General features: G+C 57.5%; 73 protein-coding genes, 3 tRNA genes and 2 pseudogenes (1 of these 78 running past the window's edge). 46 read left to right on the top strand and 32 right to left on the bottom strand.

Annotated features, from left to right (window positions below; translation table 11 throughout):
* Together BN873_RS15940 and BN873_RS15935 are read right to left on the bottom strand one after the other, a co-directional pair.
* A protein-coding gene (locus tag BN873_RS15940; RefSeq protein WP_048676012.1) for a PP2C family protein-serine/threonine phosphatase crosses the window boundary here: on the bottom strand, positions 1–537 show its 5' portion. Its footprint begins 288 nt before the window's first position; 537 of the gene's 825 nt are visible here — the first part of the coding sequence; its start codon is at positions 535–537; its stop codon lies off the left edge, out of view.
* A 367-nt stretch (positions 538–904) separates the two neighbouring features.
* A complete protein-coding gene (locus tag BN873_RS15935) occupies positions 905–1369 on the bottom strand; it encodes a peroxiredoxin (protein ID WP_048676011.1) in 465 nt (154 codons plus the stop codon).
* Between the two features lie 268 nt (positions 1370–1637).
* Between BN873_RS15935 and BN873_RS15930 the strand changes: the two genes are divergently transcribed.
* Entirely contained in the window at positions 1638–3302 is a 1665-nt protein-coding gene (locus BN873_RS15930) for an AMP-binding protein (RefSeq protein WP_048676210.1), read from the top strand.
* Between the two features lie 46 nt (positions 3303–3348).
* Here the strand turns inward: BN873_RS15930 and BN873_RS15925 are convergent, their stop codons facing one another.
* The 3 genes from BN873_RS15925 to xseA all read right to left on the bottom strand — a co-directional run bounded on the left by BN873_RS15925 (position 3349) and on the right by xseA (position 6011).
* A complete protein-coding gene (locus BN873_RS15925) occupies positions 3349–4173 on the bottom strand; it encodes an alpha/beta hydrolase (protein WP_048676008.1) in 825 nt (274 codons plus the stop codon).
* A gap of 34 nt (positions 4174–4207) precedes the next feature.
* Complete coding sequence (locus tag BN873_RS15920) at positions 4208–4546, bottom strand: PilZ domain-containing protein (RefSeq protein WP_048676005.1); 339 nt, start codon at positions 4544–4546, stop codon at positions 4208–4210.
* A gap of 85 nt (positions 4547–4631) precedes the next feature.
* Positions 4632–6011 carry an exodeoxyribonuclease VII large subunit gene (gene xseA / locus BN873_RS15915; protein WP_048676004.1) on the bottom strand — a complete coding sequence of 460 codons (1380 nt, stop codon included), beginning with the start codon at positions 6009–6011 and terminating at the stop codon, positions 4632–4634.
* Between the two features lie 197 nt (positions 6012–6208).
* Between xseA and guaB the strand changes: the two genes are divergently transcribed.
* The 4 genes from guaB (at position 6209) to tadA (ending at position 11965) form a co-directional block, all read left to right on the top strand.
* The gene (gene guaB, locus BN873_RS15910) at positions 6209–7672 is read left to right on the top strand and encodes an IMP dehydrogenase (protein ID WP_048676002.1); all 1464 of its coding nucleotides are present in this window, start codon (positions 6209–6211) and stop codon (positions 7670–7672) included.
* 63 nt (positions 7673–7735) lie between these two features.
* The gene (gene guaA, locus BN873_RS15905; protein ID WP_048675999.1) at positions 7736–9316 is read left to right on the top strand and encodes a glutamine-hydrolyzing GMP synthase; all 1581 of its coding nucleotides are present in this window, start codon (positions 7736–7738) and stop codon (positions 9314–9316) included.
* Between the two features lie 21 nt (positions 9317–9337).
* On the top strand, positions 9338–11446 hold the full coding sequence (locus BN873_RS15900) for a PAS-domain containing protein (protein ID WP_048675997.1): 2109 nt from the start codon (positions 9338–9340) through the stop codon (positions 11444–11446).
* Between the two features lie 3 nt (positions 11447–11449).
* Positions 11450–11965, top strand: a complete 516-nt coding sequence (tadA, locus tag BN873_RS15895) for a tRNA adenosine(34) deaminase TadA (RefSeq protein WP_048675994.1) — start codon at positions 11450–11452, stop codon at positions 11963–11965.
* On the opposite strand, the gene BN873_RS15890 is transcribed toward tadA, so the two are convergent.
* Complete coding sequence (locus BN873_RS15890; RefSeq protein ID WP_048675991.1) at positions 11952–13304, bottom strand: hypothetical protein; 1353 nt, start codon at positions 13302–13304, stop codon at positions 11952–11954. The genes tadA and BN873_RS15890 overlap by 14 nt on opposite strands.
* A 131-nt stretch (positions 13305–13435) precedes the next feature.
* Here BN873_RS15890 and BN873_RS15885 point away from each other — a divergent pair.
* Positions 13436–13528, top strand: a tRNA-Ser gene (locus tag BN873_RS15885).
* A 2-nt stretch (positions 13529–13530) separates the two neighbouring features.
* Here the strand turns inward: BN873_RS15885 and BN873_RS15880 are convergent.
* The 17 genes and pseudogenes from BN873_RS15880 to BN873_RS15805 form a co-directional block, all read right to left on the bottom strand.
* Positions 13531–14577 carry a tyrosine-type recombinase/integrase gene (locus tag BN873_RS15880; RefSeq protein WP_048675990.1) on the bottom strand — a complete coding sequence of 349 codons (1047 nt, stop codon included), beginning with the start codon at positions 14575–14577 and terminating at the stop codon, positions 13531–13533.
* 35 nt (positions 14578–14612) lie between these two features.
* A pseudogene (locus BN873_RS21395) lies at positions 14613–14759 on the bottom strand (helix-turn-helix domain-containing protein); the annotation flags it as partial.
* Positions 14759–15127: a beta barrel domain-containing protein gene (locus BN873_RS15875; protein ID WP_048675987.1), complete on the bottom strand. Its 369-nt coding sequence runs from the start codon at positions 15125–15127 to the stop codon at positions 14759–14761. The gene BN873_RS15875 and the pseudogene BN873_RS21395, both read right to left, overlap by 1 nt.
* Positions 15120–15260: a hypothetical protein gene (locus BN873_RS20540; protein WP_171820508.1), complete on the bottom strand. Its 141-nt coding sequence runs from the start codon at positions 15258–15260 to the stop codon at positions 15120–15122. The genes BN873_RS15875 and BN873_RS20540 overlap by 8 nt, the downstream gene beginning before the upstream one ends.
* Positions 15261–15313: 53 nt before the next feature.
* Positions 15314–15781, bottom strand: a complete 468-nt coding sequence (locus tag BN873_RS15865) for a hypothetical protein (protein WP_048675981.1) — start codon at positions 15779–15781, stop codon at positions 15314–15316.
* 372 nt (positions 15782–16153) lie between these two features.
* Positions 16154–16894, bottom strand: a complete 741-nt coding sequence (locus BN873_RS15855; RefSeq protein WP_048675976.1) for a hypothetical protein — start codon at positions 16892–16894, stop codon at positions 16154–16156.
* Positions 16891–17319 (bottom strand): hypothetical protein, encoded by a 429-nt coding sequence (locus BN873_RS20665; RefSeq protein ID WP_053085424.1) that lies wholly within the window; start codon positions 17317–17319, stop codon positions 16891–16893. The genes BN873_RS15855 and BN873_RS20665 overlap by 4 nt, the downstream gene beginning before the upstream one ends.
* Positions 17320–17327: 8 nt before the next feature.
* Positions 17328–17612 (bottom strand): hypothetical protein, encoded by a 285-nt coding sequence (locus BN873_RS15845; RefSeq protein WP_048675974.1) that lies wholly within the window; start codon positions 17610–17612, stop codon positions 17328–17330.
* 35 nt (positions 17613–17647) lie between these two features.
* Entirely contained in the window at positions 17648–17806 is a 159-nt protein-coding gene (locus BN873_RS20535; RefSeq protein ID WP_171820507.1) for a hypothetical protein, read from the bottom strand.
* Between the two features lie 80 nt (positions 17807–17886).
* Positions 17887–18114 carry a hypothetical protein gene (locus tag BN873_RS15835; protein ID WP_048675968.1) on the bottom strand — a complete coding sequence of 76 codons (228 nt, stop codon included), beginning with the start codon at positions 18112–18114 and terminating at the stop codon, positions 17887–17889.
* 55 nt (positions 18115–18169) lie between these two features.
* Complete coding sequence (locus tag BN873_RS15830; protein ID WP_048675965.1) at positions 18170–18466, bottom strand: hypothetical protein; 297 nt, start codon at positions 18464–18466, stop codon at positions 18170–18172.
* Positions 18463–18612 (bottom strand): hypothetical protein, encoded by a 150-nt coding sequence (locus tag BN873_RS20530; protein WP_171820506.1) that lies wholly within the window; start codon positions 18610–18612, stop codon positions 18463–18465. The genes BN873_RS15830 and BN873_RS20530 overlap by 4 nt, the downstream gene beginning before the upstream one ends.
* A gap of 43 nt (positions 18613–18655) precedes the next feature.
* Positions 18656–19012 (bottom strand): hypothetical protein, encoded by a 357-nt coding sequence (locus BN873_RS15825; RefSeq protein ID WP_053085423.1) that lies wholly within the window; start codon positions 19010–19012, stop codon positions 18656–18658.
* A 189-nt stretch (positions 19013–19201) separates the two neighbouring features.
* Positions 19202–19621 (bottom strand): hypothetical protein, encoded by a 420-nt coding sequence (locus tag BN873_RS15820; protein ID WP_048675963.1) that lies wholly within the window; start codon positions 19619–19621, stop codon positions 19202–19204.
* A complete protein-coding gene (locus BN873_RS15815) occupies positions 19596–20009 on the bottom strand; it encodes a helix-turn-helix domain-containing protein (RefSeq protein WP_048675960.1) in 414 nt (137 codons plus the stop codon). Before BN873_RS15815 ends, BN873_RS15820 begins: the two co-directional genes overlap by 26 nt.
* A complete protein-coding gene (locus BN873_RS19705) occupies positions 19966–20424 on the bottom strand; it encodes a type II toxin-antitoxin system RelE/ParE family toxin (RefSeq protein WP_082161346.1) in 459 nt (152 codons plus the stop codon). The genes BN873_RS15815 and BN873_RS19705 overlap by 44 nt, the downstream gene beginning before the upstream one ends.
* 115 nt (positions 20425–20539) lie before the next feature.
* Positions 20540–21247: a LexA family protein gene (locus BN873_RS15805; protein WP_082161345.1), complete on the bottom strand. Its 708-nt coding sequence runs from the start codon at positions 21245–21247 to the stop codon at positions 20540–20542.
* Between the two features lie 38 nt (positions 21248–21285).
* On the opposite strand from BN873_RS15805, the gene BN873_RS19700 reads away from it, so the two are divergent.
* The 33 genes from BN873_RS19700 to BN873_RS15655 all read left to right on the top strand — a co-directional run bounded on the left by BN873_RS19700 (position 21286) and on the right by BN873_RS15655 (position 38077).
* On the top strand, positions 21286–21519 hold the full coding sequence (locus BN873_RS19700) for a Cro/CI family transcriptional regulator (protein ID WP_082161344.1): 234 nt from the start codon (positions 21286–21288) through the stop codon (positions 21517–21519).
* Positions 21516–21728 carry a hypothetical protein gene (locus BN873_RS20175; RefSeq protein WP_139031752.1) on the top strand — a complete coding sequence of 71 codons (213 nt, stop codon included), beginning with the start codon at positions 21516–21518 and terminating at the stop codon, positions 21726–21728. The genes BN873_RS19700 and BN873_RS20175 overlap by 4 nt, the downstream gene beginning before the upstream one ends.
* 220 nt (positions 21729–21948) lie before the next feature.
* Positions 21949–22401, top strand: coding sequence for a hypothetical protein (locus BN873_RS15800; RefSeq protein WP_048675951.1), 453 nt, complete (start codon positions 21949–21951; stop codon positions 22399–22401).
* Positions 22398–22730 carry a hypothetical protein gene (locus tag BN873_RS15795; protein ID WP_048675948.1) on the top strand — a complete coding sequence of 111 codons (333 nt, stop codon included), beginning with the start codon at positions 22398–22400 and terminating at the stop codon, positions 22728–22730. Before BN873_RS15800 ends, BN873_RS15795 begins: the two co-directional genes overlap by 4 nt.
* Positions 22727–22921 (top strand): hypothetical protein, encoded by a 195-nt coding sequence (locus BN873_RS15790; RefSeq protein ID WP_048675945.1) that lies wholly within the window; start codon positions 22727–22729, stop codon positions 22919–22921. Before BN873_RS15795 ends, BN873_RS15790 begins: the two co-directional genes overlap by 4 nt.
* A gap of 56 nt (positions 22922–22977) precedes the next feature.
* On the top strand, positions 22978–23163 hold the full coding sequence (locus BN873_RS15785) for a hypothetical protein (RefSeq protein WP_048675942.1): 186 nt from the start codon (positions 22978–22980) through the stop codon (positions 23161–23163).
* The gene (locus BN873_RS15780) at positions 23160–23552 is read left to right on the top strand and encodes a hypothetical protein (RefSeq protein WP_048675939.1); all 393 of its coding nucleotides are present in this window, start codon (positions 23160–23162) and stop codon (positions 23550–23552) included. Before BN873_RS15785 ends, BN873_RS15780 begins: the two co-directional genes overlap by 4 nt.
* A complete protein-coding gene (locus BN873_RS15775) occupies positions 23545–23889 on the top strand; it encodes a hypothetical protein (protein WP_139031751.1) in 345 nt (114 codons plus the stop codon). Before BN873_RS15780 ends, BN873_RS15775 begins: the two co-directional genes overlap by 8 nt.
* Before the next feature lie 32 nt (positions 23890–23921).
* Positions 23922–24209 carry a hypothetical protein gene (locus BN873_RS15770; RefSeq protein ID WP_048675931.1) on the top strand — a complete coding sequence of 96 codons (288 nt, stop codon included), beginning with the start codon at positions 23922–23924 and terminating at the stop codon, positions 24207–24209.
* Between the two features lie 222 nt (positions 24210–24431).
* A tRNA-Met gene (locus BN873_RS15765) sits at positions 24432–24508 on the top strand.
* Positions 24509–24569: 61 nt separating this feature from the next.
* On the top strand, positions 24570–25292 hold the full coding sequence (locus BN873_RS15760; RefSeq protein ID WP_048675928.1) for a hypothetical protein: 723 nt from the start codon (positions 24570–24572) through the stop codon (positions 25290–25292).
* Positions 25293–25298: 6 nt separating this feature from the next.
* Positions 25299–25742 carry a hypothetical protein gene (locus BN873_RS15755; RefSeq protein WP_048675924.1) on the top strand — a complete coding sequence of 148 codons (444 nt, stop codon included), beginning with the start codon at positions 25299–25301 and terminating at the stop codon, positions 25740–25742.
* Positions 25742–26137 (top strand): hypothetical protein, encoded by a 396-nt coding sequence (locus BN873_RS15750; RefSeq protein ID WP_048675920.1) that lies wholly within the window; start codon positions 25742–25744, stop codon positions 26135–26137. The genes BN873_RS15755 and BN873_RS15750 overlap by 1 nt, the downstream gene beginning before the upstream one ends.
* Positions 26134–26421, top strand: a complete 288-nt coding sequence (locus BN873_RS15745; RefSeq protein ID WP_048675917.1) for a hypothetical protein — start codon at positions 26134–26136, stop codon at positions 26419–26421. The genes BN873_RS15750 and BN873_RS15745 overlap by 4 nt, the downstream gene beginning before the upstream one ends.
* Positions 26418–27293 (top strand): hypothetical protein, encoded by an 876-nt coding sequence (locus BN873_RS18920; RefSeq protein ID WP_053085421.1) that lies wholly within the window; start codon positions 26418–26420, stop codon positions 27291–27293. The genes BN873_RS15745 and BN873_RS18920 overlap by 4 nt, the downstream gene beginning before the upstream one ends.
* Complete coding sequence (locus BN873_RS15735) at positions 27280–28086, top strand: hypothetical protein (protein ID WP_048675913.1); 807 nt, start codon at positions 27280–27282, stop codon at positions 28084–28086. Before BN873_RS18920 ends, BN873_RS15735 begins: the two co-directional genes overlap by 14 nt.
* Complete coding sequence (locus BN873_RS15730) at positions 28083–28286, top strand: hypothetical protein (RefSeq protein ID WP_048675910.1); 204 nt, start codon at positions 28083–28085, stop codon at positions 28284–28286. Before BN873_RS15735 ends, BN873_RS15730 begins: the two co-directional genes overlap by 4 nt.
* On the top strand, positions 28283–28612 hold the full coding sequence (locus BN873_RS15725; protein WP_048675906.1) for a hypothetical protein: 330 nt from the start codon (positions 28283–28285) through the stop codon (positions 28610–28612). The genes BN873_RS15730 and BN873_RS15725 overlap by 4 nt, the downstream gene beginning before the upstream one ends.
* On the top strand, positions 28609–28845 hold the full coding sequence (locus BN873_RS15720) for a hypothetical protein (protein ID WP_048675902.1): 237 nt from the start codon (positions 28609–28611) through the stop codon (positions 28843–28845). The genes BN873_RS15725 and BN873_RS15720 overlap by 4 nt, the downstream gene beginning before the upstream one ends.
* Positions 28846–28901: 56 nt before the next feature.
* A complete protein-coding gene (locus BN873_RS15715) occupies positions 28902–29411 on the top strand; it encodes a lysozyme (protein ID WP_048675899.1) in 510 nt (169 codons plus the stop codon).
* A 1-nt stretch (position 29412) separates the two neighbouring features.
* Positions 29413–29760, top strand: coding sequence for a hypothetical protein (locus BN873_RS15710; protein WP_048675895.1), 348 nt, complete (start codon positions 29413–29415; stop codon positions 29758–29760).
* Positions 29757–30011: a hypothetical protein gene (locus BN873_RS15705; protein WP_048675892.1), complete on the top strand. Its 255-nt coding sequence runs from the start codon at positions 29757–29759 to the stop codon at positions 30009–30011. The genes BN873_RS15710 and BN873_RS15705 overlap by 4 nt, the downstream gene beginning before the upstream one ends.
* 72 nt (positions 30012–30083) lie before the next feature.
* On the top strand, positions 30084–30557 hold the full coding sequence (locus BN873_RS15700) for a hypothetical protein (protein WP_048675886.1): 474 nt from the start codon (positions 30084–30086) through the stop codon (positions 30555–30557).
* Positions 30554–31513 (top strand): DUF3102 domain-containing protein, encoded by a 960-nt coding sequence (locus tag BN873_RS15695; RefSeq protein WP_048675882.1) that lies wholly within the window; start codon positions 30554–30556, stop codon positions 31511–31513. The genes BN873_RS15700 and BN873_RS15695 overlap by 4 nt, the downstream gene beginning before the upstream one ends.
* The gene (locus tag BN873_RS15690; protein WP_048675878.1) at positions 31506–31739 is read left to right on the top strand and encodes a hypothetical protein; all 234 of its coding nucleotides are present in this window, start codon (positions 31506–31508) and stop codon (positions 31737–31739) included. Before BN873_RS15695 ends, BN873_RS15690 begins: the two co-directional genes overlap by 8 nt.
* 1 nt (position 31740) lies before the next feature.
* Positions 31741–31884 (top strand) — tRNA-OTHER (locus tag BN873_RS20525).
* A gap of 16 nt (positions 31885–31900) precedes the next feature.
* On the top strand, positions 31901–32113 hold the full coding sequence (locus tag BN873_RS20520; protein WP_048675874.1) for a hypothetical protein: 213 nt from the start codon (positions 31901–31903) through the stop codon (positions 32111–32113).
* Complete coding sequence (locus tag BN873_RS15680) at positions 32103–32471, top strand: hypothetical protein (protein WP_048675871.1); 369 nt, start codon at positions 32103–32105, stop codon at positions 32469–32471. The genes BN873_RS20520 and BN873_RS15680 overlap by 11 nt, the downstream gene beginning before the upstream one ends.
* Positions 32472–32763: 292 nt before the next feature.
* Complete coding sequence (locus BN873_RS15675) at positions 32764–33972, top strand: terminase large subunit domain-containing protein (RefSeq protein ID WP_048675869.1); 1209 nt, start codon at positions 32764–32766, stop codon at positions 33970–33972.
* Between the two features lie 50 nt (positions 33973–34022).
* Positions 34023–35996 carry a hypothetical protein gene (locus BN873_RS15670; RefSeq protein WP_139031749.1) on the top strand — a complete coding sequence of 658 codons (1974 nt, stop codon included), beginning with the start codon at positions 34023–34025 and terminating at the stop codon, positions 35994–35996.
* Positions 35997–36148: 152 nt separating this feature from the next.
* Positions 36149–36637, top strand: a complete 489-nt coding sequence (locus tag BN873_RS15665; RefSeq protein ID WP_048675862.1) for a hypothetical protein — start codon at positions 36149–36151, stop codon at positions 36635–36637.
* Between the two features lie 234 nt (positions 36638–36871).
* On the top strand, positions 36872–37792 hold the full coding sequence (locus BN873_RS21390) for an antA/AntB antirepressor family protein (protein ID WP_053085419.1): 921 nt from the start codon (positions 36872–36874) through the stop codon (positions 37790–37792).
* A gap of 51 nt (positions 37793–37843) precedes the next feature.
* The gene (locus tag BN873_RS15655) at positions 37844–38077 is read left to right on the top strand and encodes a hypothetical protein (protein WP_048675859.1); all 234 of its coding nucleotides are present in this window, start codon (positions 37844–37846) and stop codon (positions 38075–38077) included.
* A 28-nt stretch (positions 38078–38105) separates the two neighbouring features.
* Here the strand turns inward: BN873_RS15655 and BN873_RS15650 are convergent, their stop codons facing one another.
* From BN873_RS15650 to BN873_RS15635, 4 genes are read right to left on the bottom strand one after another with little or no spacing between them, the layout of a single operon-like run.
* Positions 38106–38501: a hypothetical protein gene (locus BN873_RS15650; RefSeq protein WP_048675855.1), complete on the bottom strand. Its 396-nt coding sequence runs from the start codon at positions 38499–38501 to the stop codon at positions 38106–38108.
* Between the two features lie 2 nt (positions 38502–38503).
* Positions 38504–38827 (bottom strand): hypothetical protein, encoded by a 324-nt coding sequence (locus tag BN873_RS15645; protein ID WP_048675852.1) that lies wholly within the window; start codon positions 38825–38827, stop codon positions 38504–38506.
* A 5-nt stretch (positions 38828–38832) separates the two neighbouring features.
* Positions 38833–39270: a hypothetical protein gene (locus tag BN873_RS15640; RefSeq protein WP_048675849.1), complete on the bottom strand. Its 438-nt coding sequence runs from the start codon at positions 39268–39270 to the stop codon at positions 38833–38835.
* Positions 39267–40580 (bottom strand): hypothetical protein, encoded by a 1314-nt coding sequence (locus BN873_RS15635; protein WP_139031748.1) that lies wholly within the window; start codon positions 40578–40580, stop codon positions 39267–39269. The genes BN873_RS15640 and BN873_RS15635 overlap by 4 nt, the downstream gene beginning before the upstream one ends.
* Positions 40581–40653: 73 nt before the next feature.
* Here BN873_RS15635 and BN873_RS15630 point away from each other — a divergent pair, with 73 nt between their 5' ends.
* The 5 genes from BN873_RS15630 to BN873_RS15610 are packed head-to-tail and all read left to right on the top strand — an operon-like array spanning position 40654 to position 43842.
* Entirely contained in the window at positions 40654–41307 is a 654-nt protein-coding gene (locus BN873_RS15630) for a hypothetical protein (protein WP_048675843.1), read from the top strand.
* Between the two features lie 12 nt (positions 41308–41319).
* A complete protein-coding gene (locus tag BN873_RS15625; RefSeq protein WP_048675840.1) occupies positions 41320–41712 on the top strand; it encodes a head decoration protein in 393 nt (130 codons plus the stop codon).
* Complete coding sequence (locus tag BN873_RS15620; RefSeq protein ID WP_048675838.1) at positions 41712–42638, top strand: major capsid protein; 927 nt, start codon at positions 41712–41714, stop codon at positions 42636–42638. Before BN873_RS15625 ends, BN873_RS15620 begins: the two co-directional genes overlap by 1 nt.
* Positions 42639–42642: 4 nt before the next feature.
* On the top strand, positions 42643–42861 hold the full coding sequence (locus BN873_RS15615) for a hypothetical protein (RefSeq protein ID WP_048675834.1): 219 nt from the start codon (positions 42643–42645) through the stop codon (positions 42859–42861).
* A 3-nt stretch (positions 42862–42864) separates the two neighbouring features.
* Complete coding sequence (locus tag BN873_RS15610; RefSeq protein WP_048675831.1) at positions 42865–43842, top strand: phage tail tube protein; 978 nt, start codon at positions 42865–42867, stop codon at positions 43840–43842.
* Between the two features lie 63 nt (positions 43843–43905).
* Here BN873_RS15610 and BN873_RS15605 read toward each other — a convergent pair whose 3' ends face one another.
* The 5 genes from BN873_RS15605 to BN873_RS15585 all read right to left on the bottom strand — a co-directional run bounded on the left by BN873_RS15605 (position 43906) and on the right by BN873_RS15585 (position 47040).
* Positions 43906–44136, bottom strand: a complete 231-nt coding sequence (locus BN873_RS15605) for a hypothetical protein (RefSeq protein WP_048675828.1) — start codon at positions 44134–44136, stop codon at positions 43906–43908.
* 49 nt (positions 44137–44185) lie between these two features.
* A complete protein-coding gene (locus tag BN873_RS18910; protein WP_053085417.1) occupies positions 44186–45061 on the bottom strand; it encodes a KilA-N domain-containing protein in 876 nt (291 codons plus the stop codon).
* A gap of 270 nt (positions 45062–45331) precedes the next feature.
* The gene (locus tag BN873_RS15595) at positions 45332–45727 is read right to left on the bottom strand and encodes a hypothetical protein (protein WP_048675825.1); all 396 of its coding nucleotides are present in this window, start codon (positions 45725–45727) and stop codon (positions 45332–45334) included.
* Positions 45724–46512, bottom strand: coding sequence for a tetratricopeptide repeat protein (locus tag BN873_RS15590; protein ID WP_048675822.1), 789 nt, complete (start codon positions 46510–46512; stop codon positions 45724–45726). Before BN873_RS15590 ends, BN873_RS15595 begins: the two co-directional genes overlap by 4 nt.
* A gap of 66 nt (positions 46513–46578) precedes the next feature.
* On the bottom strand, positions 46579–47040 hold the full coding sequence (locus tag BN873_RS15585) for a DUF4124 domain-containing protein (protein ID WP_171820505.1): 462 nt from the start codon (positions 47038–47040) through the stop codon (positions 46579–46581).
* A gap of 58 nt (positions 47041–47098) precedes the next feature.
* On the opposite strand from BN873_RS15585, the gene BN873_RS15580 reads away from it, so the two are divergent.
* Both BN873_RS15580 and BN873_RS15575 read left to right on the top strand, forming a co-directional pair.
* A complete protein-coding gene (locus tag BN873_RS15580; protein ID WP_048675816.1) occupies positions 47099–51142 on the top strand; it encodes a phage tail tape measure protein in 4044 nt (1347 codons plus the stop codon).
* A pseudogene (locus BN873_RS15575) lies at positions 51142–53759 on the top strand (hypothetical protein); the annotation flags it as partial. The gene BN873_RS15580 and the pseudogene BN873_RS15575, both read left to right, overlap by 1 nt.

Genomic DNA, 53759 nt, shown 5'->3' with positions numbered 1-53759 from the left:
CTTGGGATCATCGGGTCCCCCAAGACAGCGGTAGAGGCGATTCTGGGCGGGGTGGCTCGCCATCTGCGATTCCTCAATCTCGCCAAGATCCATCAGCAATTGCACAGCGGAATGATCGCGAGTACGCATGAGCCGCCGACCGCCCCGGAAATGGTAGAGACGGCTGTCACCGATATTCAGCCAGTGGGCACGGTCCCGTTCTAGCCATACCATCACGACAGTGCTGCGGGCTGTTTCCGATTGGCGGTTAATGCTGTCGTGTATCTGTCGATTCAGCGATTCTAAGGCGGTCAGTGGATCGGAGCGCAGCAATTTGAGCGAATTTTGTGCGAAATGGCGCGCAGAATCGACGACGATCTGAGCGCCCAGGGCGCCGTCCAGGTGCCCCCCCATGCCATCGGCCACGACCGCGAGAAGCCCCTGCTGATCTGGAGCGCAAAAAATGCCCCAGCGATCTTGCTGTTCGTGGCGACTGCCTTGTTCGCTGGCAACGCCCCGTTCCCATTGAGGAAGAGTGGCCGGTTCAGGCGAAATCACACCCAGTTCTCCAAAGGTTTGGCAGCAAGGTCATCGATTTTAGCGAATAACCGCATGTGTTGGCCGCAGATAGCGTATCGGTGTTGCCGGGTCGGCCGGAATCGGGTTCCGTGCCAGCCGACAAAGCAGTGGTTTTTACCACGATATTGCCCGGACATGCGGGACTCCTTGCTAATGGGCCGCAATGGGTGGGAGAGGTGGCCGAACGCTACCACCGTGCGGTTAAACCGCGGCGAAACGGCTACATCGAATACCAGCGTAACGTAATTATGTCGCCAGGGGCTGGCGACAAGCAATCCTCTAGGCACACGAATCACTATTGTGGTCGATTGTGGTCGATGAGTACCAAAGTTGGCCAACAGGAAGTTTACAGTAGCTTGAGGACTTGCTCAGCGTGATTGGCGCAGTCGGGCTTGTCAATGATATGGGCGATACGGCCACTTTCATTAATGATAAAGGTCATTCGGTTGGCGACCCCGAACAGGCTTTTCGCTGCGCCGATCAAGCCGCTACTACCCAGCGCCCCATAGGCCGTGGCTACCGCACTGTCGGTATCGGCCAGCAACGGAAAGTTGATGCCATACTTTTCGGTGAAGCGCCGGTGCGAGTCGGTATCTTGGGTAGAGACACCAAGAATCGCAGCACCCTTATCGAGGATTTCTTGGTGGTAGTCACGCAGGGAACACGCCTGTTTGGTGCAGCCAGGGGTGTCGTCCATTGGATAGAAGTACAGGATCAATTTGGTGCCTAGATAATCGGACAGCTTGATCTGGCTACCATCGGTGGCCGTGGCCGAAAACATCGGGGCGGGATCGCCGATTTTCAGGTTCATGGCTTGTGCTCTCGCTGGGTATGATGGGTTGACTTGACGGAGATTTGACAGAAGTTTAGGTCAAATTTGCTACTGATTCAGGTGGGTTTCTGATCTGGCCGGCGCAGTCAAGGGAGGCTATCCAATTGCAGGGTCGAATTGGCTGTGATGATTGCAAAAACCTCAGCCCCGGCATGTTCTCTATCTCCGGCAAGGCGAAGTTCAGCCATACTGATAAAAACGGATGTACCCCTTTCATAACGTGATCCCCAATAGCGAGGAGTGTGGCGTGGAAAAAATCTGGCTCAAAGAGTATCCCCCCGGCATACCGGCGGAAATTGATCTGAACGAATTTAGCTCGCTCAAGGATATCCTCGAAAAAAGTTGTGCCCGTTACGCCGAACGGCCGGCGTATTCCAACCTGGGCATGACACTGCGCTATCGGGATGTTGAGCGCCTTAGCCGAGATTTTGGGGCTTTTCTGCAAAGGCAGGGGCTGCAAAAAGGTGACCGCATCGCGCTGATGATGCCCAATCTCCTGCAATACGTGGTCGCCGTATTCGGCGTGCTGCGCGTTGGCATGGTGGTGGTGAACGTCAATCCGCTCTATACACCGCGAGAACTGGAACATCAGTTGATCGATTCCGGCGCGACCGCCATTGTGATCGCCGAAAATTTTGCTCACACCCTACAAGAGGTGATCGCTAAAACCCCGCTTAAAACCGTCGTGATGACCCAGTTGGGCGATTTGTTACCCATGCCCAAACGGCTGTTGGTTAATTTCGCAATCAAATATGTGAAAAAGCTGGTGCCCGCGTGGCATATTCCCGGCACGATCTCATTCCGCGCGGCGCTTAAAGCCGGCAGTGGCCAGGCTTTGACCGACACACCGCTCGGCCACGACGATCTGGCATTTCTCCAATACACAGGCGGGACTACTGGGGTGGCGAAAGGTGCCATGCTGACCCACGGGAATCTGGTCGCCAATTTGCAGCAAGCCTCGGCGTGGTTGTACCCTTTTTTGCGGCTGGGAGAAGAAGTTGTGATCACCGCCTTGCCGCTCTATCACATCTTTTCGCTCACCGCGAACTGCCTGACTTTCATGAAGTTGGGCGGCGAGAATATCCTGATCACCAATCCCCGCGATTTGCCGGGTCTGGTCAAGGAACTGAGCAAGATCCGTTTTACCATCATCACCGGTGTCAACACGCTGTTCAACGGCTTGCTCCATGTGCCGGGTTTTGCGCAACTGGATTTTAGCACCCTCAAAGTGAGCCTGGGCGGTGGTATGGCCGTGCAGCGAGCAGTGGCCGAAAACTGGCGCCAGGTGACCGGAATGCCGTTGATTGAGGCCTATGGCTTGACCGAAACCTCGCCGGCCGTCTGCATCAATCCACTCACCTTGGTCGATTACAACGGCAGCATCGGGTTGCCGCTGCCTTCCACCGACGTGGCGATTCTTGACGATGAAAACCGCAAGCGCGGCATTGGTGAGGATCAAACCGGCGAGCTTTGCGTGCGTGGCCCGCAGGTAATGTACGGCTACTGGAACCGCCCGGAAGAGACCGCCAAGGTGATGACCGATGATGGTTATCTGCGGACTGGCGACATCGCCTATGTCGATAAACTCGGCTATATCCGCATCGTAGACCGCAAAAAGGACATGATTCTCGTCTCCGGCTTTAACGTCTACCCTAACGAGGTGGAGGATGTCGTCGCCCGCCATCCCGGTGTACGGGAAGTGGCCGCCGTCGGAGTGCCGGATGAAAAATCGGGCGAGGCGGTCAAGATCGTGGTTGTGAAAAAAGATCCGGCGCTGACTGCCGATGCGCTGATCGCCCATTGCCGCGAGCATTTGACCGGCTACAAGCTGCCGCGTCGAGTCGAATTTCGCAGCGAATTGCCCAAGAGCAACGTCGGCAAAATCCTGCGCCGACTATTGCGTGACGGCTGACACGGGCTGGGTGATCCGGCGAGAGGATCGGTGTCGAGGCCGCGTTTTACGCTGTGGCGGCTTCGCTCGGATTTGTCACGGCTCGCTCAATCCAGCTCAACAGATAATCGGCCGCATCGCGCCAGTTCTCCTCCAGCATCATCGCGTGCGCCATATTGGGGAGAATGTGATGCTCGGCCTGATAGAAACGGGCCGTTTCCCGGATCAGCGCCGGCGAGATGAACGTGTCGCGTTGCGCTCCCAAGACCAGCAGCGGTGTGTTCGTCGCTTGCCCCGGTTTCAAGCGCAACGGGTTCAGGCCCATCATGTCCAGCGACACCACCTGCGATTCGGCCTGCATATAATGGAAATACTCATGCAGCTTCGCGTTCGGTATATCCGGGGAAAACAGCAGACGCCGCATCATATCGATTGAGCCATAATTTGGACCCAGCAGTGAAAAGAGCGCCATTTGCTGGAACAGGAAAGGATGGCGCATGGCCATGTGCAGATTGGAAGGCAGCAAGCCTTGCGGCGGTACCGAGGCCATCAAGATAACGCCCGCAATCCGGGGTGAGTTTTCCAGATATTTCTGGACGACCATGCCGCCCATCGAATGGCCAATGATGATCGGCGGTTGGGTCAGTTTAGCCGCTGCTTGGGCCAGATCGGTGACGTAATCCGCTAATCGCCAGATGTGCAAATTCGGGCGACCCTCGCTGCGACCGTGGCCACGCAGGCTAAGGGCGTGCGCTTCATAACCTTTTTGCGCGAAAAAAGGCAAAAAGTAGACCTCCCAGACGCGGGCATCGGTAAAGGAACCGTGCAAGAACAGGAGCGGTGGCCCGTTAGGGGCTGTTTCCGGGCGACGGCTGAGAATTTCTAGCTCCATAGCGGGTGTCCTGCAAGGGTGAGGGAGTGGTTACTCAAGACCACATCGGATAGCGAGCATGCAAGTAGCGTTGCTCAGCCAAAAGGATTGAAAAGGGAATTTCTCGGTTGAGGTGGAGGGCCACCCGTTCATTTTGAGAGCGCACTACCACGCCTTCGACGGCAACCCGCGTCCCTCGCCGGAATTGCAGGATACCACTGATATTCTCACGCATCGCGGGCAATGGTGGCTCAGTCATGACGTAGTGTAAGCCGCGGGCCGAGACATCGATCACGGCAAAGGATTGGCTCGCGATCAAAAAAGCGGGTCGCTCCGAGATCGGGAAGCGGATGCGATGATGTTGGCGGCGTTCTTGTTCTGATGAGGAAGCCATGTGGGCAAATCCCGGTGGCGGGAGCAAATGAAATGATTATGGCGCGGCTGAAGGGCGATTTCCCGGTATCTGACCGAAAAGGGCGTCAAGTCGGTTGGCGATACGTGGGTGGCGTGTTCGGGAAGTCTACCCCAGAAAGGGCAGTGATTTCACAGTGCAAGCGGCCTTCACTCAACAGCACTTCCAGGGTTTCACCGACTGTGGTTTGACTGGCTCGGCGCAAGATAGCTCTATCGGTTGGTCGCCGCAGGATGGCGTAGCCGCGCTCTAAGGTTGCCAATGGGCTGAGGACCTGGAGTTGGCCGCTGAGGGTTTGGTTGCGCTGCGCGGCGACCCGCACGCGCTGGTGCATCGCGTGACCCAAACGCCCGGCCAGTTGTTCCCATTGCCGACGCTGGGTACGCACGCGGTCGGCGAGCGCCCGCGCGCCCAAACGCCCGGCTAAGCCGTTGAGGGCAATCCGTTCACGGTTCATCTGCTGATATAGCGCTTGCCGCAGGCGCTGATCCAGTTCATCGACACGCTGGGTGTGGCTTAGCAGGCGGCGGCGTGGCTCCTGCCGAACCAGGCGCTGCTGCAAGCCATGCAGATGTCGGCGCTGGCGATGCAGCGCTTGTTGTATCGCGCGCTGTAAACGCTCGTCGAGCGAGCCGATTTTTACAAGCCACGCCAGCATGTCGGGGCCGGCTAGAGCGGCGGCGGCCGTTGGGGTAGCGGCACGGGCGTCGGCGGCAAAATCGGCGATAGTGACATCGGTTTCGTGGCCGATCCCCGCCACGACCGGGATAGAGCATTGGCAAATCGCCCGAACCACCGTTTCGTCGTTGAAGGTGGCCAAATCCTCCAGCGAGCCGCCACCCCTTACCAGCAGCAAGACATCGCAATCCTGGCGCTGGGCTGCGAGGTGCAGGGTACGGGTGATGTGCGCGGCCGCGCCTTCGCCTTGGACTGGCACCGGATAGACCAGCACCGGCAGACTGGGGCAGCGCCGACGTAATGTCGCCAGGACATCACGGATTGCCGCGCCGGTCGGCGAGGTGATGACGCCGATTTGGCGAGGAAAGGCGGGTAGGGGTCGCTTGCGTTCGGGTGCGAACAATCCTTCTCGTTCCAACTTAAGACGCAATGCGTCGTAAGCGCGCTGCAATGCACCGGCTCCCGCTTCTTCCACGTAATCAACGATGATTTGATAATCACCACGCGGCTCGTACAGACTAACTCGGCCCCGCACCAAGACCTGCTGACCGTTATGCGGGCAGTCGCGGAATAAGAACGCTCGATTTTGAAAGAGCGCACAACGGATTTGCGCGCGGGCATCTTTTAGCGAGAAGTAAAGATGCCCGGAAGAGGGGCGCGTTAAATTCGATACCTCACCTTCGACCCACAATGAAGCGAATTGCCCTTCCAACAGCGTGCGCGCTTCCTGGTTCAAGCGAGAAACGGTATAGGTCTCACGAGTAGCCATCAGAAAATTTCACCCTTTCGTATAGAGCGCCGTATTTTGGATTTTCACAGGTTGAATCGTAGCTATCCCTATTGATAAATAACTGAAAATGGCAAGCGGTCTCGCTCTTATGGGCCGTGCATCCGTTGTTTACCGTCTGCCGGTGCTTAACGTAAACTAACTTGCTTTATTTAGCTAAGTTCTGAGGCTCCGCCGCCATGCGCATTGTGCAAGAAGCTTTAACCTTCGACGATGTTCTCCTGCTTCCCGATTATTCTGCGGTGCTGCCCAAGGACGTAAGCCTGAGAACCCACCTAACGCGGGCTATCACCCTGAATATTCCATTGCTTTCGGCAGCGATGGATACCGTCACGGAATCGCGGCTGGCCATCGCGCTAGCGCAGGAAGGTGGCATCGGCATTATCCATAAGAATATGCCCGTTGAAAAACAGGCCCAAGCAGTTCGGCGGGTCAAGAAGTACGAAAGCGGGGTGATCACCGATCCTATCGTGACGGCGCCGACGACCACCATTCGTGAGGTTTTGGCCCTGACCCGCGCTCATCATATCTCTGGCGTGCCGGTGGTGGCTGGGGAGGATCTGGTCGGTATTGTGACCAGCCGCGATTTGCGGTTCGAAGATAATTTGGATGCGCCGGTCAGCACCATCATGACCCCCAAGGAACGGTTGGTGACCGTGCGAGAAGGGTCTGGGCGTGGCGAGGTGGTCGAACTGTTGCACAAATATCGCATTGAAAAAGTGCTGGTCGTCAATGACCGCTTTCAATTGCGTGGCATGATCACGGTCAAGGATATCCAGAAATCCAGCGATTACCCCATTGCCTGCAAGGATGAGTGGGGTCGGTTGCGGGTTGGCGCGGCGGTCGGCACCGGCGGTGATACCGAAGAGCGCGTCGCGGCGCTGGTGGGGGCGGATATCGACGTGATCGTAGTCGATACTGCGCATGGTCATTCCCGCAATGTGCTGGATCGGGTGCGCTGGATCAAGACCCGCTACCCGAAAGTACAGGTCATTGGCGGCAATATCGCTACCGCCGCCGCCGCCCGTGATCTGGTGGAAGCGGGCGCGGATGCGGTGAAGGTGGGCATTGGTCCCGGCTCAATCTGTACCACCCGCATCATCGCGGGGGTCGGTGTGCCTCAGATCAGCGCGGTCGCCAATGTCGCCGAGGCGTTGCGCGATACCGATGTACCGGTCATCGCCGATGGTGGGGTTCGCTACTCCGGCGATCTGGCCAAGGCGGTCGCCGCCGGCGCTCATACGGTCATGATCGGCAGCCTGTTTGCAGGGACTGAGGAAGCACCCGGTGAAGTCGAGCTGTTTCAGGGCCGCTCCTATAAATCTTACCGGGGCATGGGTTCCATCGGCGCGATGACCCAGCAGCACGGCTCCAGCGACCGCTATTTTCAAGAAGGCAGCGCGGTCGAGAAATTGGTACCGGAAGGCATTGAGGGGCGAGTGCCTTACAAAGGCAGCGTGCTGGCGATCATCAATCAATTGATGGGTGGGTTGCGCTCCAGCATGGGCTATGTCGGTTGTCAAAATATCGCTGAAATGCGGGTCAAGCCGGCCTTTACGCGGGTAACCAGCGCCGGGATGCGGGAAAGCCACGTCCACGACGTGACGATTACCAAGGAAGCGCCGAACTATCGGGTTGATTGAGAACTTCCAATTACCCCACCACACCATGCGCTCTTCCCCGTTACGGGGGTAGGAAATGATGCTATGACCGCTCGCGATATTCATCTCGACCGTATTTTGATTCTCGACTTCGGCGCTCAATACACGCAGTTAATTGCACGCCGCGTGCGAGAAATCGGTGTTTATTGCGAGATTCATCCCTACGATGCCGAGCCGGCTGCGCTACGCGCCTTTCATCCGCGCGGCATCATTTTATCGGGTGGTCCGGAATCGACTACTGTGGCGGATGGCCCGCGCGCGCCGCAAGTGGTGTTCGACCTCGGCGTTCCGCTGCTGGGTATTTGCTATGGTATGCAAACCATGACTGTGCAACTGGGCGGTGCGGTTGAAGCAGCAGGCCACCGTGAATTCGGTTACGCCCAGATTCGTGCTCATGCCCATTCCGCTTTGTTGCGGGATATTGAAGACCACGCCAGCCCGGAAGGGTACGGTTTGCTGGATGTCTGGATGAGCCATGGGGATCGGGTCAGCGCGTTGCCTCCGGGATTTACCCGAATCGCCAGTACCGCAACTTGCCCTATCGCCGGCATGGCCGACGAAGAGCGGCGCTGGTACGGCGTGCAATTCCATCCTGAGGTGACCCATACCCGGCAGGGTGAGCGCATTCTGCGCCGTTTCGTGCTGGATCTGTGTGGTTGTGAGGCGTTGTGGACCACCGGCAACATCATTGAAGACAGCATTGCCGCTATCCGTTCGCAAGCCGGTGATGATGACGTGCTGCTGGGGCTTTCCGGCGGGGTCGATTCCTCGGTGGTCGCCGCCTTGCTACACCGGGCTATCGGTGATCAATTGACCTGCGTGTTTGTCGATACGGGCTTACTGCGTCTGCACGAGGGCGATCAGGTCATGCGCACCTTCGGCCAGCATCTTGGGGTACGAGTGATCCGGGTGGATGCCGAACACCGGTTTCTGGCCGCCCTCAGCGGCATCACCGATCCAGAGCAAAAGCGCAAAATCATCGGGGCGCTGTTTGTGGAGATTTTCGAAGAAGAAGCCACCAAACTGCGCAACATCAAATGGTTGGCGCAAGGCACCATTTACCCGGATGTCATCGAATCGGCCGGCGCCAAAACCGGCAAGGCGCACGTCATCAAATCCCACCATAATGTGGGCGGCCTGCCGGCGGCGATGCGCATGAAGCTGATTGAGCCACTGCGTGAACTGTTCAAGGACGAAGTGCGGCGCTTGGGTGTGGAACTGGGTCTGCCCTCGGAGATGGTCTATCGCCATCCTTTCCCCGGCCCTGGGCTGGGGGTTCGCATTTTGGGCGAGGTGCGCAAGGACTCTGCTGATTTGCTGCGCCGGGCTGACCATCTGTTCATTGAGGAGCTTTACCGGCATGAGCTTTACGCCAAGACCAGCCAGGCGTTTGCGGTATTCCTGCCGATCAAATCAGTTGGGGTGATGGGCGATGGCCGCCGGTACGATTATGTCATCGCCTTGCGAGCGGTGGAAACGGTCGATTTCATGACCGCCCGCTGGGCGCAGCTACCGTATGAGTTTTTGGATTTGGTCTCGCGCCGGATCATCAACGAGGTGCCCGGTATTTCCAGAGTGGTCTACGATATCTCAGGCAAGCCACCGGCGACCATTGAGTGGGAATGAGGTTGACGGAGGGTCGCTCTCATGTGCGAATCGCCCGAAAAATCGCCACCCGAATTGCGCGGATTGCCAGATACCGAGCGGGGCCTGTGGACGCTGGCCAGCCTGGATCATTTGCGTGAAGCGATCAGCATCGTTGACAAAGATCTGCGCTTGCAAGTCTGGAATTGCCGCTTTGCCGAGCTGTTGGGTTTTCCACCGGAATTACTCCAGGTTGGCCTACCGTTCGCCGTGCTGTTCGATTACAACGCGCGGCGCGGTGAATATGGCCCTGGCGATCCGGCGACGCTGGTCGCGGAACGGCTTGATTTGGCGAGGCAATTTCAAAGCCACAGTTTCGAGCGTACTCGCCCCGATGGCACCGTATTAAAAATTCGCGGTGAACCCATCGACGATGGCGGGTTTATCACCCTCTACGAAGATATCACCGCCCGCCAGCACGCCGAGCTGGCCTTGCGCGCTAGCTATGAACAATTGGAAGAGCGAGTCCGCGAGCGCACCGCTGAGCTGCAAGCGCTCAATGCCCAACTCACGCGCGAGATTGAAGAGCGCCAACGCATTCACACCGCCCTGCGCGAAAGCGAAAATCGGGTGCGTCTGATCACCGATACCGTGCCGGTTTTGATCGCTTATCTGGACGACCGGCAGCGCTATGTGTTCGTCAATCAAAAGCACGCCGAATGGTTTGGGCTGCCGGCCGAGGCGTTTCTCGGTCAGCCGTTTGGGGATGTGCTGGAGCCAGCCTTGGCCCGCCGGTTGCGGGGCCACCTGGCGACGGCATTCGATGGCCAAAGCACCCATGTCGAGTACGAACTGGCCACCCCCACCGGCCGGATGTATGTCCGCTCCTATTTCATTCCCCATATCACCGAGCGCACACGACATGGCGCAGAGCGCGTGGTGGGCTGTTTTGTGCTCGGTGAGGATTTGACCGAGTTCCGGCAAACGCAAATGGCGCTCAATCAGGCACAAAAACTGAAAGCGGTTGGCCAGTTGACCGGGGGTATCGCCCACGACTTCAATAATCTGCTGACTGTCATCCTTGGCAACCTTGCCGCCGTCGAGGAGGTTTTGTGTGAACAGCCCGAACAGTACAAGGCGATCAGCACCGCGATGAATGCGGCGCGGCGCGGCGCCGATCTTACGCGCCGCTTACTGGCTTTTTCCCGGCGGCAAACGCTTCAGCCGTGCTTGTTGTTGCCGCACCAGCAATTACAGGAAATCGCAGAACTGCTAAAGCGGACCTTGGGTCCGAGCATTGAGCTGGAAACGCTGGCCGACGATTCCGTGTGGGCTATTTGGGTCGATCCTGGCCAGCTCGCCAACGCGGCTCTCAATCTGGCGATCAATGCCCGTGATGCCATGCCAGGTGGTGGTCAATTGCGAATCGAAGCGGTCAACGTGACACTCGATCAGGCTTACGCCGGCCGCTATCCCGATGTCATGCCGGGCGACTACGTTCGTTTCAGCGTGGCTGACACCGGTACCGGCATGGCCCCGGCGGTGCTGGAACAAGCCTTCGAGCCGTTTTTTACCACCAAAGGAGTCGGTGATGGTACTGGGTTGGGCTTGAGCATGGTGTATGGATTCGTGCAGCAATCCGGTGGCCATGTGCGAATTCACAGCCAGATAGGCAGCGGCACCACAGTGGAATTGTATCTGCCGCGTTATATATCCAAGGCGAAGGCGCAAGCGCCGGTTTCAGCGGCAATCCCTGCCAGTGAAAGCCCACTGCGCGGTCGGGAGTCGATTCTGTTGGTGGAAGATGACCCGGATATCCGCTATTTCGTCGCGCGTGCATTGCTGGGATTAGGTTATACCGTGCGCGAGGCGGCCAACGGCAAGATGGCCCTGGAGATTCTAGAGATCGATACTTCACTGGATCTGTTGCTGAGCGATATGACAATGCCGGGAGGACTCAGCGGCTTTGATTTAGTGACCGAGGCTCGGAAGCGGCGACCGACTCTCAAGATTCTCTGTATGTCCGGCTATACCGATTGTATCGAAGCGAGCCTGAAACCTCTGAAGTGTTCGCTACTGGAGAAGCCCTTCCTGAAACACGATCTGGCGCGCGCGGTGCGTTTGACGCTCGATAGATCCGTCGATTCAGTGAGTCCGAATGGACCCGTTTGAGCGATGGATGAGGATTTGGCACAGATCGAGAGCCAGGATCGGCACTGGATGCGTGTTGCGCTGGGCTTGGCTGTGCGAGCTGCGGCTGTCGGCGAAGTGCCGGTTGGCGCGGTGCTGGTGCGCTTGGGTGAAGCCATCGGTGAAGGTTGGAATCAGTCCATTGGTGCCTGCGATCCCACTGCCCACGCCGAAGTCATAGCGCTGCGGTCGGCTGGCAGGCGCATCGGCAACTACCGATTGCTTGACAGCACCTTGTACGTCACCCTGGAACCATGCCCCATGTGTGCCGGCGCTCTGGTGCAAGCGCGCGTCGGGCGGGTGGTGTTTGGCGCTCCCGACCCACGCGCTGGCTCGGCCGGTTCGGTGTTTAATTTACTGAAATCGCCGGTGCTGAATCATCGTGCCGAGGTTTGTGGTGAAGTGCTAGCGGAAGAATGTGGAGCGCTACTGCGCGATTTTTTCCGCGCCCGACGTGCTAGGCCATCCCCTGGCGATCCGTTTACCCTCAGCGCTGATTGAACCCGCTTTCGTTGAAAGAGGGTGCTTGAGGTGCGCGCTGTCCCCAGGATTGAGGGGGTCTTGGCAGCGACTGACGGGGTATCACGCGAATCTCGCGGTTTGGCTGGGCAGGCTGCTGAGCAGGCTGAGTCTGGTTAGGCTGTTGTGTTTGCGTGGGTTGTATCAGATCTTCTTGACGCCGCCTTACAAGATCGGCGGTTTCTTGTTGCCGCCTTTCCTCCAGTAACACGGCTTGCCGCTGCTCTTCTTGTCGCTGTTTGGCCAAACGGGCTTCTCGCCGCAAACCTAAAAGGGTGGCGCTTTTAGGCGTGGCCCGCAGACCTCGGTTAATGTAGGCCAAACCTTCGTCGATTCGGCCTTGTTGTAGGCTCTGCTTAGCGATGTCTTGGTAGTATGTGCTAATGCGCTGGATGCCTTCAGTAGCGACCGGATTGGTCGGTTCAAGCTCAAGAACGCGCTGATAGCTTTGCAGCGCGTTGCCGCTGGGCGGAGAGATGAACTTTCGGTTGGCCATTTGTTGCTGGGCGTCAACCAGTAATTGCTGGATTTCTTGTTGCGGCGCCACGGCCGGAGCGCTTTCGGCAGTCGCTGCATCAGGTTGTGGCGTCGAAGCTGGCGTCGAAGGATTAGCTTGCGCAGCCGCTGCATTCGCTTGCTCGGGTACGGCTGCGGATGGTTGTCCGGTGGCGTTCGGGTCGTTAGCGGGAGCCGGAGCCGTCATTGATTCCGGTAATGTCGTCGTAACGGTGATAGCGCCGATCTGTTCCGGCGGCACTTGCGTGGCTGGGGTCTCGGTGGGCAAGACCTGCGGGGTGATGGGTGCCTGTTGCGATGCGAGCGGAGCCTGCGCAACCGCTGGTGCCGCTGGTGCCGCTGGTGGTGGACTGGTTTCAGGTACCGAGACTGCCGGCGGTGTTGGCGCTACTGGGGCCAAACGCGCAGCTTGTGGATCACTGATGTTTTTTACGAGTTGTGGTAAATCTTGCAATAACGGAATTTGTCGGAAAAAGCCGATGGCTATCGCGCAAGCGGCTATAACCGCGCTCAAATAGAGTGCAAACCGCTTCAGCCAATGGAGAAGGTGGTCTTGGAATCGGGCTGGGGGTTGAGCAGCAGGTTGAGCAGGTTCAGCCAGTTCAACGGGTGGCTCGGAAGGTACAGCGGGCGCTACGGGAACGTGTCGGCGTTGCCACTTCGGCAGAGCATTGCGCACCTTGCGCCAAAAAGCTTTGCTGTGTGTAATCAAATCAGCCACCAGGGGGCGACCGGCGGCGTCATGGCGGTCAGTTGGTGAATTGACAGACCGAAAATCGTAGCTAAGTTGAGAGACCTGTTTCATTGCGTCTTTGCCGGCCGAGCGAGATTTTTGTTTAAAGGTTTTATACCAAGGAAACAATCAATAGGGATTGGCAAAATTTGGCGATACAGTACAATATAAAGCTCTTTCGCATTTGCTCCAAATCCTTTTCTGGAGAGGTACCGAAGCGGTCACAACGGCGCCGACTCGAAATCGGATGGGGGTCTAACCACCCCACGTGGGTTCGAATCCCACCCTCTCCGCCAAATCAACAGGTTATCCTCCCATTCCGGTAGGCCGAAAAATCGGCAATATCGGACTGTGCTGATAATGTGTCGGGTATCCGTTCTGCGGCCTCTCGCAGATGCTCGACATTGAGATGTGAGTACCGTTCGACCATGGCGAGCGTAGACCAACCACCCAGCATTTTGAGGTGTTGCGGATCAACGCCAGCCTGTGCCAGCCACGATGCCCAGGTGTGGCGTAGATCGTGGATGCGCAACCCAGGCACCCCCGCATCCGCACACACCCGCTGCCAGGTGCGATGATCAATCCAGCGGTAGGGGCGACCCTCCACGGTAAACACGTAGTCTGGGTGGTGGCCTCGACACGCATTTAATACGGTCATCGCCAGCCCATTGAGCGGGAGGCCGATGGCTTTGCCGCCCTTGGCATCATCGGGCGTGACCCACAGTTGCCGGCGGGCCAAATCAATATGATCCCAGCGCAGTCCTAGCAGATTGGATTTGCGCAGCCCCGTAGCGAGCGCAAACCGGATGACCGGCTGCAAGTGAGGGGGTGCGACGGCAATGAGCCGGGTAGCTTCTTCGCGGGTAATCCAGCGGCCGGGACTAGGCGGCTCGCGTTCCAGCCGGATGATGGGGGCTTTATCGAGCCACTCCCACTCACGTTCGGCTTTGCGGAGGATGGCCCTGATGGTGGCGCGGTAGCGATTGCGCGCGCCTGGTGTTTTGAGTTGGGGATGGCTGGTGAGGATTTTAGAGAGCCGATCATGGGTGATGGCGCCCAGCGGCTGGCCTTGTAGGGCAGGGTAGAGCAGGGCTAATCGCTGGCGATCCCCGCGCCAGTCCTTTTTGTGTTTAGCCTCCTCTAGCCATTTGATGATGGCGTCCTCCCAACGATAGATCGGACGCTCGCCAAATTGCACCTGCCGCCAGAGTTCGGCGCGACGCCGGGCGATCCACTCCTCTGCGGCCCGCTCATCGGCAGTCCCAGTACTTTCGCGCACTGTGCGGCCGTTGACCGTAATGCGCGCCCACCAGTAATGCGACCCGTCGCGTTTGTAGAGACCCATGCTGTGCTCTGCGGCTCCTCCTCCCGTGTTGCGATATAGTCTACCAGTGCCGCACGCGAAAACCGCCATCCGCCTAAGCCGAGTCGTCCCGGAATGATTTTGGCTTTGACGCGCCGGCGCACCGTCTCCGTGCTGCACCGGAGCAATTTAGCGGCCTCTTTGAGGGTGAGGATGTCAGTCATTACGGCTCAATCCCCATCGTTTTCGCCAATCGCTCAAGCTCGTCTATTGACATGCGCTCAGCAGTTCCCCTGATCTTGTCAAGCAGTCGCGCTTTGTTAAGCTTCGCTCGTTGGCTTGACATAAAATCGTCATAGCGCTTCTCATCGTAGGGCGCGATGCGGTATCGACTGCTTCCTTTCATTTGCCCAGTTTTTTTGTAATACGGCCTGCTGTGGCCATCAACATAAATGAGACGCGCTGTAACCCGGCTAACGATATCGTAGCTCAGGTCTGGGTTAACATGACCAGCGACATCCATTTCCACCAACACCGTATCGCCGGGCTTGAGATCGTAGAGAGAGCCAATAGCGCTATTTAATTCACTCATTGCTTTCCCCCATGACCGCCGCTTTACAGAGGTGGATTTCAACCTGCTCAAAGAGTAGCGACGCGCATTGCACAGCCTCGTGTTGAGCGCACGGGATGACAATATCCCCACGCTCGGTAGCAATCACGATCATTGCGGTCTCTTGGCTTTCTGGCGTGCCGAGCCATATTAATTTGCCGGTTATTTTCACTGGATCTTAATCTCCGGGTCCTTTGTAAAAAGGAAATCAACCCCGTGCTGTCCGTTTCGCACGAGTTCAAGATATCGATCATCCCATTCTAATTTCCGCTTTTTCGCTATTTCGAGCAGTTCCGGTACCTTGGCTTCGGCTTCTTTTTGTGAGAGGCAATAGACCGGCTGGTAATAGCGGTCTTTATCGAGCACGATCCATTGCTTGCCATGATTATGAAACGCCTCCAGTACGGGCGTTTCAGGCGGGCGCGGTGGGATACGCGGGATTGGGACGATAGCGACGGCCTTTCTTAGGCACTCGCTCAGCAGTGGGTCATCTACGGTATAGGCATCCACTACATATTTGTTGTTGCGCAGCGTAATCGCAAAGCCGAATTTGATGCGATAAAGATTCCAGCGTTCGTATTTCCGGTTTAGTTCGGCCACTAATGCGTCACAGTCGATTAAATCAGCGTTATTCAAAGCAATCCCCTCCCTAAATTTTCCCAAGACAACCGGACGGAAAAAGCTCAGGGCTGAAATTTTCGGCGGTGTAGATCATGGAATACGTTGCTCCGATTGCGCTGTTGACTTTATCCCTTGCCTCAGAGTGAGTCAGCGCGTCAACCTCAACCCAGCCATCCGGGAGAGACGAGAACTCTCCAAAAGTCGGGTGCGCTTCCGTTCTGTACCTCTGCCCGAATGTAACCAAAAACGTGCTCATACCTATTGCAACTCCTGAGATTGGCTGGTCATCAAAACGGAATATCGTCGATAAAATCCCCACCCGCTGGCGCCTGAGCGGCCATCGTAGCGGCGTGGTGGGGGTTGCTGAGGGGTGGGGCGGACATTTGGTCATGCCAAATCCGGAGCGTTGCCAGTCATAAGTAGGTAGGCTCGCTCGGTTGTTTCGGCATCAATGGCGTTGTAAATCAGGATTTCCTGATAGCGCCCTTCTTTGTAAAGCCGTGGGCAGTCCGACCCTTTAATGACTTGCTTCGGTTGTGGCAGACCAAGGATGCGAGCGATGACTTCCAGCGAAACGAAGGGTTCGTTGTGATATTCGGTCGAGAAATAGCGAATCTGGCGCATTAGATCGAACATCGGGGGCGAACCATCGCCAGGCATCAACGCACACGGCAAATAGAGGCGGTGGCGCATGTAGGCATTGCGCAGCTTGCCGATATCAAAGCCAAAATTTTGGCCGACTAGCTCCGTGCTTTGACAGGTGCTGGCGTTCAGCAAGACCCGCAGCGTCATGAGCAATCCTTTTTCGTCCTCACAAGGCAACACCACCCAGCCAGGGATATCAAAGGAATCATTGCCCATGCCGTTGAAGAGGACGGCTATGCGGTCTGTTTTTAAGCTCAAGCAGGTGATGGGAGAGGCATCAAGCAGCGCCGCTTTCCGCTCTATTGCCGCTTCTCGCTCGGGTCGCTTACGCTCCACTGTCTCCGCTTTCCAATTTTTTGGAGCCTTGAGTAGCTCCTTGGCCACTGCAACCGCTGATTCGTCGGCGTCTGCCGTCTCAATATCCATGACGGCGTAACGGGCTGGCTCCGTGCTATGCGCCACAATCGGAACAATGCCCATCATGACCAGCGCCTCCCGCCGTTGTAACCGCCACGGTTCCCGCTGTAGCCGCCACCACCATAACCACCGGAGCGACCACCCCAACCACCGGAGTTTCCGCCGTTACCGCCCCAGCCGTTACCACCATCTTGATTACGCGGCTGCCAGGCATCGACGGGATATCCGGCATTGGCTAGCCCTTGGATGGCCGCCAACAGTGCTTGGGGGGATTGGCCGCATTCGGCGGGTAAGTGCAGGTCTACCCGCACTGAGCCGATAGGCGTCTCGATCTTGACCGGGATTGAGATGCCGGTGATGGGCAAGGCAGCGGTTGGGGCTGGTTGCGTCCAACCCCCCGCAGAATTAACAGCTGCCGGTTGCTGCTGCGCTTGAGAGAGCAGCGCCAAGAGCGCTGCTTGCATATCAGGGGCTTGCTGTTGCTCAGACATGTCGTCTCCTAAAAAACTTTGCCAAGGACGAAGCCGACCACCACCAGCATGACGCCGACCAGTGCACGGGCGACAACAGCGGTTTCGGGATCGATGAAGTGCCCAACCGGTGTGGCGTAGCCCGCTGGCGTTTGTGGCCCGCGTGTGTCGGGGTGGATGAACTCTTGCACTTCGTCAAGGTGCAAGAGATCACGCACCAGGTGCGGCGGCTTGTTCTCCGTGCGCTCAATGGCGGCCAGAATCTTTGGCGTGACTTCGGCCCGTGTCACGGGCGATTGTTTTTTGTATCTCATGGGGGTCAGCCCGACCTTGCGGCCGGGCGCTCCGGTTAGGCCGCGACAGCGGCTTGATGGTGTTCGAGGTATAAATCGACGCACTGATTCCACTGCTCAAGCGCTGTCGCCGGGGTCCGGCAGATTGTTAGCGGACACTGTTCCTCTGGTATGGCGGCTTCCACGAACTCGTAAACGCCTTTGTCGCACTCCATGGATGCGCACTCGTACTGGTGCTCATTGGGGATAAAGATGATCAGCCTTGGTGCTGACCCGCAAATTGGACACGGCTTGGCTACCATGGCAAATCCTCCAGGGCGGTCGCCTGAGCGCATAGAGTGTCTTCGTAGGCTAATAAATCGCTGACCGCTGCCTTTCTCGCGTCCTTCATCGCTTTCTGAAGCGGTCGGCTTGCGCGATGAATCGCCCGCCCAACCATCCGATCTAAGCGGCGGCGTTGCCTCTCTGGTAAAAATTGCGCCGCTACTAAATTTGGGGTACGCTCTAACTCAGCAATGTGCATCTGTTTCTCTCCGATAAGGCCGCCTTGGTGCTGTCACACCAAAGGCGGTTTTTCATTAGGCCGCCAACCTCAGCCGCTGAGGTTTCTGATGCGTGAATTGTTTTAAGTAGTCCTCTACTTCTTCCTTGTAGTGCTGTACGTCCACAAACTCGGTCACGTCTGTTTCCACAAAGTGCGGCCCTTGGTGGCCGTCCCCGTTGCGGTCGTACCAGTAGTCTCCAGCCTTGGCGACTTGACGTAACGCCTTGACCGCGTAGACATCCACCCCATCCGGGGCTTCGTCGTAATAGACCCTGGCATCGTAGGATTGCCCGTTGATTTCTACGGTTGCAAAGTCATAGGTGAGGATCATGCCGCTACCTCTTTCCGCTGATCAGCGATGGCCAGTTCCCGCCAGAACGCCAGGCACGCATCACGTTCCAGTGCGGCCCGGCGGTCTAGCTCTTTCTTGATTTCCTCTACCTCTCTCGCAATCAACATTTCTTTGTACTGCTGCATGGCTCATTCCTCTCAAAAAGCCCGCATCGGCGGGCCGTCGCTGTTATTCGGCGGTGTCGTATAGCTCAAACCGAGCGCCATCGACGTGAAAAACCATGAACTCGCCATCGTTCTCATCGAGGCAGCCGATCCTGAGCGTTAGCGGCTCGCGGAACTCCACGCTGCCCTCGTAATTCGTGCCGCCGAATACAGGCTCAGCAAGCACTTGGATTACCACGACCGGCGCCCCATTGGCTGGGAAATTCCTGTTTTTCATCCCTGGTTTCCAGGTCACCAGGTCACCGGCCTTAAAATTGGCCGGTCTTTCGTATTGCGCAAACGCATCCCGCAGTTGCTCCTGTGTCCCGCCGATGACAACCTGCCTGCACTTTCGCGCTGGGCTTGTGTTTACGTCTCTCATTCTCGTTCCTTCAAAAAGCCCGCCCCTTGCGAGGCGGGAATAACCACCATTGGAGGATTTGGCCCGTCATCCGGGTAGGTGGGTGGCGGGTTGAGAGCAATAGTAAGCTAACTTACATAAGAAAGCAAGCTTACTTTTTCATGCAATAAAAAACCCCGCGTAGGGGCGGGGTGGCTGGAAAGAATTGATCTAGGGGGCCGTGGGCGCGGAGGGCTTGACCATAGCCATAGGAATTGGCCCAAGGAGAGAAACGCCCCAAGGGCCGCGCGCTGTTAGCGTTGCAAGTCGTTCGCGCATCGCACCAATGAGTATGTTGAGGCCGGTGCTAAGTCCTTGGTGACGTAGCTGCTCGGTCATTTCCTGATCAGTGAGCAAAACGGCGAAGGCCGTTAGAACAACAAAGTAGGCCGCATTACTGTCGTGCGTCTCGTCAACTTTAATGCTGACCTGTACAGCAATGGCGTTCTTACGGTCATTAATCGTCAGCTCATTAGCCTCAATATGGAACGGGCTGCCTTTTTGATCCTGCTTAGGATCATGCGTCGGGTTGGCCCGCACCTCTTGATGCGAGAAAGAGAGTTCTTCAAGCTGCCAAGGGTAGCTGGTCATCGCTTGTTTCCAGATCAAACGCTTTCTGAGAAAGAGGTTTCTGGGCTGAAATCCACACTTTGCTACTCGCTACAGGCATCTTCGGAGAGGAGAAAGACTCAACCCATCGTACCTTGGCGCTATCGCGCGCTACGTGTATGCATAGCTTTCCTCCAGCCGCCCTAGCCAACAAGGCCATCGTTCTGATGGTGAGATTGGCATCACCGCGCATCACCTTGGTGATATAAGCAGAGCTTGCCCCAATGCGCTCTGCCAGATCGACTTTACGTAACCCTTGAGACTCCATTAGATGCTCTAAGGCAACGGCAAAATCGATTTTTGCGCTTTCGACGCAGTAGTCCTGGTCATTTTCTAAGCCAATAAACCAATTCAGAGCATCCATCGACATCTTGCACCTCACAGAATTCCAGATTTCCCAGTTGTTTGTCTCGCTGATAAGCAGCTTGCAGCTTCAAGACGCTATCAATATCCGCTTTATCAGTTGCTTGTTGTTTTTTGATCACGCTGTGACTCAGGATCACCAAGCGCCAATCGTCCAGGAAGCAGTAAAGTCGCACCCTGCCTTTAGAGAATCGCCAAACGTTTGTCCCTGTTTTAGCCTGGTGAAAAATTTCAGAGTTCAGTCTGAGCCGGCCGCCCTCTGCATAACGCTGAAGTATCGCCCGAAGTCCGATTGCGCTAGCTTGATGCGCAGAATCAATGCTTTTGAGATCGCTAAGCGCAGGTATGTAGATAACATCATTCGCCCGCTCGAATGGGGCAAGAATGGTATTTTGATGATGAAATAGCTTAAGAAGTTTCACATAGTTTAACTTATAGGTTAACTTTCAGAAACCACCCGCACCGCCAATTTAAATACACCAACTGAAATAACTTCCCGCTGCTACCTCTTCCCCTTGCGCCGCTCCAGACGACACGCTAGACCGTCCACCGCGACGCCATGATGACCACACCGATGATTTTGCAAAGCGAATCCAGTTTTTGCAGCGGATAGCGTGGATTGAGGGGCGTGAGATACCAGACGCCGCCTTCCTTGGTCAGTCGCTTAAAGGTCGCCTCATCGTCGCCATTGAGGGCAATCACAAGGTTCATCGCCTCGGCTTTGCGGTCAGGGTCAACAAAAATAATGGTTCCCGGTGGAAAATCCGGCTCCATGGAATCCCCGTCAACCCGCAAACCGAAGACATTGGGCGTTTTGAAGGTAACCGGTAGCCACTCCAGCGGCTCATCTAGCGCAACATCCGGCTCCCGCCAGCGGCCCGCGCTCACCCAAGAGATGATGGGCACCATGCCCCGAATGGGGGGTCCGGGCAAGACGTTGGAGGGTTCGTAGATCACAGGGGGTTGGTCGGCTGGGCCGCTTCCCCTGCCGTATAGCAGCCATTCAATGGAGACTCTAAGCGCCGCTGCGACTCTGTGTAAGTTTTCGCCATCCAATGACTTGGTTTCGCCTGTTTCCCATTGCGTAACGGCAGGGCGTGAGACGTTCACCAAGTCCGCTAACTGCTGCTGAGTTAACTTCCTTGGTCTAAATGCCAGTCGCGCTTGCTTGATGCGGTAGCCAATGTCGTTATCCGCCATGTAAGAAATCTTACTATCCAACGCTTCGTAAGTAACCGTAAGCATATTGACAATTTATTGGTAAGAGTGCTTACTATATAGGTATGAATGCTAATGACTTATCAGACCTGGTTAGGTACTTCGGAACTAAAGCTGCAATCGCACAAGCGCTGAATATCCGACCGCAAGCGGTTTATCAGTGGAAGGGGAAAGTCCCTCCACTCCGAGCCTTAGAGTTAGAGAGACTCACTCAAGGGCGCTTAGTGGCGCGCTCCCGACCTGGGCTGTACTGCTACATCCAACCCACCCCCTCCATGGGCCAGGAGGCGGCGGCGTGAACGACTGGCAACGAGTCCGCAGCATGGACGGCTGTCGAGACGCACATCGGTGGGAGCCAGGCGTCCGACGGGGGTTTGTGTCCTCGCTTTGCGGGCAGTGGGCGTATTACGCCGACCTGCTCTATCCCGCACAACCGCAGGATATCCGCTGTCCTCAATGCCTGGCGATCCGGCCTGCTGCGAGCAATCCACGCCAGGAGGCAGCATGACCGACTGGCGCATCTCTCCTGGCTCCAACACCGCCCACCTCTGGCGGACATGGGGTTTTTGCGCAACGCCACACTCCCGCAGCCTATGCCACGCAGCAATAGCGCCAACAGCGGAATTGCTCGCTGCGACGCCCGAATCGATCCATTGCAAAACGTGTGCGTCGCTAGAAGCGGCAGCGGATCAATTTTCAGCGGCCCTCACGCAGCGGAGAGCCAAGCAATGACCGAATCCCGCCAATCCCGATATGCCCTGGAGCGCGCCCAACCCGTGCGCTACATCGTCACCGCCGAAAACTTGCTGCACTTCCAGCACCTTGACTGCACCAAGGGGCCTGGCTACTGGAGCATCGGTGATGGCGATGCCAGTCTCGCGTACTACTGTCCCTACTGCGGTGTGCTACTGGCGCCGCCGGAGGGCGGGAAGGCCCCTCGTCAACTCCCAGCCCAGAACCCCCCCGTGGAAACCGGCCGCGTGCGCTTTGGCGATGACGACGCCGGGCTGTTTATCCGTGGTGCCGAGGCTCAGATGTACCCGGCTGCGCTGCGGTTGGCTGCGTCGTATTTGCGCTGCGCGAAATACTGGGTCAATGCCGGCATCCTGGACATGCTGGCCCAGTGCATCGATGAAACCGTCGAAAACGGCGCCTCCAGTGGGCCGGAGAGCACGCCATGATGAAGTGGCGCCGGGTTTCAAGGTTTGCCATCGCTCATGTTTGGGATCTGGGAGATTGGGACCTTGTGTACCCCATCTGTGAAACCGCTCCCCCAGAGCAGGAGTACATGCTGGAGTGGGTTGAGTCAGAGGAGGTCGGCGTCACGTACTGCGAGCAATGCCAGGCCCTCGATAACCCCGTGTCCTATCGACAGAACGACTTGGCCCTCGATTACTCACCGTGCCTCACGCCACCCGCCGAATCATTGCCGGGCGTTTCGGCGGCGTTGGCCGGTAGCGCCGGCGGCGGTAGCGATGCCATGGATACCGATAAGGGAGGATCGGCGTGAAACATCCTGATGAAATTCGAGACATCGTTTCGGCGCTCCGGTTTAACGCAGTGGAATTTAGAACCATCAACGCCGTTGCCAAAGCCCGTGGGCTGTCCTTTGCTACCGCCGCGCGCATGTTGGCACTGGGACAAGCGGAAGAGGAACTGGCGTTGATGCGACAAAAGCATGAGCGTCGGAGCGCTGCATAGGAAGTTACTAAGAGTTACTCATTTGATCAAAAAACAACCAACTCTAGGAGCGCCCTATGCCGACCGTGCAACCCCTACCGGGCGCGGATCAGACCGTCATTGCGGAATTTGCTGCCTATTGGAACTGCTCTCTTGTCGAGGCGGAAGAGCGACTGGTCAGGATGGCACTAGTCAAATTGCCCGATCCGGGGATTGAGAGCGCCAAGAACGTGTACCAACTGCCAACCGAGATGCAACAGTGACCCCGCCGATCACGCTCTACCAACGTCACCGCCTCCTGGATGAGGTGACCCAGAGGCCAGGCCAATCGACCCAACAATTGGCTGCGCTGATCAGCGTCAACTACAAAGTGGCCTATCGGGCGCTCCGACGCCACGCCCTGGCGGGGTTGGTGTACTCCATATCAATTGGCGGGATGGGTGTCATGCAGCAAGCCAGCCGCTGGTGGCCCTGCGGCGTGGAAGCCACCCTGGAGGATATCAGCGCGCGTTTTGCCCCCCGGAAGCCCAAGCAGAAGCCCGCCAATGCGCTAAGTGGCATCACCGAAGCCGATCTCTATTACCACCGCTACTGGAAACTCCCGAAAGAACAGCGGGCAACGATGCCGTTCCCGGAGGCGTGCCGTGACTGAGCCATCAACCTGTTACCGCGTAGGCGATGAGCATCCGGCAACGGTAAAACAGTCCCCACCGACTGAGAGCCGTCATATCCCGATTGTCTGGCTAGTGACGCATGACCTGGAGCGGCGGGCGGCTGAAGGCCGCGTCAAGTACGGCACGTTGCTACGGGGATTTAACGGCCATGACGCGCTCACGGATGCCTATCAAGAAGCGCTCGATCTGGTCATGTATTTACGCCAGTTGATGTACGAGCAATCGGCGCTGGCAGCCGAAAACACCCGACTGAAAGCCGAGATTGTGCAACTGAAAGAGATGCTCGAAAAACGCACCGTTGACGATTTGAAGTGATTCCCAACCACAACCCATAGGGGTTCCCCGTTATGACAATAGCAGTACAAATCACCCATCAGGGCGAAGATCCAACGCGCGCGCTAGCCGTGTGCGACCCAACCTACACCGGACAAGCGCCGGTGATTCCGCTGAGGGCGGGCGAATCGCGCGTGTGGGCCGTCCACAGCGGTAATAGCTTGGAAATCAAGGAGATTGCTGTTGAGGAATTAGCTGTTGCCGAAGCGGCCGACGCGACGGAAATCGGCGAACAGGCCGCCGAAGAGGCTGGTGATCCCGATACCGACGAAGCCGGCACTGAGCCGGAAACCACCGAATAACTGAGTAGGCCAACCGATGCGCTCAATCGTCGCGGGCTTCTTGCTTTCTCCCGTGCCGCCCCTTGTGCATCGGGGCCTACCGGACTGTGGGTTGTCCGGGCCGTTCTTGCAGCGGCTAACAAACCCATCGGCAGCCGTGGCAGGTCGTAGCAGCAAAAACGGCAGCGTTACTTCTCTGAGTGGTTTGCCCCGCCCCGGCCGGGCAATGCCGGGACTGATTGCAGCAGGGTGGAGCAGCCCGGTAGCTCGTCGGCCTCATAAGCCGAAGGTCGCAGGTTCAAATCCTGTCCTTGCTTCCAACAAAAAACCCGACGCTGGGAAAGAGCGCCGGGCGTATCAACGCAACCTGAGCGAGTCGTTATGTTGAATGCCGCATTGGTTGAGGTTTCAGAATACGGTAATGGGGTTATCAATACCGAAACCGGGGAATTGGTTGAAATCCAAAGCGCGCCGCTTCCTATGGTGTATGAGCGCGCCACCAAAGCCCTGGCGGAATGCAGCCGCATCGACGAATGCAAAGACTGGGCGAATAAGGCGGAGGCATTGGCCAGCTATGCCCGCCAGTCGAAAGACGACTCACTGCGTAAGATGGCCGACCGGATTCAGGCAAGAGCTATTCGGCGCTGTGGGGAACTGCTGAAACAGATTGAGGCAGGGAAGAACCGCTTTGATGAACGTAGGCATGACGGTAGCGACACTCCTATTAATCGCACCGAAGCGGCCGCTCAGGCCGGACTCTCCGAACGCCAGAAAGTCACCGCCCTTCGTGTCGCTAATGTACCGCAGCCTGTGTTTGAGGAGGCTGTAGAAAGCGAAAGCCCCCCAACCATCACCCAACTTGCCGAGATTGGGAAGCAAGCAAAGTTCCCGGTTCCAGCTATCGATTTAGAAGGTATAGACCCGGCTCATTTCGCGCGCGCCACTGAATTAAAAGGCAGCCTAAGTCGCCTAGCGTCATTTTGTGAAAAGCAAGACCCATCTGCAATAGCCAAAGCCTTCAAGCCGCAAGAGATCAAAACGGTGCGTCAATACCTTGCCGTCATTGAATCATGGTTTGATTGTTTTGTTGTTAATCTGGAGTAAAGCGCCATGTATTCGATCAGCAAGTTAGTCAAAGAAATCGCAGGCTATACCGACAGCCTTGTGAAGCAAGGTATTAGCCTACAGCCTGATTTTGTAACGCAAAAAATCCTATCCGATCACCCAAACATCATTGGTGATGATTCTGATTTTTATACTTGCGTTGCAAAAGAAACGATCCGTGACCAGGTGGTAAAACGCATTAGGAAATTCAAGGTCAAGCCGGAAGATCAAATTATACCGGATAGCCAAATCGTCATGCCTGGCTTTGAGCGCGTACAAATCGCCTATGTGATCGAAGTCAACAGAGAACAGATAGCGGTTCCCCTCATCAAGATGACGGCCAGTCAGCGCCGCGCAAAAGTTGCCGAACTTAGGGCGATGGGATCAGGTTGTTATCAGCACGCTGATGAATTAGAGCGCTACGACGAACTTTACCCAGCCGCCGCCTAATGCCACGCGCCTTCCGTCTCGTGCCAGACAACCCCAAAGAGGTTGACCGGCAAGCCGAGATCATCCGCTATTTAATCGCAGAGCCGAAGGTGAAATTCATCATTCGGGTGAATGGCGGTGGGCGATTTATCAAAGGCGCGTTTGTGTGGTTTTACAAACTGTTTGTGAAAGGCTACGAACCGCAGCATGGCAAGGGCGTATCCGATCTCATTGGGCTGTTGCGCGATGGCCGGTTTTTTGCCATTGAAGTGAAAAGGCCGGACAGTGAAACCAAGCAAGACCGGGCGGCTTTACAAGCGGCGTTTTTGAAGATAGTGCAAGAATCAGGCGGAGTTTCCGGTATTGCCGAGACGTGGCGAGATGCAAAAAAGATTATTACTGGAGAGCAGGCATGAGCGGATTAACAGCAGAGCAACATCGACAACTCCTAGAGTCTATCCGGCAATGGGGCTGCTCCCAAGATCGCATTCAGAGCGAGCAGGGCCACCAGGCCGCATTGGCCGAAACACTCAAAAACAAGTGCGGCATCAACGAAAAGCATTTCAAGCGCGTCGCCAAAGCCTATTGGGCGGATACCGTTGAAAAAGATCGGCTAGACGCCGAAACGCAGCTTGATCTATTCGAGCAATCGCGTGTTTTCGCCTCTGTGTCCTCTATCTCTGAGGAGTCGCTGCCTTGAGCCGTATCCGAACAGTTAAACCGGAATTGTTCCGGCACGAGGCTTTATTTGACGCAGAATTAGCCACCGGGCTGCAACTGCGCTTAGCCTTCATTGGCCTATTTACAGCCGCAGATTGTGAGGGTCGCTTTGTTTGGCGGCCAAGAACGCTAAAGCTAGATGTGCTGCCGCATGACACGGTTGATTTTTCCGCCGTTTTAAATGCTCTTGAAAAATACGGCTTCATCAAAAGCTACGTTGTGAACGGCGAAAAGTACGGCGTCATTCCCTCGTTTACCAAACACCAATTTATCCAAACCAAAGAAAAGGAACGAGGGAGCGAAATTCCGCCATGCCCAGCGCAACCGACTGAAATCCAAGAGAACGAACCCGGAATCGTACCGGAATCGTACCGGAACGAACCTGGAATCGTACCGGATTTACAGGAAGGGAAGGGAAAGGAAGGGAAAGGAAGGGAAGAGGAAGGGAGTGTACCCGCGCCAGCGCGGCACGCGCCCGCTCGTTCGATCCCGTTGCCTGATGATTTTTCCATCAGCCCAGCAACCGAAACGTGGGCAGAGCAACACGGCTACGACCGACTGCCGGAGCATCTCGAAGCGTTTAAGGGCAAAGCGCTGGCCAAGGATTACCGCTATGCCAATTGGCAACAGGCATTTCGCAACGCGGTGCGCGACGACTGGGCAGGGCTACGCAAAGCGCCTCCAGCGGCTCCAGGAGGTGGCCGCGCAACCGGCAGGGCCTATGACCCGGCCAGCAAACGCGCCGCACTGGCCGAACACAACGGCGGCGCGCTCTCGGCCTGGCTGGGCGGCGTTTCGCCCACGGCCGCAATCCCTGCTCTCGCGCTGGAGACCGACCATGCAACCCACTGACAAACCGGCGTTCGGCCTGTTGGTGACGGGCTATTTGCAGGAAATCTACGAAAAATCCATCACGCCAGCGCTGCTGAACGTCTGGTGGGGAACGCTGGCGGGGTATGCGCTTTGCGATATCGAGTCGGCCTTTGCGCGCTATGTCGCTCACCCGGAGGATTGCCGGTTTGCACCCAAACCCGGCGATATCGTCCGCCACATTAACCTTGTCCAGGGGGATGATGGCCGACCAGGAGGCGATGAGGCGTGGGGGATGTTGCTGCGGCTCATCCGCGATGAGGCCGAAACCGGTGTCCTGTCGGAGGAGATGCGCCAAGGCTGGGCAGCGTGCGGCCCGATCCTGGCCGAAGGGGACGAGGTTGGCGCAAGGCGCTGTTTTTTGGATGTTTATGATCGCTGCGTGCGGGAAGCACGAGCCGGGCATGTGCCGCCCCGATGGACTGTAACGCTAGGGACCGATCCCACACTACGCGACCAGCGCATCGCCGAAGCGGTCCAGGCCAAACGGCTGACGCGAGATCATGCCGTCGGGTTGCTGTCGGGGCCGGCGCCAGCATCACTGGAGCAGGTCGCCGGGTTGCTGGAAGGTCCAGAAGCGCCACCGGAAGAGCGTCAAGCCGCCCATCGGCTACGCGAATTAGCAGCGATGTTGCGGCAAGGGATGGCCGATGACGCGGAAGCGCAGCGCGCTGAACGGGCCAGGCAACGAGCCGAAGAGGAAGCGCGAAAGGACGCCTTGGTGGCGCAAATTGCCGAGTATCTGGCTCAGCGCGGTGATGAGGATGCCGCATGAGCACACCGAGCGATCTAGCCCGGCGCATCTACGCCAATCTTTGCCAATCCCCAACCCGTAGCCTCACTACCGAGGCCGCGATGGAGCGCTACGACCTGTGGGGCGATGGCCTAGCGGCGGTCGTTGCGGCTAGCAATGGCTATCTGCGCATTCGTTCGCCGGGCTTGCTGGAGGCGGTGCCACAGGAGAGCCGGCGATGACGGCCGCGTTGCAAGAGCGCCGTTTGGAGTCGCGCTATCGGACTGCGCTGAAGGCTCGCGCCGACTGGCTGGAATCGCTGGAACCTGGAGACTCGGTGCATCTGGTGGTCAGCCTGCCCGATAGTGATGTCACCTACGCGGCCACCGTGGGCAGCATCTGCGCGGATAAAATCATGCTGTTTGTGGCAGGCGGATTTCCCGGTGCGTTCGTTTGGCGCCAGCACGGCTGCTACCCGCCCTGGCATTGCTACATCAAGCCCGTCGATGCCAATGCGGACGACCTCAATCCGCTGACGGCGATCAAGACCGACTGGAGCGCGGCATGACCTTCGCCACCCTCTTTACCACCGAACCCTACCGCTACACCGGGCCGATGCGCGCTCTCACCGACGTTTCGCCGGTCTACTCGGTCTGCCCGAACTGCAAGCGGGAGTTAGCCCGCACTCACATCCAGGCCAGCGGCTATCAATTCCCGGTCGTCGCCGATTGCCCAGAACACGGCCGCGTCACGCCGATGCTGAGCAGTGTGGTCAATCGCTATCCAGCACAGGCGCGCTAATTGCTATTTAACTTGCGGTTTGATATAACCAAATTGAATAACAAGGCAAGGTTTTTATGCACATTTCCGAGAAAGCCTTGGAGTTTTTAATCGGCTGGGAAGCGCTTCGGCTACAGCCGTACCAGGATGAGGCGGGGCTGTGGACGATAGGCATTGGCCATCTGCTGACCCCGCGCGAGTTAGCGAGCGGCGGGTTGCTGATTGGTGACAATCGGGTGCGCTGGCGAAAGGGCATCACACAGGAACAAGCCCTGGCACTGAAGCAGCAGGACTTAGAGCCGGTAATGGAGTGTGTAGAGGCACGGCTTCACAACCTGACCCTGGCGCAACACGAGTTCGATGCCCTGGTGATTTACTGCTTCAACATCGGCAATCGGGCGTTTTCGCGTGACTCCTCGGTGCCGCGCTGGTTGGAAACGGGCGATAAAGCGCGCGCGGTGGACGCCTGGAAAGCCTGGAACAAGGTCACGATCAACGGCGTAAAGCAAAAAAGTCCCGGACTCACCAAACGGCGCAAGGCCGAACTACAGATGTTTCTCAATGCGGATTACAGCGGGAGACCCTAGCGTGAAGCACCTACTCTGGTTTGCTCTGATGATGGCGACAACGGCCCAAGCCGCGCCCTTTCTGACCTGTGACCCGTATCCCCCCGATAAAGCCCAGCCCGATACGTTTTTGGTCAGCGTCGGTACGGCCGCACCTATCGCAAGTCCCGCGTTTCGCAACCCCGATGGCAGCGTGATGCTCAAGTACGACCTGGCTGGCGTTGGACTGGGACTCAAGACCGTTAAGGCCCGCGCTAAAAATGCCTGGGGTGAGTCGGGGGATAGCAACCCTTTTTCGTTTACCGCTGGCGCGCCGGCGACGGTCGGCGGTCTGCGATTGGTAGCCGGCGATTCTGGTAGTCCCCCATGATCGAGCGTCGTCGATGGTGGTGGGGGTCGCTCCTGCGCCCGCGTGATGCGCGAGGGCGTGAGAGCCGTACCCTGGCGTTTATTGGCATTGGTTGGGTGTTGGTAACGGCCAAGTTTGCGCTGGATAGTTTCGGCCCATTGCTGGGCTATCTGCCAACGGCCCCGGTCAGCGCGACAGAGTACGCCGCTGTGGTGGCCACGCTATTGGCGGTTTGGCTGGGGCGGGAATGGATCGATGCCAAGCGTAATTGAGTTTTTCGGACCCGCTCCGGGTGTGCTGCCCGAAGCGGACCCTAATCGCAGCAACAATTGGAGCTTATTGCCGTGACTGATTATCAGATTAGCACATTACCTAAATCACGCCGTCGCAAACTGGCTAATGTTGCCACTCGACAAGGCGTTGATATCGCGCATTTGCGCTTGCTGGACATTGAGGCGTTTCGCCCATATATGGACGCGGTTCAGCGATTTTCCACCTACGGCAAAGGGTCATCGCTTGACGATACGCCCGTTGTGTCGAAAAAGGGGCAGCGGATCAATACCTACCTTGTGCACAACAAGCAGTTCAACGCAGCGTGCCAAATGGCGAGCGCCGATGACCCAAACACCACCTTTGCCCAGCGCTTAGCGAGAACAAACATGCTGTATCGGGTGGCGCAAATTTACAAAGACGGCATGGAAAATCACCTCGAACGCGAGGACATCAAGCGGCTGCGCAATACGGCCATTGCCGAAGAGGCTGCCCGATTCGGGCTGGGTAATCGTTCCAGCCAGCGCAAAGGGAGGAAGGCGGCGTGAATGAATTAACACAAGCCTATTTCGATTACGCAGTGTTGCCAATAGATGCCGCACTGACCGCCAGAGCCGCCGCAGAGCGGATTAAGCTCCGACTCAAGCGCACGGTAGAGGACATTATTGAGATTGGACGCGAATTGACAGCCGTCAAGGATCAGTTGCCGCATGGGCAATTTCTGCCGTGGGTGGCTGCCGAGTTTGAGATGAGCCAATGGACTGCCAATCAGTTTATGAATGCCGCTGATCGGTTTGGCGACAAATTAGAGATTATCACAAATTTAAAGCCCACCATTCTGTATTCTCTGGCCGCGCCATCCACTCCTGAATCCGTCGTCACTCAAGCCATTGAGCACGTTGAATCTGGCGAAAAGGTGACTATCGCCGATGTGAAGAAATGGAAACAGCGCGCTGAAGAATCTCAGAAAGAATCCAATGAGCGGCGCAAGAAAATACGCGACCTGGAATATCAGGTTGACCTCTTGAAGGCGGCACAACCAGCCGATAACGAACGCATCATCGAAAAGGAAGTGATCCCGCCGGACTACGAAGCAGCCAAACAGAAAGCCGCCGCGCTGGAAGGCGAACTCAAGGCGCTCAAGGCGGATCAGCAGAAAATCGTTGATAGCCAAGTTCAGGCCAAGCTTCGCGGTTATCAAAGCGAACTAGACGAATTGGAGCGGAAGAAAGCTCAGCTTGATGACATGGTGGCGCGCAAGCAAGCCTACATGGAGTCGCTGTCGAGTGACGTGAAGCGGATCGAAACCCATCGCAGCGTTATCGATGGCATTCGGCTGGAACTGATCGGACTAGCGGCCTTTTTGAGTGACATGGAGGACATGCGCGATCTGGATACCATCAGACGTTGGCAAGCGCTCAGTGGCATGTTGCAAGAGGCAAAAGCGGGGATTGACGCGCTGTTTCCGGCCAAGCCCCGACTGGAGGTGATCAACCATGTTTAACACCCTCTGGACCGCTCTGGTTGGCCTGGTGGCCGTGCTCGTTGCTGGCCTTGGCGTCTGGGTTGCCCGACTCCGGCATCAAGCCGAGAAGGAAGCCGCTGACCGTCTCCAGGCCGAACACGACCAGATTGAACAGGCCGGGCAACGGCAGGCAGATACCCGCAAACGCTACGAACAGCAACCGCCGGTTAATCCGGCGAAACGTTCGGATTTCGAGAGACCCTGATGGGTAGCGCAAGCTCACCGGCAGAGCGGTCGGCTCTTATGCCGACGACACACGGCGCGGCGCCTGACTCACGCGGCGCAAAATGTGTACGAAGCAGAGTAGGGTCATCTGCTTCGGGAGCCGGTTCGATTCCGGCGCGCACCCTCCCTATTGCCCTCGCGTTGGTCCTGCTGACCGGTTGCGCCCATCGGATCGAGTATCGCGCGATTCCAGCGTGGCTGATCCCACCGCCGCCAGTCCTGCCGATGATCACGGCTGCCGAGTTGCAATGTCTGGCGCCGGAAGTCTATGTCCGGCTAGCCCGGCGGGATCGCTTGCGAGCACAAGAGGCGGCGGAACTGCGAGCGCTTTTGGGAGATGAGAATGAACGTTGATGATCCGAACAGCGACCGACGGCCAGCCCACTCGGTGTCGCCGCCCGATCCTGATACGGATCGGCGGGTGCCGACGAACACGCAATTGCTTGAAGCACTGTGGGAATTGCGCCGCGATTTGGCGGTACTTAAGACACAGCAAGCGACCTACGAAAAACGCACCAATGAACACGATTGCGCTCTGGATGAGATTAAACAAGACATCAGGGCCGTCTCTGATAATTTGGAGAGACATATGCTGAAAGAAGAGCAAGATCGGGCGGAGTTATTTCGGCGGGTCACTTGGATTTTGGCCGGTGTCGTCCTGTCGAGCGGGGCATTGATTGTGGATTTAATCATCAACTATCTAAAAGGTTGATGGCTGTGACGCGGTGCGTCTCGCCGGAGGGGCCATGAGCCAAGCACTCAATCCACTCACAGGGCGGATCGGCTATTGACACCGGCTTTCGCGATGCCGTCTTAAAAGCGTTTCGCAAGATTGGCGGCGTAAAACATCTGGCGGAATGGGCCAAAGAAAACCCGACGGAATTTTACAAATTGGCGGGCCGTTTGCTCGCGCAAGAGAAAGCGCCGCCACCACCACAAGCTAAACCGATTCAGGGTCGTTTTGCTGTCTCTGGGCAGACCGACCTGTTCAAGGACGAAGCGTGATGACCAATCAACTGGTGTTGCCGCCTCTCTACCCACAACAGCGGGCGGCTATTTACGCGCCAGAGCGCTACAGCATCATCGAAGCCTCTACCAAATCAGGCAAAACGATGGGGTGCATGGTGTGGCTCCTGCATCAAGCCTGGACGGACGGATCGCCCGGTCGGGAGTTTTGGTGGGTCGCGCCCATTTTTGAGCAAGCAAAAATTGCGTTCAAACGCATCCGTCTTGGCTTGACGCTGGATGGCCGTCCGCCGGCGATCAACCTGACCGCTCGAACCATCGAATTACCGAATGGCGCCACGCTTTGGTTTAAATCCGCAGACAAGCCAGACTCACTCTATGGCGAGGATGTCTATGCGGCCGTGATTGATGAGGCGACCCGATGCAAGGCCGAAAGTTGGCACGCCGTGCGCTCAACGCTTACACACACCCGAGGACCGCTACGGATTATCGGCAATGTGAAGGGCCGCAAAAACTGGGTCTATCATTTGGCGCGCAAAGCCGAAGCGGGCGAACCCGATATGAGCTATCACAAGCTCACCGCTTACGATGCCGCAGACGGCGGAATTATTCGGATCGAAGAGATTGAAGACGCCCAGCGCGTGCTACCGCGCGAGGTCTTTCGGGAGTTGTATTTGGCAGAACCCAGCGACGATGGCGGAAACCCCTTTGGCTTATCCGCGATCGCAGATTGTCTGGCCCCCCTCTCGTCACAGCCTGCGGTGTGTTGGGGGGTCGATCTCGCAAAAAGCGTTGATTACACGGTTTTAATTGGGCTGGATGCCGGCGGGCGGGTGTGTCGGTTTGAGCGGTTTAAAAAACCATGGCAAGAGACGTTGCAAACGGTCCGGCAGTGCGTAGGGACCACCCGCACAGCGGTGGACTCGACTGGTGTTGGCGATCCGATTGTGGAGGCGCTGCAACGCGGGGGTACCGGGTCGTTCTCTGGCGTCAAATTCACCAGCACCAGCAAACAGCAGTTGATGGAAGGGTTGGCGGTGGCCATCCAGCAACAGACCATCCGCTTCCCCGATGGCCCCATTCGGGCGGAACTGGATGCTTTTGAGTATGCCTATTCGCGGGTGGGCGTCCAGTATTCGGCACCGAACGGACAGCATGATGATTGTGTGATGGCGCTGGCGCTGGCGGTCTCGATCTTTCCAAAATACGGGGTCGGTCCGCTCGTCTCCCGTATCGCTGGGCTGTAACCGTGGGCTTTGAGCGCTATCTTGCCATCCTCTCGCAGGCGGCCAAAGCCGTGGCAATCGCGGCCGAAGCGGCGTTCATCCGGCTCCTGGACCTGATTCGCGCGGGAGCAACGCCACAAGCCGCACTGGCCTTGGTGTTGGCTGACTTTCGCGGAGGCGTCATGGAGGGGTTTCGCCAAGCCCTGGAAGCCATCTTGCAAGAGCGCATTAGCCTTCAGACGGCCGCCGATTGGCGCGTAGGGCGGCTTCGACTGTCGGATTGTTTGTATGCCGATAGCCGCGCTGTAGCGGCCACCGTGCGCACCATCATTGACTCGCATCTGCAAGGGCCACAGTCGGCGCGCGACTTGGCCAAGGCGCTCTATGAGGGATACGACTTTAAGCAAGACCCGCTCCGGGTCATCAAGCCCTTACCGGCGTATCTGCAACGCGAGTTTGACCGGTTTGCCGCAGCGAAATTGAAGACCCCCGCGCTGCGGGCTGCCTACCTACAGGCCATCGAACACGCCGAAAGAGGGGCGGGACAAAAAGCGCTGGAGAAGGCGCTGAAGGTGGCTTTTTACGAACGCAACCGCTATCTGGCCCATCGGATTGCGCAAACCGAGTTGCACCGCGCCTATACCGACAAGCAGGCGCGCGAGTTGATGCGACAGGATCGGGTGATTTATGTCCGCTATCGCCTCAGTGGGCGTGCGGGGCATGTGCCGGATATCTGTGATGTCCATGCGCGAGCGGATCGGTACGGGCTAGGGCCTGGCATCTATCCAAAGGCGGATGCCCCCAAGCCCCCCGTTCACCCGCATTGCTTGCCGGGGGACGCGCTCATAACGGCCTGTGGCCGGGTCTCTGCGGTTAGTAAACGCTGGTATGACGGAGATATGGCGGTCATCGCAACCGCCGGAGGCAAGAAGCTCGCCGCGACCGTTAACCACCCAATACTGACGCGGGACGGCTGGATGGCTATCGGCGCGCTGCAAATAGGTCAAGAGGTGGTCTGCCGTGTCGCTGGCCAGCGGCCAGCGATGGTCGATCACCAGCATCAAAACGTGCCAGCCCGCATTACCGAGATAGCGGATGCGTTCCTCAGATCGCGCCAGGTGACGGCCAGAGAAGTGCCAATTGCCGCCCCAGATTTCCACGGCGACGGGATGGCAGGCCAAATCGCAGTTATATGGGCCGATAGCCAATTGTGGGATTGGATTGACGCCAGCCTCCATAAGAGCGTTTTGAATTTTGCGCTCGATATCGTTCATAAAACACTTCCGCTGTTTGGCGATGGCGTTTTTGACCTTGGTGGCAAAACTCTTCGGCTTGCCGCGAACGGCATCATGCGCGGCGGCGGCCCACCGCTTTTTCATTTCTGGCGTCGCTTGATCCATTCTCAATTGCTGCGCCTCGCCATTGCTTCTAACCGAGATGCCGTTGCGTCCGAAATAACGGTTGATGGCTATTCTAGAGATGCTGAATTCCTTGGACAAAGCCAAGCAAGATTGGCCGGAAATGTAGCGATCAACCAAAAGACCTCCGAGTTTGTCGCCGATTTTTCTTCTTTTGAATCCGGCGAGCGCTTTTGCCTCTTGAGCCGTTCTAAGACGGATACCGCGCGCGATGAGAATAGATTTGGCTATACCGATTTGGATATGGAAAGACTTGCAAAGAGCGTCGATCCCTTCTCCAGATCGATAGCGGTCGACAAAATTATCGCAATCGATTTCTTCAAGTTTTCGGGGCATGTTTATAACCTTGAAACGGATCAAGGGCATTATACCAGCAATGGTATTATCACTCATAACTGCCGATGCGTCTTATCTCCCTATTTGCAGGTTCCATCGTCTGTAAAACCCGCGTTTGATCCCAAGGCCGAGCGGGCTTTTTTGCGCTCGCTCCCCGCCGATGAGGCGCAAAAGGTGGCCGGCGGACGCGCCAAACTCCATCGGGCGCTCCAGGGCGAACCTCTGGAGTCGATCTATAACCAAGGGGTTGACCCGCTCTATCGCTGGAAGCGCGTGGGGGATTTTGGCTAGGGGGCTAATAGGGTGGGGGGCTAGCTCGCTTGCGGGCCATTTTCGCCCTTTGTTTGCAGGCGTTAGCCTTTGGAGAGGAACGGAACGGATTGCAGCAACCGACAACAATTGTTTAACTGCCCTGGATCGCGTAGCCAGATAGGAGAAACACAATGCGACCACTGCTTCAGCCCTTGCCCCTGACGATCCCGGTCCCTGACGTTCTGCGGGAACAGGGACTGACCGATGAATTGATTATTGCTGCACAGCAGCCCGTACTGCGAGTGATCCGGGCTTATGGCTGGGAGGTTGAAGAAGTCCCGGTTAAGGATGAGTTCACCTGGTACGAAGAACCCATCCTGACGCGGGACTATTTGGTGCCTGTTACCTATAAGTCCGCGCGTGAACTGGGCGCGATTGCATTTGCGTTTGAGTCTGAGGCGATAGACGACGCCGCCAGCAATGGCGAGGAATATCCGATTTGCCCGTCGTGCTTTATGGTGTGGTTTAAAGAGCAGGAGAAAGATCCGCCGCCGCCGCCGCCAACCATGCCTGAAATCCTCGAAGGTATCCGGGGCCAGATGAAATCTGTCAGGGAGACAATGGACCATATTGAAGCAAGATTGTCCTCTATCGAGGCCCTCGCAGAGACTCCTTCTTGACCCCCACCGCGGATTGGGCGTAAGCTGCTCCTCAGGTGCTTCAGACACACCGAGTAGCGGTTCCCCGCCCCGAAAGCTTGCGGTTTTTTTGTGCCTAACCGGTTTCCATGCCGGGGGTGCGGCTAATACAACACGGGTACGCCCGAAATACGCCCGCCGTCTACTTGCGGTCTGAAGCCCCTGGCACCATTTTCCGGTGGTGTCAACTTTCAGAAACAAGTAGGAGTCGTACCAATGTCTACGCAGTCCCTCAGCAGTGCTCCCGAATCCAATCTGGTTCCTGTCTTCCTTGGCAAGATTGGCAACATGGCCGCCCATGTCTGCGACGCCCGCACCTTGCACGCTTTCCTGGAAGTTGGGCGCGACTTCTCGACATGGATTCAGGAACGGATCGAAGAGTACGGATTTGTTGAAAATCAGGACTTTGTAATTTTCCCCAAAAATGGGGAAAAATCGGGTCGCGGTCGAGGCCGTCCAACCAAGGACTACCATCTGAGCCTCGACATGGCTAAAGAGTTGTCCATGGTCGAACGCAACGACAAGGGCCGGGAAGCCCGGCGCTACTTCATTGAGTGTGAGCGGCGCGCCTTGCTGGCTGCCGGTCAGGTGGTTCCAGCCTCGCACACCGCCACCCTCATCCCGTCTGAGCAGCAGCTTTTGCATGAGATCGTCAAGCACAAAGCCCATGCCAGTGTTCCGGCTGAACTGATTGGCAAGGCTATCCCCGAAATCTGGAGCCGCATCCATCACAAGTTCCACATCTCCAAATATGAACAATTGCCAAGGACGCAACTGACCAATGCGATCCTCTATGTCAACCAGATGGAATTGCGCACTGGGAAGAAGGCCATCCCCAAGGAAGATCCACCCAAAGCCATACCCGCGCCGGATAAATACCACTACCCGCTGTCCTATTGGCAGCCCCTCTGTCCATCGGAGCGGCTGACGTGGGTTGAGTTGGTGCGTGCTGAAAACCGGCCCTTGCCGAACTTGCTGCGTCGGCTGCGCGAAGAAGGCAACGACATCGCAGGCGCACAGATTGAATACCTGGTGATGCGCCACCTGCTGGAAACACAGTCCTGGCTGATTGGGGATATCGCCCACAAGGTAGCGAGTTTCCCCGCTCGCGGCCTGGGACTGTCGATAAGCCTCTAACCCCGCCCCCGCCACGGACGGCGCTATACTGTCCAAAACCGGAGAAGCCTGATGACCCCCGAAGAACTGGCCAGCGTCACCTTGGAACACTTGCGCCATATCCGCAATCGCGTGGATCTGATGTCGGATGATGTGGCGCTCATCAAGCACCGCCTCACGTCGCTGGAAAGCCAGATGGCGAACGTCCATTCGGATATGGCCATCATCCACTTGCGGATTGATAAGGTGGATCAGCGCCTGGATCGAATTGAAGGGCGTTTGGACTTGGCCGACGCGCCCTCCTGATCCCCCCACGCCACGGACGGCGCCTGGCTTACTCGATCACGCTATAACGGTCCACAAACATCTTGTAGCGGGGCAGCCGATCCTCATCCATCACGGTATCTTTATACTGCCATACCAGCGGCCATTCGTCCGGCGTGGTCAGGATCGTGCGAATCTGCTCGCGCATCTCAAACAGCGTCTGATAGATCACCTCCAGCCCGCTATCGACCTCTAACAGGTTCCAGCCGTAATAGACCAATAGGGGATCAATGACATCAATGCCGCCGCGTGGCTCATCGGTGCGAATGAGCGACGGAACCAGCCGGATGATGGGGTAATCTTCCGCGACAATCGGCGTCTCAAGGCCAATCTTGCAGCTTTGAACGCCAGGCACTGCCGCCAGTTGGCCTCGCACCTCAAGCAGGGTCTCCCACAGCGCGCTCAAGGTTAGGCTCGCAGAATCGGGATGGACAAAAACGGTTTTTGTGCCGCAAACGTCGGCTCTGGGGATTGCGTCGCCAGCCGTGCCGCTGCCAGTGCCTCTTTGTATTCGGCCCGGTACTCTTTGAGTTTGACCGAAAAGACATCCTCATCGGTGGCCAGCGACTCAAGACAACACAAGATATAAACCCGCAGCAAAATCAGCTTGTCGGTCCAAAACTCTGGAAACGTGCCAATCGCTGCGACATCCAGCCGGGCGCGATCTTCCCACGTCGGCTTCTTGTCAATCAGCGGCGCAAGATAGCCGTCCAAATACACAATGGTTGCCATGGCGCTTAGTCTCCAATCTCAATCTGATCTACGATGCGTGGGAAATCCCGAACCGCTGCGTCGGCCGCTTCTACCAAGTAACTGTGGCCCCTATAACCGGGGTGGCGGACGAACTTGGCAAACACATACCCGTTGCCATGCACCCAACGCAGTGCCTGTTTGTCTTTGTGCGTGATCACATGCGGGCGCGTGCCCCAGTGGACGAAGAGGGCATGGGGCGCACGGCGCAGATCATGCCCGATAATCCAGGCCTCATCCCCGTCCGGCTTCAAGGACAGTGAGTCTTCCAACGCGCCGGTTTGGGTGTGTTGGGCGACGCCGTGCTGAGCCGTGTCGAAGGCGGATTTCGCTAGCCCTTCGAGCGCTTGCGTTCTGGCGGCGGGGGCCAGTCGCTCAAAGGTGCGGCGAACGGCTTCAATCCCTTCCGGGGTGATTTCGATCACGCGGGGAGATCTGCGGGCAGTGAGGGATCATCGGGCGGGGCAAGCCCCATCTCATCAATGGCGTTGAGGATATCGCTGATCTCATCGCCTGGCAGGGCGCCTAAATCCAGTTGCACCAACTGCTTGAGTTTTGCGCGGGTATAGGCCGGTGGCGCATTGAGTGCCGCCATGTTCTGCGCAATCTCCATCTCGGTCGCCAAATCCGCGATGCTGAAATCCTTGCCCCAGGCAATGGCAATCTCTGCCTCGTGCAAATTCAGCCAGGCTTTCACCAGCCACCAAATCTTCCGCTCGAAATCTTCCATGCGGCGGGCGAAATGCACCAACGAGCTATTGAGCGCCTGAAAGCGCAGTTGCAGCGCCACGCCAGATTCTTGGCTGTTGCTGTTTGGGATATCCACAATCAGCGCCGCTTTGCGAATCAGCCCTTCCACCTGGGCAATGACATCCAGGTACGTGTTGGCAGGGCCACTGGGCGGGGCGATGAATTCTGCCCCGTCTTGATACGCTTGCAGGATATTGCCGGTGCCAATCCCTTGCGCGACCTCTTTCAAGTCCGCCAAGGGGAACCGCGCTTCGGGGACTCGCAACATCAAGAGGCTAAAGGTTTGCGCACGGAGGATTTCATCCAACTCCGAGCGCAGGTTATACAGTCGCTTGCTCAATACGGCGATGGCGGCGAATTCGCCCAGTGAGGGGAACAGCCCCGACTCGGTAAACGCCAGCACCGGACAGACCCCCAGCGGGTGCGTGCCCGACCCGGTTTCCCCGCCTGTAAATTGCCAACCCGTCTCGGTATAGGTCCGCTCCACAGCGACCCAACGGCCGTCTTTGTCTTGGACCTGATCGGTAAAGACCACCGCTGCCAACTGCCCACGGGGGTTCAGCCGGTAGGTTTTGATCGCCTCAGGATAAATCGGCACGAGATAGGGCAGCGTGCGAAGGCCGTCTAGGATTTGCTGCTGTGTGGGCATGTCCACCAGAAGCAGCATCGAACCGCGTGCTTTGGCGTCCACCATAAAGCCTGACAGAAAGACATCCAGGCTATCGTCTTGCCAGTTACACGAGGCGATAAACCCGGCCAGCGCCTCGTTTTGTGTATCACGAAAGGCCGGTCTTTTCAGCAAATAACCCACAAATCGCTGACAGGCGGGCTTGAGCGCATTGTCATACCACGCCAGTTCGCGCCGGCTCTTGATCTTGTCCGCTAGCTCGCGGGGGTAGGCCACCAGATAGGTGCCATCCGCAAAGCCACCCGTGCTGTTGAGGGCATCGGCGATAAATTTAAAGTCAGGTCCGGTATTTGCCACACGAATCACTTGTCAATAGATTTTAACTATGATAATGCGATAATCTATAGAAAATTGCAAAAACAGGTGGCCCATGGATCTTGCGGTACTTAAAGACCGGCTTGGCGATCAGTACGATGCGCTCGAAACCTACGTCAATACCCTCATCGGGCAGCGCGATGCAGCCCGGAAAGAAAGTATTGACGGGCGCAAAGCGCTGAAAGCCGAAAACGAAGCGCTGAAGGCCGCTAAGGCCACGCTCTTTGAGAAGCTGGGGCTGGACGATGAGGCCGATCTGGCGACACTGCCCGATGCCAAGGGCCAAGCCGAGGCCGTCAAGCAGTTCGAAGCGCGCGTGAAGCGCCTCGAAAAAGACCTAGCCGACACCACAAAACAGCGTGATGACGGGCAACAGCGCTATCGACAAGTGCTGGCGGAAAAGGAGATGCAAAAGGCGCTTGCCCATCATGCCTTTGTCGATCAGGAGTTAGTCGAGGATTACGTCAAGTCCCGCCTGGTCTGGGACGATGACGCGCTGATGTATCGCCATGGCGAGACGCCGATGGCCCTGGACGAGGGCGTGAAGCTCTTGGTGAAAGACCGGCCGCACCTGCTCAAGCAGGCACCGGCGGGCGGGTCTGGGTGGAACCCAACCGGCCAGAGCAGCGGGTCCCCCGACCCGAACACCCTACGTCAACAACTACGAGCGCAAGTCTCCAGCGGCAACCCTGCCGCCAAAAGCGCTTGATGAGGGCTATCCATGCCAAGCCTTACTATTGAAATCCCCAATCGCCCCTTGGATGCTGTCATTGATGAGGCTCCAGGGCAGATTAGCCGCGACAACATCACCATCGCCTCAGGCGCTGGCAAGGTCGTCGCCTGTACTGTCATCGGCAAAGTGACCGCGAGCGGGAAATACGTCCCCTATGACAATGCCGCCAGCAATGGCGCAGAAGTGGCAGCGGGCATCACGCTGTATGACGTGGATGCCACCAGCGCCGATCAGGCAGTCTCTGCGATCACCCGCATCGCGGCGCTGGATCGGAGCAAGCTCCAATGGAAATCCGGCGCGGATGATACCGCCAAAGCGGCGGCTGAGGTCGATCTTGCAGCGAAACAGATCGTGCTGCGTACCCGGACGGAGGTGGCGTAATGGACCCGATTTTTGCGCAATATCTCAATCCCGCCGCGATTTTGGCCAGTGTGGCCCGTGCGCCCCTGACCCCAGGCCAGTTGGCACCCTTTTTCGACACGGAAGGCATCCCTGGCCTGACCGCCTACATTAACGACCCGGCCGACGATACCCCAAAGCCCACCGCGGCTATCGCGCGGGGCGGCCCCCGGATGCCCATTGCGGCGGTAGAGGATGTCGTCAAAACCCTCACCACCACTACCTATGGTTGGGAAAAGGCGTTGTATGCGGATTCCAGCTTAGGGCGGCCGGAGGTTTTGCAACAGCGGATCGACAAGATCACCGCGTGGTTGCGCAAGCAGGCGGATGTCCAACATGAATATCTGCGGCTGCAAGCTGTCTTGGCGGCCAGCAATGTGATGGGATCGCGCCCTGCGGCGGTCGTGATCGCGCTCAGCACCGATGCCACCAAGGTGCAAAAAGAGATTTTTGACAAGGTAGTGGTGCTGATGGAAGCCGCGTTGGGCGGGCTGACCTATAGCGGTATCCATCTCTTTACGGATAACGGGTTCTGGTCGGCGTGGCTTGGCAACAAAGAGCGCCGGGATACGCTCATTCAGTCGCCACAGTCGGGGGAATTGCGCGCTGATCCTCGCGTGATCTCTGATTTTGGTGGGGTCGTCTGGGAGCGGTACAGAGGCAAAGGGGCTACCCAGTTGCCGACGAATACCGCGTTTGCCATCCCCATGGGAGTGAGCGGCCTCTTCCGGCAAGTCTTTTCGCCGGATGACACGCTGCAATCGATTGGTCAGGGCGAAATTGGCGAACCGTACTACCCGAATGCCTGGTTACTGGAGGATGACAAAGGCTATCGCCTGACTATGCAGACCCATCCGGCGATGATTTGTACGCGGCCCGATTGCATCCTCGAAATCCACCTGAGCTAACCACATGCCAACGACCAAAGCCAACGCAACAGAGTCTCTTGACGCGCCGCCAGTGGTTGTGAGCGCCGAAACGCCCGCAGTCCCTCAAGCGGTGGAATGCACCCTCCTGCATGGGCGGCTAACCCACGAGGGGCAAACCTACGGTCCGGGGGAGTCGGTCTTTCTGCCCGCTGAACTGGCTCGCGGCTTGATCGCCGCCGGGCACGTTGCCCGCAAGGAGTAAGCCATGCCGACCATTGCATCGACGACCAAACAACGCCAACTGGCAGGCGGTAAGCTGTTTTTCGACCTCTTTAATGCCGCCGGACAGAAAACGGGCGAGCGCTATTTAGGCGCCACGCCGGGGTTTACCGTCGCCATCAAGAGCGACAAAATCCAATCCTATGCCGCCGAGAACGGGATACGGGAACTGGATGATGAGACCATCACCAGCATTACCCGCACCGGCAAGATCACGGTACGCCAAATTAGCCTGGAGAATCTGGCGCTGTTTTTTGCCGCTCAGTCCTCGGTCCAGGCCCAGCTAGCCGGCGCTGTGACCGGTGAAGACGTCTGGGTCCTCCCGGATCGGTTTTATCAGTTGGGCGCGACGGTGGCGAATCCATCGGGCGTGCGCAACGTGACCAGCGTCACGGTCACGGCATCGGCGGCGATTGCCGCCTGGCAGTCAAGTCATGCCTACGCCTTGGGTGCGCACGTCAAGCCCGCTGCCACGCCGCTGTATGCCTATCAGGCGATTACGGCCGGCACGTCGGGTGCCTCAGCCCCCACCTGGCCGACCACCGTCGGTGATGTGGTGACCGATGGCGGCGTGAGTTGGGTCTGTATCGGGATTTTGGCCCCGGTGCTGGATACCGATTACACCGTTGATACGGCACGAGCACGGGTCTATACGCTACCGGACGCGCGGGTGAGCAGTCAGTACCCGATGCCGTGGGCGTTGGGGTATACCAAGACGGCTGCGAGTCGGGATCAGCTCAAAACCGGCGGGTTAACCAGCAACAGCGGGGCGCTGCGCTTTGAGGCGCATAACATCAAAGGCAACAATCGTGACCTCTACGGGGCGAATGTGCTGCTGGCCCCATCGGGCGATATCGTCTTTAAGGATGATAGCCCGAAGTATGGGGAGCTGAGCTTTGAAATCAGCTTTAGCGATGGCCTCAACGGCGAACCGGCCCTGATTATTGACGGGCAGGCGGTGTGAGTCATGCGGGCTGGTTGCTGGAGCCGCCAGCCCGTGTGGAGCGCGCCGTCCTTAGCGGGGGGATCAGGAGGGCGCGTCGGTTAGCTCTAAGCGGCGCTCAATGCGATCTAGCCGAGCATCGATCTTATCCAAGCGGCTTTGGCTGGTGTAGAACGCGGTCGTAAGTGCGCCGAATTGTTGGCCCATGAGCGATTGCTGCACTTTCATTTCCATCACATCAGATTTGATCGTGGCTAGCTCGCCCTGAATCTGCTTGAGGATGTTGAACATCAAATCAAAGTTGGGTTCGGTCATCAGAGGTCTCCTTTTGGACAGTATAGCGCCATCCGTGGCGGGGATGGGGTTATCGAATCGTGACGCTCAGGCCACGATTGGGGTAGGTCAGCACGTCGCGGGCGACGTTATCCAGGATCAGGTGTTGCAGTTCCATGATGTGGCGCATGGCCATGTACTCAATCCGCGCGCCTTCAATGTCATTGCCGTCTTCGCTCAGTCGATGCAGCAACGCGGGCAGCGGACGCGATGGGGCATTCACCAGGTCTTGCCAGGTCAAAAAGCCGATGCGCTCGTGAGGTCGGTCTTGCCAGAACGAGGCGGGGTAGTGGTATTTATCCGGCGCGGGCAAGGCTTTGGTTGGCTCTTCCTTGGGGATGGCCTTCTTCCCAGTGCGCAATTCCATGGCGGTCACATAGAGAATCACATCGGACAGTTGGGTACGCGGCAGGTTTTCGTACTTGCTCACCCGGAACTTGTGATGGATGCGGCTCCAGATTTCCGCCAACGCCTTGCCCATGAGTTCAGCCGGTACGCTTTCGGCCTTGCGGTGCACAATTTCGGACAGGGTTTGTTGCTCAGACGGGATAAGGGTGTCGGCAGTCGTACCCTTAAGGATCGCCTCTATTTGCATATCCGCCCAAACAGCAAATTCAGGATTCAGCCAACGAGCGAACGGAATGCCAAGTCTCGGATCAAGCCAAGTTCCTTGCTCAGAAGGTTCGCCGCCTCGTTTGGTAATAACCAGTTGTTTACGTTCCGTTCCGTGAATTTTGCGGAACGCTTCCAAGTAGTCTTGTGCTTCCTTGGAACGAAGCCAGGCGTGAGGTTCTTTGCTGAACGCCTTCGCTGCCACAGTGGCATTAAAGAAAGCGTTATTGGTAAATGGCACTTCGATGGATTGCCCTTCAAAATCGTAGGGCTTCAGGATCAGAGCGCTAGACATGGATACGACACCTTTCAATTTAAGTTAAGGGCGTCGCCGATAGACGGCGACAGAGTAGGACTCAACTTGAGCTTGAAAGGCCACTCGGACAGGTATTGGGCTTGCGCCTTATTTCCTGTTCCTCATCCTACTCTGCCGGGCGGCATTATTGCAGGGTTACTACCCATCGTCCACACGGACGCCGGGCATAAAAAAAGCGCACTGACGGGGCGGAATGTGCCGCCTTTCAATTTCAAGTACCGCCAGCTTACGCCCAATCCGCGGTGGGGGTCAAGGGGTATACAGGGCAGCGAATTCAGCCACCAAGTCCCGGATACGCTCGGCATACGTAATTGCCTTCGTGCCTGCGGTTTTATCGATAATGGCGTTCAATTCGTAATCAACTATCGTCCGCAGTGTGCGCCCTTTGTCCAGCCAGCCGCCGATGTCACGCGCGATACGGCTTCCCTGAAAACCTTTTGTTGGAACGCTACTGAAGCGCCGCACCAAGGCTTTATGGACACCCTCATTCTTGGGCGGTGGAGTGGGACAGTGATAGCTCACCGTCAGCGCCCAATGATAGGCCGCATAGTAGGCGCGGCTGACCGTCAGGCGTATTCCCATCTCATCTTTGCGGCCTGCTGTGTCTTTGGCTGCAAGCAGAAAATCCTCCGGCGTAATGCTCACGCACCCTCCAGCGCCTCAAGGCCAACGCTAAAGTTCCAAATCGGTAGCGGTTCTTCGTGCGCCGAATGGGCAGCGATGAGCTTTTCGTACAGCGGCAGAATCTCATCCGGCGCCACTGGCAGAACGAATGTGCGGCACAGAAACGGATCGCCGTCGTTATATACGACGTCTCGTAGTCGGATGCGCTCTTTAAAGCCTTGGGCATGGACAAGCACCCATGCCGGAGCTTGCATGGCCGCCATAAGGTCATCGGTTAACCCAATGGCATCCGCTGTGGGCAGCAGTCGATTGAGCGTATCGGCTAAATCGGCCAAACCCTCAGGCAGAGGGTCGTTCGTCTGTTTTTGCAACGACGCTAAAAGATCGGCCGCCAAATGAAGCCGACCGACCGCATACGCCCATTCAGCCGCTTCGCGCAGCGCAGGAAGATAGAAGGGTCCGTCAGGCCCCTGCTTAACAACGGTCATGACCTCGTTCAAAGCATCCTCCACGCGGTGAAATTGCGCCAACATTGTTGCTCGATTCAATGCCAGGACGGGCGTCCAGCCAAAGGCCAGGGCGGCATTGAATTCCCGTTCCGCGTCGGCTTCATCGCCGCGCAACGCAGCCAGAATGCCCAACGCCATGCGGGCTTCTCGGGCGTCTGTTTTGAGCAAGTGTCGCGCGTCCTGGCGCAGTCGCTGCCACTCCAATTCGTCTATCGGTTGCTCATGGGTACGCTCAAGCAGCGCATTCAGCCGATCCAGCAGCACAGTGATTTTCCGTTCGGGCACAGGGGTGGCCACCACGCTCTCCAGTTTTGGCATTTGCAGGTTAGGCCCGCGTCCGAGTGGGGTCAAGGGTTAGAACGCTTACTCTTTTTCGCCTTCCTTACGCAACCGATCTATCTCTGTTTGATTATCACGTATCAACGTATCGTATTTACTCGTTACTGCGTTCATTTCGTCCGACAGACTCTGCTCCCATGTCGCACCAGCCAGATTGTTATTTGCGAACCGCTTTCTGTTACGCAGGGCGTCCAGTTCGTCAGTCATGCTCTGGCGGTATCTGCTGTTTCCAGCCTCAAGCTCTTTAATCTTTCTTTCTCGTTCTGCTTTAGCCGCTCTTTGCTGCAACTGTTTAATTTCGGCCTGCGTGTCAATTGGAATAGTTGTCGATGGTGGCGCTTTTTGAACAGCAATCTCGCTCGCTTTTGCCTCTCCCGCACACGGCGCGGCTTGGTAGATCGTCCGACCATCTGGGGCCACACATTTATTAATAGCCCAAGAAGGCGCGCTCATCAGCGCACAACTCAACAGCACGATACGTTTCATCACTTTCACTCCTCTTTTAATCCATCGCATATCGTAGCCCAACGCCCGGAGTTTTCGCATGGCCGCTAACGACCTTCTGCTTCAGCTCGTCATCAAAGCTGTCGATTTGGCCACCAAAGATATTGATGGCGTACATGACAAGTTAGAAACTCTTAAAAAGGCGCTCACTGGCAACGAGTTCGACCGATCTGCCGAAGGAATGCAAGCGTTTGGCCAAGCGGTTAAGGACTCTACCGAGCCGCTGGCCGCCGCCGCAAAAAACACGCTGGCCCTGAGCGCGGCCGTAACGGGAGTTGCCAGTTATTTGGCGGGTAATGCCTACAAATCTGCCAAAGAATATGAATCTGCGCTAGCTGACCTTGCAAAGGTGCTGGATGGCGGTAAGGAAGAAGCCAAAGCCTACGGCGAAGAGCTGAATAAGCTTGCGCTGAAGTACGGCCAAAACGGGCAAGAATTGGTGGCCGCAATGGCCAACTTCGTTCAAGCCGGGTATGACGCTAAATCAGCGTTCGATCTCGTCGAGCAAAGCGTCAAGCTCAAGATCGCGGGCGACATCGAAGCCGCGCAATCGTCTGAATACCTCATCTCGATTCTCAAAGGCTTCAAAGCACCCGCCAGCGAAGCGGCTAGCACCGTTGATCTGCTGAACGAAGTCAGCAACAAGTACGCCACCGACGTAAAGCAGTTAGCCATCGGCATGGCGGGGATTTCCCCCATCGCTAAACAGATGGGTTTCTCAATGTCGGAAACGGCGGGGATGCTCACGCCGATCATTGAAGTGTACGGGTCAGGATCGGAAGCCGCCGACGCCCTCAAGACGGGATTGCTCCGGCTTCAAGATACTGCCGATCCTGTGGTCGCTGCACTGGGCAGCATTGGCGTTTCGCAACTTGATCTAAACGGCAAGCTACGCTCTGGCAAAGACATTTTCCTAGATGTCGCCAAGGCGATGACGGGCTTGGATGATGCGCAAAAGCAGTTCGTCACGGCGCAACTGGTCGGCATTGATCAGGCTGGGCGTATGAGCCAGGTTTTTAGCAACCTGAGCGGATACTTGGGCGCAACCGATGCCGCGCTGAATAGCACCGGATCGGCACTCAAGGAAGTGGAATCGCGACTGGATACCGCCGAAGCCAAAGGCAAGCGAGCCGAAGAATCCTTCCGGCAACTGTCGGTCACGCTCGGCAATACCTTCAAACCACAAATCGCGGGCGTCATTGGCGCAACCGGCGATCTGGCCGCCGCATTCGACAAGGCCGTCAAGTCCGGCGATCTAGCCCCCTTGCTGAACGTCATCAAGCCGCAAATCGCCGCCGTTGAAAACCTGTTCTCGGCGATGGCGGCGAATCTGGATCAAGCGCTGGACGGGGTGGACTGGACCCCGCTGGTGGATGGCATCAAAGCCTTCTCTGGCGAATTTGGCCAGGCGGTGGCGGCGTTGACCGATGGCATGGATTTAACGACCGTCGAAGGACTGCGGAATCTGCTGCAAGCGCTCATCAATATGATGGGCAATTTCAGCCAGTACGTGGCGGGGGTGGTGGATGGACTGAAGCCGTTTATGGCCAGCCTCAACGCGCTGTTCGGGGCGATATCCACCAACCTACCCACGTTCTCAAATCTGGCCGGACAGATCACCGGATTAGCCACGTCCGCCAATCAGGTTATCCCGGTGATCACGTCATTAGGCAGCGGGATTTTTGGCGCGATTGGTAGCGTTGTGGATTTGACGCTCAAAATCGGCCTATTTGTTGGCGGGTTGAAGCTGCTAAGTGCAGTCGGCATCCCGGTAGGAGAGGTTTTAGGCGGGTTGGCTGCGCGCTTTCTGGCGCTCAATCCCGCTGTTGCCGGACTCCTGTCATCGCTGGCCGGCCTGCCCGGCCTGGTTGCCGGGCTGACAGCCGCTGCTGGTGGTCTGGGTTATGCGCTCGGAACAGTAGTTAACAAAACCGTCGAATGGGTCAGCGGTGGGCAGAGTATCGGCACGATGCTCTATGACCTGGTGCATGGTAGTGATGATGCGGAAAAATCAATTAATCGCGTGGCGACGGCTGAAGAACGAGCAGCAGCAGCGGCCAATATCAAGGCCGCCGCAGAGCGCGCTAAGCGGGAAGAGGAAGAAAAATCGCTGGCCAACGCCAAAGCCTTGGCGGACGCCAGTACGGATAAAAGCGCCAAAAGCGCAGAAGAAGCAGCCGCTATCGAGCGACTCAAAGCGCGATATACCGAGCTTGGTCTTGTCTGGACTCCTTTAAGTGCGGAGTTGGCGAGCACCAATCGGCAGATGATGGAGCACAAGGTCGCCACGCTTGAGCTAGGCACCGCCCTCGACAAAGTAGGCGTTGACGCCAGCGTCATGTCCAACCGGATGACCCAAGCCGGGGAGGGCATGTTAAAGACCCTCAACGGAATCGCTAACAACGCGCAGGCCAGCGGCAAGGAAGTCAATGCCGCTATCTTGAAGATGATTCCCAAGATGGAAACGCAGGCCGAATTAACCGCGCTGCGCTCGAAAATCGAGCAGTTCGGCAGGGAAGGAAAGCTTTCTTTTGAACAGGTCGCTGCCGCTCTTGAATTAGTACAGGGTCGTTCCAGCGAATTAGCGCGTGATCCGGCTTTAGAGCAAATTGTGAACAAAGCCGAAAAGGCGGCTCAGAAAGCGAAGGACTACACCTCGGCACTCGAAGATGTTGCTGAAGCCCAACTCGACGGCATCCGGGCCGAACGCGACCGCGCGACTGCCTTGGGCGCTACAGCGCTTGCTCAGCAAAAAGCCGTCGAACTCGCCAAAGCCGAGGCCGAATGGGCCAAGATTGTTGCAGCGGCCAAGCAAATCGAAATCGCGGCCGAACAGGCGCTGCTGCAAGCCAAGATTGAACAATTGAAATCGGGTGGCCTGCAAACCGAAGCGGACAAACAACAATACGCCGGCCTGCAACTCCAAAACGCCGCTTTGGGCCTGCAAGCCGATGCCGTCAAGAAATCCGCCGAAGCCAAGGACCTCGCCGCTAAGCAAGCCGGCCTGACCACCCAAGCCACCCAGCAAAGCACCGAGGCGACACAAGCGGATACCGTCGCTCAGGAACAAAACAATCAGGCTAAAGACGATGGAATGTCTATGACCAAGCTCATGAACGCCGCGTTGGATGGCGCGCGCGAGCGGACCAAGGCACTCTCTGAAGCGACCGGCGTTCTATTCGAGAAATACTTCCTCGGCATGAATCAGATGGAGCCGACCGCGTTTTCGGCGGCGACCGAAGTAATCCGTATCGGCCTCGATAAGGTGAAGGACAAACATGCCGAGGTTCGGGCGGAAATCGTCAAAGCGGGCGCTGCCTCCGATGAGGCATCCAACAAAATCCTCTTTGGCGCGAACAGCATCATCCGCTTCTTCGCCTACGTCGAAAAGGCCGAAGCGGACGCCAAGCAAGCCTATTACACACAAAAGCTTGCAGCCGAAGAACTCATCGACTCGCTAGGAAATATAGAACAGACCGGGGCGGCATCGTTTGGCTCCATGGGCGCGGCGATGCACACAGTCAATGTGACCGCCCAAACCACCATCGACAGCCTCAATCTGCTCAACGATGAGGATTTATCCAACCTCAATAGCGCCTTGGATCGAGCCAAGCAAAAACTCCAGGAACTCCAAGACGAAGCCAACGCGGCACGGGATCGGCTCTCCGAACTCAATGCCGAACTAGCGCGCGAGCAGGGCGATACCGACACCGCCGATCAACTGGAACTCGAACTGGCCAAGCGCCAAGCCCTGGCCGAGGTCGAAGCCAACCTCGCCAAAGCCCGCGCGGCCAACAACCGCGATCTGATCGCCCTCTACGAAGCACAACTGGCCAAAGAGCAGCAACTGTACGACCTCAAGGAAAAGAACCTCAAGCGCGATCAGGAAGAAGCTCGCAGCAGCAACCGCACCGAAACCACCACCCACACCACCATAACCAGCGGCAGTGCGGGAGTCAGTAGCCCCACGATCAACGTCAACGTCAATGCCAGCAATGCCCGCCTTCTCGATAGCCGATTCAAGGAAGAATTGGCGCGCGATCTCAAACCCATCTTTGATGACCTTCACCGCAGGCTGCAATAATGAGCGTCCAACGCCTCTTGGCCAATGCCAACAACGCCCTGATCAACGCCACACTCAGTGCCTCCAGCACTGCACCGGCGCTGGCGTCCATCTTTCGCGAACCGCAAGCCCGCACCGGCAATGGCGAGGTCATCCTCTCTGGCGGCTACAGTGGGGCAGCCGATGCCGCCATCGAGATTGAGATTCGCACGCCAGTGAGCGGCGCCGAATCCGCCACCACGCCGGTCTTTGCGGGCGCGGGCAACGGGGCGATGAGCGCACCGACCGTCGCACCGGGCACGCCCAACCAGGACCTCACTGTCACGCTGATCAATCTCGGCACGGCCACCACGCGGGCGCAGGCCATCCTGTATGCGGGGGTGTTGCTGCAAGCCAAAACCGCCGGCAGTGCGGGCAATGCCATCACCATCAACGTCACTCCCTCCATTGCGCTCGATACCGCCATCGGCGCGCTGGCCGACGGTCTCTCCCGCGATACCCAAGAGTGGGCCGACCAACGGCTTGACTTTGGCGCCGTTCCGCTCAATCCCGATCAGACCGTCCCCGACACCGCAACCCGCCTGGTCTTTGGTCGGGATACCAGCCGGGTCTATCGCCACTACAAACGCTGGGATGGCGAGCAATGGCAATATGGCGTCTCTCCCAAACTGGCGGCGGCCTATCCCAAAGGCGCCGATGTCCACAAAATCAGCGGCGCCTATCAGCTTACCGTCACCAACGGCGCCACGACCGAGACCTGGGGCAGCCTGATCACGCTCTATGACCTCCTGCGTGCGCTGGAAAGCTCAAGCCTCGTCACCGTCGCCACCCCACCGGCCAACGACAAAACCCCCGGCGGCATGGCCGCCATCGATGTGCCGTTTCGCACCGCCGCCTTTGCCTTGCCCATCACCAAAAGCCGCCCGGCACTGCCCGACCTGGTGGGGTTGGCGGTTGCGGCCACCGCACCCACGGAAACGGTCGCGCTGGAATGCCTCAACGATCAGCCCATCGGCGCTGAAACCTGGGCGGTGCAAAGCAAAGTCGCCGGTGCGTTACCGCCCGCCACCACGGCTATCCTCTACACCGACAGCGGCTTCGTCGGCTTCACCATTCCGCTGATTCCGTTAGTGAGCCGACCGGTCAGCGGTCGGATCAGCATCACCGATCGTAGTTTTCCACGGGATGCCGGGGATACCACCGGCACCCCGGCCATCTGCCTCTACCGGCCGATCTTGGGGGTAGCGGCCACCAACAAAACCTTGAAGCTCATCTGGACGAAACGACCGGCGGGCGATTGCTCGTGCACCGAAGGCGCTGTCAGCGGTCGTCCCAATGAGGATTATCTTGGCATCGACTTAGGAGACCTCGATATGGCTGCATTACAGGCCGGGCACCGTGCTCGGCTGGAAGCGCTAACCCGTTGGTACAAAGCTTTTGCAGCGGCCAACACCGAAAAAACCACGGCGGGTGAAGTGCGATCCGCACAACAGGATTTGCAACTGGCCGCGCTGGCCTGTGGCGAACTCAACACCTGTTTAACCGATCTGTACGGCTGTACGGATGCCATCCTGGCCGATCCGGTCTGGGGCGCATCGGCCGCTTATAGCCTGGATGCCGTGGTCGAATCCACCACGCGCAATGGCTACCGCTACCGCTGCACGGTGGCCGGCCAAAGCGGCACCACCCAACCAACCTGGCCGACCACGCTCGATGCCACCGTGACTGACGGGACCGTCACCTGGACCTGTGTCTCCAAAACGGCAACGGGCGCTTGGGATGACGTGTTGGCGGGACTCTCCAGCGATCTGAGCAGTTTGCAGGCCATCGGGGCGGCCACGATAGCCGGCATCCCCGTTTTAGCCGCCTCGACCGCGTATGCACTGGGCGCTGTGGTCTGGTATCGAACGACGGGTGGGGCAACCCTCTATGGTCGCTGTGTGGTCGCAGGGACGACCGGCACCTCTGGGATTGGTTTAGTCGGAGGGGTGGGCGAATTGTCCGGTGGCGGCGGGTCAGTGCCCACTTGGCTGATTATCTCCCGTGATGAAGCCTGGACGTCCGTCACCGGCGAAGCGGCGGATATCAACGTCACCGATGGTCGGGCGGATGACCCCGGCATCGTCTATGACCCGGACACCTTTGTGTTGCGCTATGCCATCGCGTGCGATGCCGTGCGCGCCATTGCGGGGGTTCCACCAAAAAAATCTGAGGCCAGATCGTCAGGGAACGCGATCTGGCAGGATTTGCAAACCGACTACTGGGTGGTTTCAGGTGAGGATTACCTGCCCATCTTTAATAATGTCTACTACCACGCCTGTGTGCGGCAAACCGACGCGGAGGGCACCGTTCGCCTGGTGCCTACCCTGGAATTTGGCTTTGCGGTGCGGGTGGGCTGTGCCAGTCGTCTGAAATACGGCGATAGCCTGACTGTGACGCTCGGCGATGTCGAGGTGACCAAGCCCTACGCCAAGGGGGATCGCTATGAAATCCCCATCGTGCGGGGTGCGCCGCTGGCCTTCGCCGGTGGGGTGGATGGCAATGATACGCTGACCTGGAAAGTCGAGAGCAGTCTGGGTCCCTTGCCGGACTATGCGCTGACGACCGCCGAACCCGCCTACAGTGCGTCTGGGATCGG

The sequence above is a fragment of the Candidatus Competibacter denitrificans Run_A_D11 genome (assembly GCF_001051235.1).
Lineage (GTDB): Bacteria > Pseudomonadota > Gammaproteobacteria > Competibacterales > Competibacteraceae > Competibacter_A > Competibacter_A denitrificans.
Note: the sequence above shows the minus strand (reverse complement) of the source record. Positions and strands in the feature narration are given on the sequence as shown.

Excerpts from the sequence above, each read along its gene's own strand:
- BN873_RS15935 (WP_048676011.1), bottom strand. The coding sequence starts at position 1,369 with ATGAACCTGAAAATCGGCGATCCCGCCCCGATGTTTTCGGCCACGGCC.
- BN873_RS15925 (WP_048676008.1), bottom strand. The coding sequence starts at position 4,173 with ATGGAGCTAGAAATTCTCAGCCGTCGCCCGGAAACAGCCCCTAACGGG.
- BN873_RS15920 (WP_048676005.1), bottom strand. The coding sequence starts at position 4,546 with ATGGCTTCCTCATCAGAACAAGAACGCCGCCAACATCATCGCATCCGC.
- xseA (WP_048676004.1), bottom strand. The coding sequence starts at position 6,011 with ATGGCTACTCGTGAGACCTATACCGTTTCTCGCTTGAACCAGGAAGCG.
- guaB (WP_048676002.1), top strand. The coding sequence starts at position 6,209 with ATGCGCATTGTGCAAGAAGCTTTAACCTTCGACGATGTTCTCCTGCTT.
- guaA (WP_048675999.1), top strand. The coding sequence starts at position 7,736 with ATGACCGCTCGCGATATTCATCTCGACCGTATTTTGATTCTCGACTTC.
- BN873_RS15900 (WP_048675997.1), top strand. The coding sequence starts at position 9,338 with ATGTGCGAATCGCCCGAAAAATCGCCACCCGAATTGCGCGGATTGCCA.
- tadA (WP_048675994.1), top strand. The coding sequence starts at position 11,450 with ATGGATGAGGATTTGGCACAGATCGAGAGCCAGGATCGGCACTGGATG.
- BN873_RS15890 (WP_048675991.1), bottom strand. The coding sequence starts at position 13,304 with ATGAAACAGGTCTCTCAACTTAGCTACGATTTTCGGTCTGTCAATTCA.
- BN873_RS15880 (WP_048675990.1), bottom strand. The coding sequence starts at position 14,577 with ATGGGTCTCTACAAACGCGACGGGTCGCATTACTGGTGGGCGCGCATT.
- BN873_RS15875 (WP_048675987.1), bottom strand. The coding sequence starts at position 15,127 with ATGAGTGAATTAAATAGCGCTATTGGCTCTCTCTACGATCTCAAGCCC.
- BN873_RS20540 (WP_171820508.1), bottom strand. The coding sequence starts at position 15,260 with ATGATCGTGATTGCTACCGAGCGTGGGGATATTGTCATCCCGTGCGCT.
- BN873_RS15855 (WP_048675976.1), bottom strand. The coding sequence starts at position 16,894 with ATGATGGGCATTGTTCCGATTGTGGCGCATAGCACGGAGCCAGCCCGT.
- BN873_RS20665 (WP_053085424.1), bottom strand. The coding sequence starts at position 17,319 with ATGTCTGAGCAACAGCAAGCCCCTGATATGCAAGCAGCGCTCTTGGCG.
- BN873_RS15845 (WP_048675974.1), bottom strand. The coding sequence starts at position 17,612 with ATGAGATACAAAAAACAATCGCCCGTGACACGGGCCGAAGTCACGCCA.
- BN873_RS20535 (WP_171820507.1), bottom strand. The coding sequence starts at position 17,806 with ATGGAGTGCGACAAAGGCGTTTACGAGTTCGTGGAAGCCGCCATACCA.
- BN873_RS15835 (WP_048675968.1), bottom strand. The coding sequence starts at position 18,114 with ATGCACATTGCTGAGTTAGAGCGTACCCCAAATTTAGTAGCGGCGCAA.
- BN873_RS15830 (WP_048675965.1), bottom strand. The coding sequence starts at position 18,466 with ATGATCCTCACCTATGACTTTGCAACCGTAGAAATCAACGGGCAATCC.
- BN873_RS20530 (WP_171820506.1), bottom strand. The coding sequence starts at position 18,612 with ATGCAGCAGTACAAAGAAATGTTGATTGCGAGAGAGGTAGAGGAAATC.
- BN873_RS15825 (WP_053085423.1), bottom strand. The coding sequence starts at position 19,012 with ATGAGAGACGTAAACACAAGCCCAGCGCGAAAGTGCAGGCAGGTTGTC.
- BN873_RS15820 (WP_048675963.1), bottom strand. The coding sequence starts at position 19,621 with ATGACCAGCTACCCTTGGCAGCTTGAAGAACTCTCTTTCTCGCATCAA.
- BN873_RS15815 (WP_048675960.1), bottom strand. The coding sequence starts at position 20,009 with ATGTCGATGGATGCTCTGAATTGGTTTATTGGCTTAGAAAATGACCAG.
- BN873_RS15805 (WP_082161345.1), bottom strand. The coding sequence starts at position 21,247 with ATGCTTACGGTTACTTACGAAGCGTTGGATAGTAAGATTTCTTACATG.
- BN873_RS19700 (WP_082161344.1), top strand. The coding sequence starts at position 21,286 with ATGAATGCTAATGACTTATCAGACCTGGTTAGGTACTTCGGAACTAAA.
- BN873_RS15800 (WP_048675951.1), top strand. The coding sequence starts at position 21,949 with ATGACCGAATCCCGCCAATCCCGATATGCCCTGGAGCGCGCCCAACCC.
- BN873_RS15795 (WP_048675948.1), top strand. The coding sequence starts at position 22,398 with ATGATGAAGTGGCGCCGGGTTTCAAGGTTTGCCATCGCTCATGTTTGG.
- BN873_RS15785 (WP_048675942.1), top strand. The coding sequence starts at position 22,978 with ATGCCGACCGTGCAACCCCTACCGGGCGCGGATCAGACCGTCATTGCG.
- BN873_RS15770 (WP_048675931.1), top strand. The coding sequence starts at position 23,922 with ATGACAATAGCAGTACAAATCACCCATCAGGGCGAAGATCCAACGCGC.
- BN873_RS15760 (WP_048675928.1), top strand. The coding sequence starts at position 24,570 with ATGTTGAATGCCGCATTGGTTGAGGTTTCAGAATACGGTAATGGGGTT.
- BN873_RS15755 (WP_048675924.1), top strand. The coding sequence starts at position 25,299 with ATGTATTCGATCAGCAAGTTAGTCAAAGAAATCGCAGGCTATACCGAC.
- BN873_RS15750 (WP_048675920.1), top strand. The coding sequence starts at position 25,742 with ATGCCACGCGCCTTCCGTCTCGTGCCAGACAACCCCAAAGAGGTTGAC.
- BN873_RS15745 (WP_048675917.1), top strand. The coding sequence starts at position 26,134 with ATGAGCGGATTAACAGCAGAGCAACATCGACAACTCCTAGAGTCTATC.
- BN873_RS15735 (WP_048675913.1), top strand. The coding sequence starts at position 27,280 with ATGCAACCCACTGACAAACCGGCGTTCGGCCTGTTGGTGACGGGCTAT.
- BN873_RS15730 (WP_048675910.1), top strand. The coding sequence starts at position 28,083 with ATGAGCACACCGAGCGATCTAGCCCGGCGCATCTACGCCAATCTTTGC.
- BN873_RS15725 (WP_048675906.1), top strand. The coding sequence starts at position 28,283 with ATGACGGCCGCGTTGCAAGAGCGCCGTTTGGAGTCGCGCTATCGGACT.
- BN873_RS15720 (WP_048675902.1), top strand. The coding sequence starts at position 28,609 with ATGACCTTCGCCACCCTCTTTACCACCGAACCCTACCGCTACACCGGG.
- BN873_RS15715 (WP_048675899.1), top strand. The coding sequence starts at position 28,902 with ATGCACATTTCCGAGAAAGCCTTGGAGTTTTTAATCGGCTGGGAAGCG.
- BN873_RS15705 (WP_048675892.1), top strand. The coding sequence starts at position 29,757 with ATGATCGAGCGTCGTCGATGGTGGTGGGGGTCGCTCCTGCGCCCGCGT.
- BN873_RS15690 (WP_048675878.1), top strand. The coding sequence starts at position 31,506 with ATGTTTAACACCCTCTGGACCGCTCTGGTTGGCCTGGTGGCCGTGCTC.
- BN873_RS15680 (WP_048675871.1), top strand. The coding sequence starts at position 32,103 with ATGAACGTTGATGATCCGAACAGCGACCGACGGCCAGCCCACTCGGTG.
- BN873_RS15675 (WP_048675869.1), top strand. The coding sequence starts at position 32,764 with ATGACCAATCAACTGGTGTTGCCGCCTCTCTACCCACAACAGCGGGCG.
- BN873_RS15665 (WP_048675862.1), top strand. The coding sequence starts at position 36,149 with ATGCGACCACTGCTTCAGCCCTTGCCCCTGACGATCCCGGTCCCTGAC.
- BN873_RS21390 (WP_053085419.1), top strand. The coding sequence starts at position 36,872 with ATGTCTACGCAGTCCCTCAGCAGTGCTCCCGAATCCAATCTGGTTCCT.
- BN873_RS15655 (WP_048675859.1), top strand. The coding sequence starts at position 37,844 with ATGACCCCCGAAGAACTGGCCAGCGTCACCTTGGAACACTTGCGCCAT.
- BN873_RS15645 (WP_048675852.1), bottom strand. The coding sequence starts at position 38,827 with ATGGCAACCATTGTGTATTTGGACGGCTATCTTGCGCCGCTGATTGAC.
- BN873_RS15630 (WP_048675843.1), top strand. The coding sequence starts at position 40,654 with ATGGATCTTGCGGTACTTAAAGACCGGCTTGGCGATCAGTACGATGCG.
- BN873_RS15625 (WP_048675840.1), top strand. The coding sequence starts at position 41,320 with ATGCCAAGCCTTACTATTGAAATCCCCAATCGCCCCTTGGATGCTGTC.
- BN873_RS15620 (WP_048675838.1), top strand. The coding sequence starts at position 41,712 with ATGGACCCGATTTTTGCGCAATATCTCAATCCCGCCGCGATTTTGGCC.
- BN873_RS15615 (WP_048675834.1), top strand. The coding sequence starts at position 42,643 with ATGCCAACGACCAAAGCCAACGCAACAGAGTCTCTTGACGCGCCGCCA.
- BN873_RS15610 (WP_048675831.1), top strand. The coding sequence starts at position 42,865 with ATGCCGACCATTGCATCGACGACCAAACAACGCCAACTGGCAGGCGGT.
- BN873_RS15605 (WP_048675828.1), bottom strand. The coding sequence starts at position 44,136 with ATGACCGAACCCAACTTTGATTTGATGTTCAACATCCTCAAGCAGATT.
- BN873_RS18910 (WP_053085417.1), bottom strand. The coding sequence starts at position 45,061 with ATGTCTAGCGCTCTGATCCTGAAGCCCTACGATTTTGAAGGGCAATCC.
- BN873_RS15585 (WP_171820505.1), bottom strand. The coding sequence starts at position 47,040 with ATGAAACGTATCGTGCTGTTGAGTTGTGCGCTGATGAGCGCGCCTTCT.
- BN873_RS15580 (WP_048675816.1), top strand. The coding sequence starts at position 47,099 with ATGGCCGCTAACGACCTTCTGCTTCAGCTCGTCATCAAAGCTGTCGAT.